52 protein-coding genes (2 of these 52 cut by a window edge) are annotated in these 57,076 nt (G+C 65.0%); 26 read left to right on the top strand and 26 right to left on the bottom strand.

Annotated features, from left to right (window positions below):
- The 6 genes from C5L14_RS28505 to C5L14_RS28480 all read left to right on the top strand — a co-directional run.
- Positions 1–620, top strand: the 3' portion of a protein-coding gene (locus tag C5L14_RS28505) for a DUF899 domain-containing protein (RefSeq protein ID WP_105865438.1). It extends 151 nt beyond the left edge of the window; only the last 620 of its 771 coding nucleotides appear in the window; its start codon lies beyond the left edge, outside the window; its stop codon occupies positions 618–620.
- Positions 621–768: 148 nt separating this feature from the next.
- Complete coding sequence (locus C5L14_RS28500; protein WP_105865437.1) at positions 769–1,257, top strand: heme-degrading domain-containing protein; 489 nt, start codon at positions 769–771, stop codon at positions 1,255–1,257.
- Between the two features lie 196 nt (positions 1,258–1,453).
- Positions 1,454–1,861 carry an arsenate reductase (glutaredoxin) gene (gene arsC / locus C5L14_RS28495; RefSeq protein ID WP_105865436.1) on the top strand — a complete coding sequence of 136 codons (408 nt, stop codon included), beginning with the start codon at positions 1,454–1,456 and terminating at the stop codon, positions 1,859–1,861.
- Positions 1,862–1,880: 19 nt separating this feature from the next.
- Positions 1,881–3,071 (top strand): arsenite efflux MFS transporter ArsK, encoded by a 1,191-nt coding sequence (gene arsK, locus C5L14_RS28490; protein WP_105865435.1) that lies wholly within the window; start codon positions 1,881–1,883, stop codon positions 3,069–3,071.
- 363 nt (positions 3,072–3,434) lie between these two features.
- Positions 3,435–4,814 carry a porin gene (locus C5L14_RS28485; RefSeq protein WP_105865434.1) on the top strand — a complete coding sequence of 460 codons (1,380 nt, stop codon included), beginning with the start codon at positions 3,435–3,437 and terminating at the stop codon, positions 4,812–4,814.
- Between the two features lie 197 nt (positions 4,815–5,011).
- The gene (locus C5L14_RS28480; protein WP_105865433.1) at positions 5,012–5,917 is read left to right on the top strand and encodes an aminoglycoside phosphotransferase family protein; all 906 of its coding nucleotides are present in this window, start codon (positions 5,012–5,014) and stop codon (positions 5,915–5,917) included.
- An 86-nt stretch (positions 5,918–6,003) separates the two neighbouring features.
- Here C5L14_RS28480 and C5L14_RS28475 read toward each other — a convergent pair whose 3' ends face one another.
- From C5L14_RS28475 to C5L14_RS28465, 3 genes are all read right to left on the bottom strand, one after another.
- Positions 6,004–7,491 (bottom strand): nucleobase:cation symporter-2 family protein, encoded by a 1,488-nt coding sequence (locus C5L14_RS28475; protein WP_210203302.1) that lies wholly within the window; start codon positions 7,489–7,491, stop codon positions 6,004–6,006.
- Positions 7,492–8,083: 592 nt separating this feature from the next.
- Positions 8,084–9,256 carry a DUF2778 domain-containing protein gene (locus tag C5L14_RS28470; RefSeq protein ID WP_245443629.1) on the bottom strand — a complete coding sequence of 391 codons (1,173 nt, stop codon included), beginning with the start codon at positions 9,254–9,256 and terminating at the stop codon, positions 8,084–8,086.
- A 447-nt stretch (positions 9,257–9,703) separates the two neighbouring features.
- Positions 9,704–11,125 (bottom strand): PLP-dependent aminotransferase family protein, encoded by a 1,422-nt coding sequence (locus C5L14_RS28465; RefSeq protein ID WP_105865431.1) that lies wholly within the window; start codon positions 11,123–11,125, stop codon positions 9,704–9,706.
- 158 nt (positions 11,126–11,283) lie between these two features.
- Between C5L14_RS28465 and C5L14_RS28460 the strand changes: the two genes are divergently transcribed.
- Positions 11,284–11,703 (top strand): DUF983 domain-containing protein, encoded by a 420-nt coding sequence (locus tag C5L14_RS28460; protein ID WP_105865430.1) that lies wholly within the window; start codon positions 11,284–11,286, stop codon positions 11,701–11,703.
- Positions 11,704–11,852: 149 nt separating this feature from the next.
- On the top strand, positions 11,853–12,761 hold the full coding sequence (locus C5L14_RS28455; RefSeq protein ID WP_105865429.1) for a hypothetical protein: 909 nt from the start codon (positions 11,853–11,855) through the stop codon (positions 12,759–12,761).
- Between the two features lie 22 nt (positions 12,762–12,783).
- On the opposite strand, the gene C5L14_RS28450 is transcribed toward C5L14_RS28455, so the two are convergent.
- Positions 12,784–14,208 carry a DHA2 family efflux MFS transporter permease subunit gene (locus C5L14_RS28450; RefSeq protein WP_245443627.1) on the bottom strand — a complete coding sequence of 475 codons (1,425 nt, stop codon included), beginning with the start codon at positions 14,206–14,208 and terminating at the stop codon, positions 12,784–12,786.
- 440 nt (positions 14,209–14,648) lie between these two features.
- On the opposite strand from C5L14_RS28450, the gene C5L14_RS28445 reads away from it, so the two are divergent.
- The 3 genes from C5L14_RS28445 (at position 14,649) to C5L14_RS28435 (ending at position 16,701) form a co-directional block, all read left to right on the top strand.
- Positions 14,649–14,828, top strand: a complete 180-nt coding sequence (locus C5L14_RS28445) for a hypothetical protein (protein ID WP_146127045.1) — start codon at positions 14,649–14,651, stop codon at positions 14,826–14,828.
- Between the two features lie 410 nt (positions 14,829–15,238).
- The gene (locus C5L14_RS28440) at positions 15,239–15,775 is read left to right on the top strand and encodes an HNH endonuclease (RefSeq protein WP_105865426.1); all 537 of its coding nucleotides are present in this window, start codon (positions 15,239–15,241) and stop codon (positions 15,773–15,775) included.
- Between the two features lie 194 nt (positions 15,776–15,969).
- Positions 15,970–16,701 (top strand): haloacid dehalogenase type II, encoded by a 732-nt coding sequence (locus C5L14_RS28435; protein ID WP_105865425.1) that lies wholly within the window; start codon positions 15,970–15,972, stop codon positions 16,699–16,701.
- Positions 16,702–16,737: 36 nt separating this feature from the next.
- Here the strand turns inward: C5L14_RS28435 and C5L14_RS28430 are convergent, their stop codons facing one another.
- From C5L14_RS28430 to C5L14_RS28415, 4 genes are read right to left on the bottom strand one after another with little or no spacing between them, the layout of a single operon-like run.
- Positions 16,738–17,151 carry a hypothetical protein gene (locus C5L14_RS28430; protein WP_105865424.1) on the bottom strand — a complete coding sequence of 138 codons (414 nt, stop codon included), beginning with the start codon at positions 17,149–17,151 and terminating at the stop codon, positions 16,738–16,740.
- Between the two features lie 9 nt (positions 17,152–17,160).
- Positions 17,161–17,391, bottom strand: coding sequence for a type II toxin-antitoxin system Phd/YefM family antitoxin (locus C5L14_RS28425; protein WP_105865423.1), 231 nt, complete (start codon positions 17,389–17,391; stop codon positions 17,161–17,163).
- 13 nt (positions 17,392–17,404) lie between these two features.
- Positions 17,405–17,818 (bottom strand): hypothetical protein, encoded by a 414-nt coding sequence (locus C5L14_RS28420; protein ID WP_105865422.1) that lies wholly within the window; start codon positions 17,816–17,818, stop codon positions 17,405–17,407.
- A gap of 44 nt (positions 17,819–17,862) precedes the next feature.
- Positions 17,863–18,900: an aldo/keto reductase gene (locus tag C5L14_RS28415; protein ID WP_245443625.1), complete on the bottom strand. Its 1,038-nt coding sequence runs from the start codon at positions 18,898–18,900 to the stop codon at positions 17,863–17,865.
- Positions 18,901–19,241: 341 nt separating this feature from the next.
- On the opposite strand from C5L14_RS28415, the gene C5L14_RS28410 reads away from it, so the two are divergent.
- Entirely contained in the window at positions 19,242–19,607 is a 366-nt protein-coding gene (locus C5L14_RS28410; RefSeq protein WP_105865421.1) for a VOC family protein, read from the top strand.
- Positions 19,604–20,038 (top strand): NUDIX hydrolase, encoded by a 435-nt coding sequence (locus C5L14_RS28405; RefSeq protein WP_105865420.1) that lies wholly within the window; start codon positions 19,604–19,606, stop codon positions 20,036–20,038. Before C5L14_RS28410 ends, C5L14_RS28405 begins: the two co-directional genes overlap by 4 nt.
- A 28-nt stretch (positions 20,039–20,066) precedes the next feature.
- On the opposite strand, the gene C5L14_RS28400 is transcribed toward C5L14_RS28405, so the two are convergent.
- A complete protein-coding gene (locus C5L14_RS28400; RefSeq protein ID WP_105865419.1) occupies positions 20,067–20,951 on the bottom strand; it encodes a LysR family transcriptional regulator ArgP in 885 nt (294 codons plus the stop codon).
- A gap of 120 nt (positions 20,952–21,071) precedes the next feature.
- Between C5L14_RS28400 and C5L14_RS28395 the strand changes: the two genes are divergently transcribed.
- The gene (locus C5L14_RS28395; RefSeq protein ID WP_105865418.1) at positions 21,072–21,671 is read left to right on the top strand and encodes a LysE/ArgO family amino acid transporter; all 600 of its coding nucleotides are present in this window, start codon (positions 21,072–21,074) and stop codon (positions 21,669–21,671) included.
- A 36-nt stretch (positions 21,672–21,707) separates the two neighbouring features.
- Here the strand turns inward: C5L14_RS28395 and C5L14_RS28390 are convergent, their stop codons facing one another.
- The 10 genes from C5L14_RS28390 to gloB all read right to left on the bottom strand — a co-directional run bounded on the left by C5L14_RS28390 (position 21,708) and on the right by gloB (position 32,389).
- On the bottom strand, positions 21,708–22,388 hold the full coding sequence (locus C5L14_RS28390; RefSeq protein ID WP_105865417.1) for a response regulator: 681 nt from the start codon (positions 22,386–22,388) through the stop codon (positions 21,708–21,710).
- 129 nt (positions 22,389–22,517) lie between these two features.
- Positions 22,518–25,184 (bottom strand): sensor histidine kinase, encoded by a 2,667-nt coding sequence (locus C5L14_RS28385; protein WP_105865416.1) that lies wholly within the window; start codon positions 25,182–25,184, stop codon positions 22,518–22,520.
- Between the two features lie 77 nt (positions 25,185–25,261).
- Entirely contained in the window at positions 25,262–25,864 is a 603-nt protein-coding gene (gene kdpC / locus C5L14_RS28380) for a potassium-transporting ATPase subunit KdpC (protein ID WP_105865415.1), read from the bottom strand.
- A gap of 152 nt (positions 25,865–26,016) precedes the next feature.
- Complete coding sequence (gene kdpB, locus C5L14_RS28375; protein ID WP_105865414.1) at positions 26,017–28,068, bottom strand: potassium-transporting ATPase subunit KdpB; 2,052 nt, start codon at positions 28,066–28,068, stop codon at positions 26,017–26,019.
- 130 nt (positions 28,069–28,198) lie between these two features.
- Entirely contained in the window at positions 28,199–29,908 is a 1,710-nt protein-coding gene (gene kdpA / locus C5L14_RS28370) for a potassium-transporting ATPase subunit KdpA (RefSeq protein ID WP_105865413.1), read from the bottom strand.
- 189 nt (positions 29,909–30,097) lie between these two features.
- On the bottom strand, positions 30,098–30,196 hold the full coding sequence (gene kdpF / locus C5L14_RS28365) for a K(+)-transporting ATPase subunit F (RefSeq protein WP_209433467.1): 99 nt from the start codon (positions 30,194–30,196) through the stop codon (positions 30,098–30,100).
- A gap of 211 nt (positions 30,197–30,407) precedes the next feature.
- Positions 30,408–30,809, bottom strand: a complete 402-nt coding sequence (locus C5L14_RS28360; protein ID WP_105865411.1) for a PIN domain-containing protein — start codon at positions 30,807–30,809, stop codon at positions 30,408–30,410.
- A gap of 5 nt (positions 30,810–30,814) precedes the next feature.
- On the bottom strand, positions 30,815–31,045 hold the full coding sequence (locus tag C5L14_RS28355) for an AbrB/MazE/SpoVT family DNA-binding domain-containing protein (protein WP_105865410.1): 231 nt from the start codon (positions 31,043–31,045) through the stop codon (positions 30,815–30,817).
- A 69-nt stretch (positions 31,046–31,114) separates the two neighbouring features.
- Positions 31,115–31,549: a cupin domain-containing protein gene (locus C5L14_RS28350; RefSeq protein WP_210203301.1), complete on the bottom strand. Its 435-nt coding sequence runs from the start codon at positions 31,547–31,549 to the stop codon at positions 31,115–31,117.
- Positions 31,550–31,621: 72 nt separating this feature from the next.
- On the bottom strand, positions 31,622–32,389 hold the full coding sequence (gene gloB / locus C5L14_RS28345) for a hydroxyacylglutathione hydrolase (protein WP_105865409.1): 768 nt from the start codon (positions 32,387–32,389) through the stop codon (positions 31,622–31,624).
- Positions 32,390–32,503: 114 nt separating this feature from the next.
- Between gloB and C5L14_RS28340 the strand changes: the two genes are divergently transcribed.
- Positions 32,504–33,991, top strand: coding sequence for an HAL/PAL/TAL family ammonia-lyase (locus tag C5L14_RS28340; RefSeq protein ID WP_105865408.1), 1,488 nt, complete (start codon positions 32,504–32,506; stop codon positions 33,989–33,991).
- 93 nt (positions 33,992–34,084) lie between these two features.
- A complete protein-coding gene (locus tag C5L14_RS28335) occupies positions 34,085–34,939 on the top strand; it encodes an amidohydrolase family protein (RefSeq protein ID WP_105865407.1) in 855 nt (284 codons plus the stop codon).
- Between the two features lie 197 nt (positions 34,940–35,136).
- Here C5L14_RS28335 and C5L14_RS28330 read toward each other — a convergent pair whose 3' ends face one another.
- Together C5L14_RS28330 and C5L14_RS28325 are read right to left on the bottom strand one after the other, a co-directional pair.
- Entirely contained in the window at positions 35,137–36,588 is a 1,452-nt protein-coding gene (locus tag C5L14_RS28330) for a M48 family metalloprotease (RefSeq protein WP_105865406.1), read from the bottom strand.
- A 21-nt stretch (positions 36,589–36,609) separates the two neighbouring features.
- Positions 36,610–37,368, bottom strand: coding sequence for a thermonuclease family protein (locus tag C5L14_RS28325; RefSeq protein WP_146127044.1), 759 nt, complete (start codon positions 37,366–37,368; stop codon positions 36,610–36,612).
- 290 nt (positions 37,369–37,658) lie between these two features.
- On the opposite strand from C5L14_RS28325, the gene C5L14_RS28320 reads away from it, so the two are divergent.
- The 10 genes from C5L14_RS28320 (at position 37,659) to C5L14_RS28275 (ending at position 49,039) form a co-directional block, all read left to right on the top strand.
- Positions 37,659–37,997 carry a P-II family nitrogen regulator gene (locus C5L14_RS28320; RefSeq protein ID WP_105865404.1) on the top strand — a complete coding sequence of 113 codons (339 nt, stop codon included), beginning with the start codon at positions 37,659–37,661 and terminating at the stop codon, positions 37,995–37,997.
- A gap of 50 nt (positions 37,998–38,047) precedes the next feature.
- Positions 38,048–39,361, top strand: coding sequence for an ammonium transporter (locus tag C5L14_RS28315; protein WP_210203300.1), 1,314 nt, complete (start codon positions 38,048–38,050; stop codon positions 39,359–39,361).
- A 292-nt stretch (positions 39,362–39,653) separates the two neighbouring features.
- Entirely contained in the window at positions 39,654–41,228 is a 1,575-nt protein-coding gene (locus tag C5L14_RS28310) for an ABC transporter substrate-binding protein (protein WP_181161369.1), read from the top strand.
- Between the two features lie 127 nt (positions 41,229–41,355).
- The gene (locus C5L14_RS28305; RefSeq protein WP_105865401.1) at positions 41,356–42,306 is read left to right on the top strand and encodes an ABC transporter permease; all 951 of its coding nucleotides are present in this window, start codon (positions 41,356–41,358) and stop codon (positions 42,304–42,306) included.
- Positions 42,307–42,315: 9 nt separating this feature from the next.
- On the top strand, positions 42,316–43,149 hold the full coding sequence (locus tag C5L14_RS28300) for an ABC transporter permease (RefSeq protein WP_105865400.1): 834 nt from the start codon (positions 42,316–42,318) through the stop codon (positions 43,147–43,149).
- Positions 43,150–43,159: 10 nt separating this feature from the next.
- A complete protein-coding gene (locus C5L14_RS28295; protein ID WP_105865399.1) occupies positions 43,160–44,785 on the top strand; it encodes an ABC transporter ATP-binding protein in 1,626 nt (541 codons plus the stop codon).
- A gap of 247 nt (positions 44,786–45,032) precedes the next feature.
- Positions 45,033–47,033, top strand: coding sequence for a CocE/NonD family hydrolase (locus tag C5L14_RS28290; protein WP_105865398.1), 2,001 nt, complete (start codon positions 45,033–45,035; stop codon positions 47,031–47,033).
- Between the two features lie 71 nt (positions 47,034–47,104).
- A complete protein-coding gene (fdxA, locus tag C5L14_RS28285) occupies positions 47,105–47,455 on the top strand; it encodes a ferredoxin FdxA (RefSeq protein ID WP_105865456.1) in 351 nt (116 codons plus the stop codon).
- Positions 47,456–47,601: 146 nt separating this feature from the next.
- Positions 47,602–47,940 carry a ferredoxin FdxA gene (fdxA, locus tag C5L14_RS28280; RefSeq protein WP_105865397.1) on the top strand — a complete coding sequence of 113 codons (339 nt, stop codon included), beginning with the start codon at positions 47,602–47,604 and terminating at the stop codon, positions 47,938–47,940.
- A 514-nt stretch (positions 47,941–48,454) separates the two neighbouring features.
- Positions 48,455–49,039 (top strand): CarD family transcriptional regulator, encoded by a 585-nt coding sequence (locus C5L14_RS28275; protein ID WP_105865396.1) that lies wholly within the window; start codon positions 48,455–48,457, stop codon positions 49,037–49,039.
- A 145-nt stretch (positions 49,040–49,184) separates the two neighbouring features.
- Here C5L14_RS28275 and prmC read toward each other — a convergent pair whose 3' ends face one another.
- The 5 genes from prmC to C5L14_RS28250 form a co-directional block, all read right to left on the bottom strand.
- Positions 49,185–50,039: a peptide chain release factor N(5)-glutamine methyltransferase gene (gene prmC / locus C5L14_RS28270; protein ID WP_105865395.1), complete on the bottom strand. Its 855-nt coding sequence runs from the start codon at positions 50,037–50,039 to the stop codon at positions 49,185–49,187.
- Between the two features lie 43 nt (positions 50,040–50,082).
- Positions 50,083–51,162 carry a peptide chain release factor 1 gene (prfA, locus tag C5L14_RS28265; RefSeq protein WP_105865394.1) on the bottom strand — a complete coding sequence of 360 codons (1,080 nt, stop codon included), beginning with the start codon at positions 51,160–51,162 and terminating at the stop codon, positions 50,083–50,085.
- Between the two features lie 106 nt (positions 51,163–51,268).
- The gene (gene ptsP / locus C5L14_RS28260; RefSeq protein ID WP_105865393.1) at positions 51,269–53,533 is read right to left on the bottom strand and encodes a phosphoenolpyruvate--protein phosphotransferase; all 2,265 of its coding nucleotides are present in this window, start codon (positions 53,531–53,533) and stop codon (positions 51,269–51,271) included.
- A gap of 263 nt (positions 53,534–53,796) precedes the next feature.
- Positions 53,797–55,047 carry an aspartate kinase gene (locus C5L14_RS28255; RefSeq protein WP_245443623.1) on the bottom strand — a complete coding sequence of 417 codons (1,251 nt, stop codon included), beginning with the start codon at positions 55,045–55,047 and terminating at the stop codon, positions 53,797–53,799.
- Between the two features lie 329 nt (positions 55,048–55,376).
- Positions 55,377–57,076: the 3' portion of an OmpA family protein gene (locus C5L14_RS28250; protein ID WP_181161368.1), read on the bottom strand. Its footprint extends 274 nt past the window's final position; only the last 1,700 of its 1,974 coding nucleotides appear in the window; the start codon falls outside the window, past its right edge; it ends in the stop codon at positions 55,377–55,379.

The raw sequence follows: 57,076 nt of genomic DNA, 5'->3' as shown, positions 1-57,076 counted from the left end.
GTCGCCGCATGCCCTGGATGGCGGTGGAGAAGGCCTATGTCTTCGAAGGGCCGCAGGGGCGGGCGAGCCTTGCCGAGCTGTTCGAGGGCCGCAGCCAGCTCATTGCCTATCGCGCCTTTTTCGAGCCGGGCGTGTTCGGCTGGCCCGATCATGCCTGCCGGGGCTGCTCGATGGTGGCCGACCAGGTCGCCCATCTCGCCCATCTCAATGCCCGCGACACCACGCTGGTCTTCCTCTCGCGGGCCCCGCAGGGCGACATCGCCAGGCTGAAGCAGCGCATGGGCTGGACCATGCCGTGGTACACCGTGCTCGACGATTTCGACTGGGATTTCGGCGTCGGCGAATGGCACGGCACCAATGTGTTCTACCGCGACGGCGACAGGATCTTCCGTACCTATTTCGTCAACAACCGCGGTGACGAGCAGATGGGTGGCACCTGGAACTATCTCGACATCACCCCGCTCGGCCGCCAGGAATCCTGGGAGGACTCGCCCGAAGGCTATCCGCAGACGCCGCCCTACAAATGGTGGAACTGGAACGATGCCTATGTCGAAGGCGCGGCACCCGACAAGCGTTGGGTGGAGGTCTCGGATGCGGGTGAGGCGGCCTTCCGTAAATAGGGGCGGTGGTCGATGGGGGTGGTTTCCCTTCCATCGAGGAAGGGAACGGCATCGGCGCGCCGATCTATGCCTTGCCTGTGCGGGACTCTGCCTGCCGTCTTGCCAGGGGCGGCGGGCATCCGCATGATCGCGCGGCAAGGAGGCCGATATGCCCAACGAGATCACGCTGAGCGAATTGCTGCGCCAGGAGGCGGTGCTCACCTTTCCGGCCTTCGACAACGACACCGCCATCGATCTGGGCACGCTGGCGCTCGGCATCGCCCGCGAGCGCACCTTGCCGGTGGCGATCGATGTTAGCCGCAACCGCCAGCAGCTCTTTCATGCCGCCCTGGCCGGCACGTCGCCGGACAATGACCAGTGGATCGCGCGCAAATCGGCAGTGGTCTATCGGTTCGGGCATTCCTCCTTCTATATGGGCCAGTCGACGCCGCCGGGGGGACCCTCCTTCTATGATCGCTTCATGGTCGATCCCAAGGAGTATGCCGCCCATGGCGGCAGCTTTCCCATCATCGTGGAGGGCACCGGCCCAGTCGGCGCCATCACCATATCGGGCCTGCCCCAGCAGGCCGACCATGAACTGGTGGTGGAGATCATCGCCCGCTTCCTCGATCAGCGCTTCGGCAAAAAGGCGCTGTAGCGCTCCTCCAGACCGCGGCCGGTGTCGGCCTGACCCCGGATCACGCTCGGGGACAGCCTTGATCGCGATCCGGCACGATCTGGCGGCACCTTGGCGCATGGCAAGGGCCTTGAGCCACAGGCCGCGCCCATGCGATGGGTGTTTTGTCGGAGCAGCGTCGACGCCAGCTCCGCGGTTCCGATCGAAAGCCCCCGCGATGCGCGTCACCATCTATCACAACCCGGCCTGCGGCACCTCGCGCAACACCCTCGCCATGATCCGCCAGTCGGGCGAGGAGCCGGTGGTGATCGAGTATCTCGGCGCACCGCCCTCCCGGGACAAGCTCGTCGCCTTGCTGGCTGCCATGGCGATGCAGCCGCGTGACCTGCTGCGCGAGAAAGGCACGCCTTACGCTGAGTTCGGCCTGGGCGACCCGACATGGAGCGACGAGCAGATCATCGACTTCATGCTGGCGCACCCGATCCTGATCAACCGGCCCATCGTCGAGACGGCGCGCGGCACACGGCTGTGCCGCCCTTCCGAAGCGGTGCTCGACCTCCTCGACCAGCCGGTCGCGCGCTTCGTCAAGGAGGATGGCGACGTCGTGACCTATCGCCGGACCTGATCGAGGCACGCCCCGAACCATGCATGCGGAACGCTCGCCCCTTGCGGCCATCATCGCCCTGGGTGTCACCCAGATCATCGGCTATGGCACGCTCTATTACAGTTTCAGCATCCTGGCCGCCGATATGGCGAAGGGCCTGGGCTGGACCACGGAATGGGTATTCGGTGCGCTGTCTGTCGCACTGCTGATCGGCGGCGCCACGGCGCCCTGGGTCGGCCGGCTGATCGACATGATCGGGGCAGGCCGGGTGATGGCGGTCGGCTCCCTCGCCGCTGCGGGATCACTGGCCGCTTGTGCCTGGGCGCCCGGCGGCGTGGCCTTCGTGGCGGCGCTGATCGTGATGGAGACGGCCTCTAACCTGGTGCTTTATGGCGCCGCTTTCGCCCTCCTGGTGCAGATCCGGCCTCGCGCGGCCCAGCGCAGCATCACCTATCTCACCTTGATCGCCGGTTTTGCCTCCACCGTGTTCTGGCCGGTGACCACCGCCCTGCATGAGCGGATGAGCTGGCAGGGCGTCTATCTCGTGTTCGCCGGCCTCAATCTCGCGGTCTGTTTTCCCCTCTATGTCTGGCTTTCGCTTGGCCTGTCGAAGCAGGGCGGCGCGGCGGTCGGCCAGCAGCCGGCCGTGACGGGGCTGCTCGCGCCTGCCCAGCGCCAGGCGGGCTTGCGGCTGATGATCGTGGGGTTTGCCGCGCTCTCGCTGGTGGTTGCGGCCATCCTGGTCCACATGATCCCGCTGCTGTCGGGCCTCGGGCTCGGCGCGTCGGCGGCGGTGATCGGCACGTTGTTCGGCCCGTCCCAGGTGCTCAGCCGCCTGGTCAACATGGTGTTCGGGCGCAATTTGCCGCCGATAGGCCTGGCGTTGATTGCGGCCACCCTGATGCCGGCTTCCGTGGCGCTGCTTGCCCTTACCGCGCCCTCCACCACGGGTGCGATGGTGTTTGCGGTGGTGTTCGGCCTCGGCAACGGATTGTTCAGCATCGTGATCGGCACCCTGCCGCTGGCTTTGTTCGGCAGCGAGGGCTATGGCACGCTGCAGGGCAAGGTGATGGCCGCCCGCCTGATCGTGGCCGCGATGGCGCCCTTTGCCTTCGCCTTTGCGCTGACCTCCATCGGCGCCGGCCTGTCGCTCGCGGTGACGGCCTTGATGGGCGGGCTGGGCGGAGTGTCCTTCCTGGCGATCCGCTTTCTGGTGGGGCGCCCCGGCTGACAGACATCGCCGGCGAAACTGCAGGGAAACCGTCCAAGGACGCCAATTCCCATTTTGGTTCCTTAATACCTCCCGCCTGGTTCGCCTTGCCCGGCAACCGCAATGCAGTACAGCACAATTCTCCGGCACCTGCATGCCGGTCCGCTGTGACGGATTGGCAACATGATACCATAAATCTTCTGCTTTCCCTCCGTGGCAGGGGGAATCTTATTGCGCGAATTAGCGAAGTATATGCAACCTATGGTTGGGTTCGCCCAACGCAGTCCATCCCGACATACAGCTTGTGCAACCGTCAGCCCGGGCCGACGGCAAGGAGGAGCTATGTGCCGGAAGTCAACAAGATAATCTTGGAAGGTCGTTTCGATGTCTCTTAAACCCCTCCTGCTCGGCGCAGTTGCCAGCATCGCCGCAATCGGCGCTGCCCAGGCCGCCGATCTGCCCATGACCAAGGGCGAAGCCGTTGAATATGTGAAGGTTTGCTCGGCCTTCGGCCCGGGCTTCTTTTATATTCCCGGCACCGACACCTGCCTGAAGATCGGTGGTGAAATCCGCGCCGACTACCGCGTCTTCGGCGGGGATTCGGGCTATCGCCTGGTAAACGGCAACAACACCCAGCGTTTGCGTTCGGCCAAATTCGGCAGAAATGACGACCGTTCCGCCTTCAACACCCAGGGACGTATCTGGTTCGACGCTCGCACCGAGACCGAATGGGGCCTGTTGCGCTCCTATTTCCAGATCAATGCCGACTCGCATCCGATCAGCAGTCAGGGACGTGGCGGCACTTACAACGGCAACCGTTTCTCGATCGACAAGGCCTTCATCCAGTTCGGTGGCCTGACGGCGGGTTATGCTCACTCCTTCTTCGGCTTTTACGACAATGATTTTGGCGACACCATCTGGGCGCCCTATTATGCCGAGAGCAACACCGTCAACCTGCTCGCCTACACCGCGGAGTTCGGCGGCGGCTTCAAGGCCACCCTGTCGATCGAGGACGGTCGCGACCATCGCGTCGACAATTGGATCGGAACGGCTCTTCTCCAGGCCGTCGCGTCCCAACAGGGTGCCGGCCCGGTAAGCATCGGGCGCTATCAGGGGGGGCAGCAGGTTCCCGACGTCGTGGCCCAGCTGCGCTTCGACCAGAGCTGGGGATCGCTGGCGGTGCAGGGCGCCCTGCATCAACTGCGCACCGCGACGGAGACGACTCTGACGGCCGGCGGAACCACCCAGACGCTCACCATTGGCCACGATGACAAGTGGGGCTATGCGGTCGGCGGCAGCGCGCTGATCAAATTGCCGTTCATCGATGGCGGGCATTTCGTGGTTGAAGGCCAATATGCCAGGGGAGCCCTCGATTATCTTGGCGCCAACAATGCCTTCTTCGGCACGGGGCCTGGCGATCTGTTCCCGACCATCGGTACGGGGCAGGTGGTGACCAGCAACGGTACGTCCAAGGGTTGGTCAATCGTGGCGGAACTCGGCGGCAACATCACTCCCGTCCTGAACGCCAATCTGGTTGGCAGCTATATCGACATGAAGGGCGATAATCTGCTCTCCCAGTTCGATTATAGCGCCAAGGAATACACGATCGCCGGCAATCTGACCTACACGATCGTCAAGGGCCTGACCGTGGCCGGCGAAGTCGCCTACACCCATTCCAAAGTCGAGTTTTCCAACGCCAGCCAGAGCCTTGGTGCCAGCGCCGGTGCCTGGCAGACCGGTGTGCGCCTGAAGCGCACTTTCTGACGAACTGTCCGGTCTTGGTCGGCCAGATAGGCGTTGTTTAACTCCAAGACCACGAACTGGATGGCCCGGGCTTCGTCCGGGCCATTTTTCATTCATGTGACCTGCTCATTCATACGGGCGTCCGCTACCAAGGCATTTGCGGGCGGGTGGTATGATTGCTTGAATGCCGAGGTCGGGGCGATTCGAAAGGACGGAGAATGGCTGCCCGCTTGACGATCGAAACGGAGCTGGTACGCCGTCTGGTCGATCGCCAGTTTCCGGACTGGGCCGATCAGCCGGTCCGGCCGGTCGAGCGCAATGGCTGGGACAATTCCACCTTCCGCCTGGGCACCGACAAGAAGGTGCGCCTGCCGACCGCCGCCCCCTATGTGCCGCAGGTGGAGAAGGAGTGGCGCTTTCTGCCTCGGCTGGCTCCACACCTGCCATTGCCGATCCCGGCCCCGCTGGCCCTCGGCCGCCCGGCGGAGGGCTATCCCTATCCCTGGTCGGTCTATCGCTGGATCGAGGGCGAGCCGGCCGTGTTCGAGCAACTCGCCGATCCCGCCGGATTCGCCGTCGACCTCGCGCAGTTCCTGCTGGCGCTGCAGCGCGCGCCCCCGGAGGGGCCGTCCGCCGGCGTGGATAATTTTCACCGCGGCGGCGCGCTTTCCTTCTATGACGCCGAGACGCGGCGTTGCCTCGACCAGCTCGCAGGCGAGATCGATGCCGCTGCGGCGGGTCGGGTCTGGGAGGCGGCATTGGCGGCGCGGTGGCAGCGGCCTCCCGTCTGGGTGCATGGCGATATCGCCGTCGGCAACCTGTTGCTGCACGAGGGACGGTTGAGCGCCGTGATCGATTTCGGCAGCAGTGCCATCGGCGATCCCGCCTGCGACCTGGTGATCGCCTGGACCTTCCTGCGGGGCGGAAGCCGCGCCGCTTTCCAGGCGAAACTGGCGGAGCAGGCAGGATTTGACCACGGCATCTGGGCCCGCGCCCGCGGCTGGGCCCTGTGGAAGGCGCTGCTCATCTGCTGCGGCCATGGCAGCACCCTGCCGACCGAGCGGCCGGCCCGGGAGGTGATCGCCACCGTGCTGCAGGAGCATGCCGCAAGCGATCGTGATTGAGCGACCCCGGCAGTCGGGCCTGTCATCCCCTTCCCGCCGCCTGCGGCGGCGCCGGGAATGACAGGTCAAGCTTTGCGCCCCCGGTATCAGTGGTGGCTCGGGCCCTCGACTTTCACCTCATTGCCCTTGGCATCATAGAGCTTGCCGTTGAGGAAATAGTCGCCCTCATGCAACATGGAGATATCCTGGTAGCGCAAGGTGCGCTCCATGCCGGCCACGAACACTGACTGCCGATCGGAATTGCCGGCCCTCAGATGGTTGAACACCAGGTTCAGGGTGATCGCCATCAGCGCGGCCGAACTGATGCCGGAATGGAAGATGGTGACGAACCAGGACGGGAAGTGCTCGTAGAACTGCGGGGCGGCGATCGGGATCATGCCGAAGCCGATCGAGGTCGCCACGATGATGAGGTTCATGTTGTTGGCGTAGTCGACCTTGGACAGGGAGCGGATGCCGCTGGCTGCCACCGTGCCGAACAGCACGATACCGGCGCCGCCCAGAACCGCGGGCGGTACGGCCGCGATCACCCGCCCCATCACCGGCAGAAGGCCCAGCGTCACCAGGATGAGGCCGGCGGTCGCCACCACGAAGCGGCTCTTGATGCCGGTGACCGCGATCAGGCCGACATTCTGGGCAAAGGCGCTCTGGGTGAAGGAGCCGAAGATCGGTGCCAGGGTCGAGGAGAGCATGTCGGCGCGCAGGCCGTCGCCGAGGCGGCGCGAGTCGACCTTGGTGCCGATGATCTCGCCGACCGCCAGGATATCGGCCGAGGTCTCGACCAGGGTCACGATGATGACGATGAACATCGAGACGGTGGCGGCGACGCCGAAGGTCGGCCAGCCGAAATGGAACAGGCTGGGCAGGGCCGCGGTGGGGCCGGTGGCAACCTTGGAGAAATCGGTCATGCCGAAGGCCATGGCGACCGCGGTGCCGATCACCATGGACAGCAGGATCGACAGGCGCGAAATGGCGGCATTGCCGAGCTTGCTCAGGAGCAGCACGATGCCGAGCGTGGCGCCCGCGAGCGCGATATTGGACACGCTGCCGAAATCGGCGGCCTTGGGATTGCCGCCCATGGCCCAGCGCGCCGCCACCGGCATCAGCGTGAGGCCGATGGTGGTGATCACGATGCCGGTGACGAGAGGCGGGAAGAACTGGGTGATCTTGGAGAACACCGGCGTGATGAGAAGCCCGAGCAGGGAGGCTGCCATCACGGCGCCGAGCACGGCCGGCAGGCCGTCGCCCGTGGGGCTGACGACGATGGCCACCATGGTCGCGACGCCGGCAAAGGAGACGCCCTGCACGAGAGGCAGCCGGCAGCCGAACAGGGGCAGGCCCAGGGTCTGCAGGATGGTGGCCAGGCCCCCCGCGAACAGCGAGGCGGTGATCAGCATGCCGACTTCCTCGGGCGCCAGGCCGGCCGCCTGGCCGACGATCAGGGGCACGGCAACGATGCCGCCATACATGGTCAGGACGTGCTGCAGACCATAAGCAAGGTTGGCGCCGATGCCCAGATTCTCGTCTTCGGGGCGCTGCAACGCAGGGGCGGCGGTGCCGATGGATGTTGAACTCAAGCCGGTTTCCTCCTTCATGCTTTCTTATCGAATGCAATTCCCGGACCAGACGGGCGCGGGCCGCGTCGCGATGGGCGGCCAGCCCGTGCGGGGAATGGCCCGCAAGCAAACGGGGACCTAGCCCGCTGTTCATCGTCCGCGCGAAGGCGCAGGCAATGGCAAACAGACATGACGTAGCGAATAGGGTGCCGCGCCCTTTCAGGGGCCTCAGGCGAAGGAGTGCAGCGTTCCGGTCTCCCTTGGCCAGCATGCACCCGAAGAATTGAATTAGCTCTATTGATTGCAGCTATGATCCATCAGGGTAGAGGCCGCTGGAAGTAAGCCCCAATCGGAAAGACTTCCGCGCCAGATGTGATAATGCCTGTGTAGCGTGGCAGGCAGGCTACCGCGAATATTGCCGCATTGGCGTGAATACGATGCGGCTACTCGACTGGCGCAACCAGGGTCCGAGCCGGATCTATCAGATTGAACGACAAGCTGCGATGTTAAGGCAAAAAACGCTGAAGCGTAACCGCTTCTTTGTTCCGGTGCTTTGATTCGAAGCCCCCGGTCGATTGCCGCTTTTCCCGCGCCGCAAGGGGCTCCGGGAAGATCAGCGCCCGGAGGCGAACCACCAGCGGCTCTTGTTGCGCGAGGCGATCTGGCTGTTCGCCTTGCCGTTGCCGGTGACGACCACCAGCCTGTTGACCTCGCCGTTGCGATAGGCGCGCAGGAAGCGGGCATAGTCCTTGAAGGACACGCAGCCATTCGAATCGCCGCGCGGCCCGAGCATGTAGGTGTGCGCCAGCAGGCCATCGCGCCCGAGCACGGTGCCCGAGCCGTTGGCAGGGATCATGCGCAGGGCGGCAACGCCATGGAACAGGGCCTCGCGCGGCCTGAGATCATAGGTCTGGGGCGGCGTGGCGCCCCGGTTCTTCACATGCACCGAGGCGGGATCATCGAGATAGGGGCCGAGTCCGGAATGGGCTTCGAGCCTCTCGCCATTGGGCATGAACACCGTGCGGGCGGAGATGTCGTAGATGGCGGTGCGATTGCCGGCCATCGGACGCGACAGGGGCGGCTCGATGGCGGGCCGGTCGAGGGGGCGCCCCTCATCGGGCGCGATGGAGGCCAGGGCCGTCAGGGGAATGGCCGGACGGGTGGGCGGCAGCGGGACGAGATCGGCCGGATCGCTTCCGGCCAGGCCGGTGTCGATCGGGCTATCGCCGGCGGGACGGATCGGCGGCAAGGGCAGGGTTTCGGCAGCGGCATCGGGCAGGCTGCCCGTGACGACGACATCCGGAGCCGCCTGTTCCGCCGGTGGCGAGGGCAGGGCCGCGACCGTCTGCACGGAACGAATGACCGGGAGGGCCTCGTGCGTGCCGTCGTCATCCGGGGCAAAGGACATCAGGCTGGCCATTACGGGTGCGGACGGGTGAATGCGTCCGCCTGCGGCAGGCAGGCGCACGCCTTCCGCGATTTCGGGACCGGTATTGCCGGCTGCCGGTGCGGGCGTAGCGGCGGCAGCTTCGTGTTCCGGCGGCCGCGGCGCCGGCCGCAGCACGCCCGCCTGCACCAGGGCCTTGGGGGCGGAGGGATCTTCGGCACGCAGATGAAGATGGGTGGGTTTGGAAGCGGAGACCATCGAGGGTGCCACCAGCGCGACCGCCGTCCAGGCTGCGGCAACGGTCCCGAAGCACAGCCCGGCGAGCGCAATCCAGCCGGCGGTATTCCGGCGAGGCCTGCGGCCTCGGACATAGCTGCCGGTGGGACGGGCGTGGGTCATGTTACTCGCTTCCGGACGGCCAGGCGCCTTGCGGCGCGAGGACCCAAGCGTTTTGCGATTTGGTGGAATCACCAAGAATCGCAAAACGCGTCGAACCAAAGAGCTAGAGCAAAAAAGCGTTCACGCCTGAACGCGCTTCGCTCTAGGGGTGGGTACTGAATGCGGTTGCCGGCGAGGAGGAACGCCTCGCGCCGTCGATCCGCCGATCGACCCGCAAATCTTTGCCCAATCTTGGTAACCAAACCCTTTACGCTCGGGCCCGGACTGTCCCGTTCGCGCGATTGTGCGGATGGCTGGCTGAGCACCTGGGAGTGTCAGCCTCGCAGATCCATCGGATGATGGAGCGGGCCGACATCCTGGTGGCCGGCAAATGCTTCGTTTCCGAATGTCAGCGGGGGGCTGACACTCCGCGTTAGCGGCGCCCTTCATGCAAACGCGGATGTCGGATCAGACGATTCCCGGCACGCCCTCCGGCGGCACCGAAAGCAGGGCCGCCAGCGTGTTGAGGCCCTGGCGCAGGGCCTCGTGGCTCGGCGCGGCGCCGAGCGAGATGCGCAGCGCCGCCGGCGGGGCCCCGACGGCGAAGGCCGCGCTGCCGACCAAAGCGAGCCCGGCCTTGCGCGCGACCGCGCTGAGATCGGCCCCGATCCAGGCCGATGGCAGGCTCAGCCAGAGATGGTGCGCATCGGCGGCCGCACGATAGGTAAAGCCGTTCAGCGCCGTTGCGGCGATGGCCTGGCGCGCGTGGTTCTCGCGGCGGATCGCGGCCGTCAGGCGGGCCATCGTGCCGTCCTTGATCCAGACGGTCGCCAGACCGGCCATCAGCGGGGGCGCCATCAGGTTGATGATCCGGGTCTGGGCCGTGATTTCGAGCGCCTCCGCCTGCCCCGGTGCGACGACATAGGCCAGCCTCAGGGCGGGTGTCGCGCATTTGGACAGCGTGGCGATGTGCCAGCTCCGCTCGGGGGCGAGGGCTGCGAGCGGGGCCGGCGCGTGTTCGGGCAGTGCGCCATAGGCGTCGTCCTCGATGAAGGCGATGCCGTGCTCGCGGGCGATGGCGACCAGGGCCTGCCGGCGGCCCGCGGGCAAGGTCGCGGTCGTCGGGTTGTCGAGCGTCGGCACGCAATAGAGCGCTTTCGGCCGTTGCGTCCGGCAGAGCGCCTCGAAATCGTCGGGCAGGAGGCCGTCACCGTCGGTGCGTACCGCCGCCAGCCTCACGCCGCAGCGGGCGGCCACGGAGCGCAGGCCGGGATAGGTGACTTCCGGCGCCGCCAGCACCGATCCCGGCTCGAGCAGGGCTGACACCACGGCGAACAGGGCCGCCTGCGAGCCCGAGGTCACCACCAGCCGCTCGGGTGCGACCGGCCCGAGACGGGACGCCAGGAAATGCGCGCCGGCTGCACGGTCACCGGGAATGCCGGCATTGTCCTGATAATGCAGCCGCGCCAGCGCATGGGGAGAGGCGAGGACGGCCGCGACACCGTCGGCGATGGCCTCGCGCAGTCCGGCCTCGGCCGGCTGGGGCGGCATGTTCATGCTCAGATCGATCAGGGCCATCGCCTCGGCCGGGCGGGATTCGTCGACGACGACGCGGGCAGGCGCGATCCGGGATGGGCTGACGATGGTGCCGCGCTTGGTATTGCCCTCCACCAGCCCGGCGCGGCGGACCTCGTTGAAGGCCCGCGTCACCGTGGTGAGGTCGACGCCGAGCGCCTTGGCGAGCTGGCGCTGCGGCGGCAATTGCACGCCCGGTGCCAGGCGTCCCGAGCGGATGTCCGCCGACAGCGCCTGGGCGATGGCGAGATATTTGGGCGCGTCGCGGGTCAGTTCGGCGGGAAGCCAGAATGCCGCAGTCGAATTGTCTTGCATTTGTATGCCTACAATATTACAAAAGGCGTGCCAATCGGCCCAGAAAAATCGCCAAATTTCTCGATATCGGGCCGATCCTCTTGATTCTTGATGGCAGGATACCCATATTTGTATGGAATTTCAATCCATACATTCTGTCGGGACGAAGGAGCCCTTCGATGGAACAGCAATCGGCAGCTTCGCAATCGATCTGGCGCTGCGGCATGCGCGGCCGCTGCCCGCGCTGCGGACAGGGCAAGCTCTTCAACGGCTTCCTGACGCTCGCTCCCAAATGCAATGCCTGCGGGCTCGATTATTCCTTTGCCGATCCGGCGGACGGGCCTGCCTTCTTCGTGATGATGACCATGGCCTTTCCGGCCACCGGCTTCGGCATGTGGATGGAACTGAGCTTCGAGCCCCCGCTCTGGGTGCATTTCGTCACCACGCTGCCTTTCCTGCTGCTGTCCTGCATTCCCATCCTCCGCCCGATCAAGGGCGTGCTGGTGGCGAGCCAATATATCAACAAAGCGGAGGAGGGGCGCCTGGTGCCGCCGGACGAAGCCCTGGGCGAGCCGCCACGCCTGGCCCGGCAGAGCTGACGGGCCTGGTTGCCTCACCCGGTTGTAATGAGCCAGAATAGCGCACTTTCTCTATCTCTTTGTTTTGACGCGTTTTCCTAATCGAAAGGTCTGTCAGCCTTTCTGGAAGACGCTTTGGGCTCGACGCGTGAAACAGAGGGGCTCGCCTTATGTATTCGTCCTTGGCCGTTCCGCTGTCGCCGCGCGATTTCCATGACCGGATCTATGCCGGAGAGATTGTCCGCTTCGGCGAACTCTCGCCGATGCAGGCCTTGGTAGCCTTCACGCGAGGCCTCTTGGAAGAGGCCTTCTTTCCGCACCGGCCGCCCGAGATTCATCGCCATCTAAGCCATGACCGGCAGGTCGAGGAATTTTCCCGGCTGCAGAAGGCGTTCGTCCAATCCCAGGAGGTCAAGCGTCTGTGGAGCGACGTCTTCGCAACGCTCGGCCTCGATCCGGAAAAGCTCGCGCGCGACCGGCTGCATCTGCGCTTCCAGCCTCATCAGGAGCCCGCCGCAAACCTGCCGAGGGCCCGCAGCACCGCCACCATCGCCTTTCACCGCGACACCTGGGGCTCCAACCTCTATGCGCAGACCAATTGGTGGGCGCCGATCTATCCGATCACGGCCGGGCGCACTTTCGCGATCTATCCCGATCTGTGGAGCCGGGCAGTGCCCAATACCAGCGCTTCCTTCGATCTCGAGGCCGTGCTGGCCCGTGCCAAGATCGCGGGCCGCCATGCCGTCGATGCCGACGACGCCATTCCGCATCTGAACGGGTCCGTGGATGTCGGATCCGTCGAGCCGGTGGTGATCGAACCGGGCGAGGTGATCGCCTTCTCCAGCGCGCATGCCCATGCCGGCGTGCCCAACAGCACCGATTTCACCCGTATTTCGCTGGAAACCAGGACGCTCTGGATCGAGGATGTCGAGGCTGGACGCGGCGCCCCCAATGTCGATGGCGACGCCCCCTGGATGGCGCCCGGCTGGTTCCGGCGCGTCAGCGACGGCACCAGGCTGACGGAGCTCCTGGGCCTCGACGCCCTCGAGCCTTATCGCCGCGAAAATCCGGTGACCTGACGATCCCGGAACGCAGGCCTCGTCAGGTCGGCTGCTCGGCCTCATGCCGGTTGCGATGACCGCTCATCGAAGCCCCGGCATTGTAGGGCAGCTTGGCGTTCACCGGCGAAGCCAGCAGGGAAATTGCGGTGACGAACAGGAACGCCATCGAGAAGTCCGTGAGCGTGGCGTGCTCATGCCCCAGCACCAGCTTGGAGCCGGTCAAGGCGAGGGCGCCGGCGCAGATGCCGAAGGACAGCATCAATTGCTGGAAGGTGGTGTAGAAGCTGTTGGCCGAGGACGTGCGGGTCGGCGGAATGTCGTCGTAGCACACGGTGTTGTAGGCGGTGAATTGCAGCGACATCGAGAACCCGCAGACCAGCAGCACGGCAAAGATGGCCCAATGCGGCCAGTCCGGGCGGAACAGGGCGCAGGCTGCGTAGAGCATGCTGGAAAACACGCTGTTCCAGATCAGCGTGGTGCGGAAGCCGAACCGCTTGAGGATCGGCTTGGCCGCCGCCTTCATCAGCATGGAGCCGCAAGCAGTGGCGAAGGTGAGCAGGCCGCTCTCCACCGCCGACATGCCGAAACCGATCTGCATCATCAGCGGCAGCAGGAAGGGCTGGGCGCCTTGCGTGATGCGCGACAGCGAGCCGGCGACCAGCGAGATGCGGAAGGTGCGCACCCGCATCAGGCTGAGGTCGAGGATCGGGGCGAAGTCGCGCGGCTTGCGGGCGTGGACGACATAAATGGCACCGCTGACGACGCCGATCACCAGGAGAGCGATGGCGAGCGGCGCTTCGCCGGCGCTGCCGCGGCTGGTCATTTCGAAGCCGAACAGCAGGCAGGCGAGTGAAATGCCCGAAAGCACGAAACCTTTCATGTCGAAGGGCTCGCGCTTGTCTTCCTTCATGTTGGGAATGAAGATCTGGGTGAGCACCAGGCCGAGCAGGCCGATCGGGATGTTGATGTAGAAGATCCAGCGCCAGTCGAGGAAGGTGACGATGAAGCCCCCGACCGGCGGGCCGAGGATCGGGCCGATCAGCGCCGGCACCAGCAGCCAGCCCATGGCGGAGACGAGGTCCGATTTGTCGACGGTGCGCAGCAGCACGAGGCGACCGACCGGCACCATCATCGCCCCGCCAGCGCCTTGTAGCAGCCGCGCGGCGACCAGGACGGGCAGGGTCGGCGCCCAGGCGCACAGGATCGAGCCCAGCATGAACACGGCGATGGCGATCGAGAACACGCTGCGGGCGCCGTAGCGGTCGGCGATCTTGCCACTGGCGGGGATCAGCACGGCTAGGCTGAGCAGATAGGAGGTCAGCGCGATGCTCATATGCGCCGGCGAAACGTCGAAGGAGTTCGCCATGGTCGGCAGGGCAGTCGCCAGGATGGTGGCGTCGAGCTGTTCCATGAACATGGCGCTGGCAATGATCAGCGCGGTGGTTCTGAAATTGGGCCGTGCCATTCGAGGCATCGGGCCGGCGGTCACTTCGGACATTGGAGCAGGCAATTCATGACAAGGCCCGTCCCGAGGGGCGGGCCAAAATGGTGGCCGACTCGAATGCCGGTCATGACGCTTGGTTGGTTATAGGCATGCTTTTGTTCTGACGAAATGGCAAAAGTAGGGAGAGACAACATATAGTTTCGCATAGCTGAATCGCACTGCGTGAGATGCACGCCCATTCTGGGGCTCGCTTGCTCCTGCTGACCACGGACCAAGATCTTATCCAAACGTATAAGACATTATCCCGAGGGATTGTTCTTCTCAAAAAAGAGTAAGATTCTTTCGAAAATTTTGCTGTTTTCGCGAATGAACGATGCTTTCGCGCTTGATTTTTGTCGTTTTCGGGCGGCATAAGCCTATTTATCGGGAAGGGGATGGGCCTCTTCCCTCAAGCGCCGGACATGCCGTTGCCGACCCGTTTCAACATCTTTGCTTTTGCGGATGACGCCTTCCCATTGCCGGCCTTCATGCCGGGCATGGGCATGAGTGTCCGCAGTCAGTGCGAGGGTGCCGGCAGCGACCTGTCGAACGCGAACCGTTTGATCGTCGCCCGACTGGCGCAGGATCACACGAGACTCTGAACCGGCGGCAGGGCAGTCCCCTCCGCCTTGATGGCAGGAGGGTATGTACGCCCACGGCACACTCCACATCCACCGAGCAGCAGGCATGCGCACGGGCCTGTCCGAGCTGCGTTTCCGGCTTGGCCGTTGGCCCGCGTGCACATCATCATGCTGTCATCTTTTCGTCTTTTCGTTGCCGGACAACTGTCCAGCTAGACCAGCCAACGGGGCTGGCCGGGAGTCAGACAGCGAAACTAGAGCAAGGCGCGTTCAAGGCTGAACGCTCGTTTGCTCTAGCCCTTTGTTTAGACGCGTCCTTGCGTTTCCTGGCGCTCCCGGGAAATCGCAAAACGCTTTGGCCGCCGGCCGGGCAACCGGCCATCCATTCCTCCAGCCAGTGTTAACTCCAGGAGTCGAGCGTTGAGGTAGTCATGTCGTCCCACCCCGCTTTGATATTGAATGCCGATTTCAGACCCTTGCGGTATTTTCCGCTGTCGCTGCTGTCGTGGCAGGATGCGCTGAGGGCCGTGTTTCTCGACCGCGTGAGCGTGGTGGCGGAATATGATGCCGTGGTGCGCAGCCCGTCGACGACGATGCGCCTGCCCTCCGTCGTCGCCTTGCGCGATTATCAGAAGGTGGAGCGCACGGTGCCGTTCACCCGTTTCAACCTGTTCCTGCGCGACGGCTTCACTTGCCAATATTGCGGCGATGGCTTCCAAGCCCGCGATCTCCAATTCGAGCATGTGGTTCCCCGCTCAAAGGGCGGCGCCACCTCGTGGGAGAACATCGTGGCGGCCTGCGGCGACTGCAATGCCCGTAAGGCGGACCGCATGGACATGAAGCCCTTGCGCAAGCCCGCGCGGCCGTCTCCCTGGGAACTCCTGGAGGCCAGCCGGCACTATCCGCACAACTATCTGCACGAAAGCTGGGTCGACTATCTCTACTGGGACAGCGAACTGGTTTCGTGAGGATCGTCGATCCGGAAGAGGGCGGTGGCGACACCGCCCTCTTTTTGCGCGATCATGGCTTGATCGATCGAAATTGCCTTCTATAGCGTTTTGCGATTAGACGGAGTCACCAAGAATCGCAAAGACGCGTCAGAACAACGAGTTAAAGCAAATAAGCGTTCACGCTTGAACGCGCTTTGCTCTAGGAGAGAAAGATGCCGGAACTGACCGATTTCAAGGTGCTGACGTTCGATTGCTACGGCACGCTGATCGACTGGGAAACCGGCATCTGGAATGCGCTCCAGCCCCTACTCAGCGCCGCCCGGCGTACCATCGGCCGCGAGGAAGCGCTCGCCGCCTTCGCCCGCCGCGAGACCGAGCAGGAACTCCAGACCCCTTCGCTGCTCTATTCGACCCTGCTCGCCGTCACCCATGCCCAGCTGGCGCAGGACTGGGGCATCGCCGTCCATGCCGACCTGCATGAACGCTTCGGGGCTTCCGTGCCGGACTGGCCGGCCTTTCCGGATTCGGCGGAGGCGCTGGCTTATCTCAAGCGGCACTACCGGCTGGTCGTGCTTTCCAATGTCGACCGCCGCAGCTTCGCGGCCAGCAACGCCAAGCTCGGTGGCCTTTTCGATGCGGTCTACACCGCTGAGGATGTCGGCTCCTACAAACCCGATCCGCGCAATTTCAGCTATCTGCTCGAGCATTTGTCGCTGCAGTTCGGCCTCGAACCGGCCGATGTGCTGCACACCGCCCAGAGCCTGCACCACGATCACGTCCCGGCGGCGCGGATCGGCCTGGCACGGGCCTGGATCGACCGCCGCGCCGGCAAACAGGGCGGCGCCACCTTGGTGGTCGAAGGTGTGCCAGAGCCGGATTTTCACTTCCACAGCCTCGGCGCGCTGGCCGAGGCGCATCGCAGAGCACTCGCCACTCACTTCTGACCTGTCACGGCGATTGTCTGTTTCTGCCGCGGGGCGTCAGTCCGTGCGCGGCACCTTCCGAGTTCGTCGATCTCTTATCGCAGCCATGAAAGTGCGCAATACTGTCTGATGGAACGCCTCGCTGAACCGGCCAATATGCGCGGCGGGATCGAAATAGAACGACTTCTCCAGTAGGTCGTGGTTGTACTCGTCCAGCATGACCCACAGCGGCATGTCGTCGAGACCCGCCCGTCTTCGTTCAAGTTTCGGCACCTCCAATGCCAGTCTGTCCGGGGAGGGAGGCGAAGAGGTGATGGGAAGAATGAAGAGATTGGTCTTGCCTGCCTTGTCGACGACGACGGCGACCAAAGAGACCGGACGTGCTTTTCGTCCTTCCGTCTCGCCGGCCCCGTGCTGCCGACGCCAGAGATAATCATAATGCCAAAGATCACCGGATCGAGGTTTTGGCATGAACCGGCTCTACTTTAAACCCGCTTCCGCTTCCTCGAGCAGCTTCAGGTGCTCGGCCGGTATTTCCTCGATGGCATAGCTGCGGCGCGGATCGCCTGCGAAGCGTCGTTCATACGTTTCGATATCCATCAGCACGTAGCGAGCCTTGCGATGCCGGGTGATGGCAATCGGTTCGTGCTCGGCGGCTGCGAGAATGTCACCGAGGTTCTGTTTCAATTGCGTGGAGGCGAAGGACTTCATGTCAAGCTCCAATTTAGACAAAATAGACAAATTGGACAAGATTTGCAAGATTTCCTCCATGCAGCCTTGATTGCAGATAGGCTGACCGGTTCTGCCTGATCGGTGCCATCTGATCGCCGTTGCGGATAATCCGGATGAGTGCCGGGCTGTGCAGCACGGACCGCCCCTTGGCGCCGAGCTGGCGTTGCAGATCTCCGGTGAAGCTTATCTGCTCCCTGACCGGAGTGCCGCCGACATTCCGAGGCCACGCCGCTAGACTGGAACGGCCACCTTGAAAATAGGCGACCGTTTCATCCCATGTTTCAAACCAACGATTGGGCTGATCGGGGCGAGAGTGGTCCTCGAAGAATTTCATTTCCGGAATGTCGTAAAACCAGCGCAAGACCTGGACTGCATCGACATCCGTTCCAAAGAATGATGTTTGCATGTCGCTCCCTCTCGGGTCTTGCGCCTGATGCTCGTGCTTCCGGGCTACGGCGCCCTCGCGTCGATCAGGCCCTGCTGGCGCAAATCGCTCCAGAAGGCGTCGGGAATGGCAACACCGAGCAGGCTGACATTCTCGGCCGCCTGTTCCGGCGTGACGGCACCCGAGATCACGCTCGCCACGAGCGGGTGACGCAGCACGAACTGGAAGGCGGCCGCCTTCAGCGGCACGTTGTGAGCGGCGCAGACGGCCTCGATCCGCCGCACCTTCTCGATGATCTCCGGGGCGGCCGGCGTGTAGCGATAATAGGGCGTGGGCACGCCGGCGCCGGTGGCGAGGATGCCGGAGGCGAAGGGCGAGCCGATCACCACGCCGACCCCGCGCTCCTCGCAGAGCGGGAATTCGAGGTCGAGCGGGCCCTGGTCGATCAGAGTGTAGGGCATGGCGACCAGGAAGAAATCGAGGTCGAAGCGCTTGAGCATTTCGGGAATGGTGCCGAGCACGTTGACGCCGGCGCCGATGCCCTGGATCTCGCCGTAGTGCTTGAGCATTTCGAGCGCGCGCCAGCCCGAACGCTCCAGATCGAGGAAATGCTGGGCCACCAGGTCGGCCGAGCCGACATGCGGCACGTCGAGGTCATGGATGAGCAGGAGGTCGATGCGATTGATGCCGAGCCGCATCTGGCTCTGCTCATAGGCGCGCATCACGCCGTCATAGGTATAGTCGAAGCGCTCCTGGAAGGAGAGGCCGCCATACCAGAACGGTCCCTTGAAATTATCGACGTCCTTGGGCCGGTGAAAGGTGCGGCCGATCTTGGTGGAGAGGATGAAATCCGAGCGCGGGCGCTGCCGCAGCGCCTCGCCGAAACGCAATTCGCTGAGGCCGCGGCCATACCAGGGCGAGGTGTCGAAATAACGGATGCCGGCGTCCCAGGCGCCCCTGAAGGTGGCGCGGACCTTATCCTCGTCGAGGTTCTCGAACATGTCCCCCATCGGGCCGCCGCCGAGGCCGACGGGTGTGAGCATGACGGAAGTCTTGCCGAGCCGGCGAGGCGCGGCATTGCCGGGCATGAGGGGGAGCTGCATGGATTTCCGTCCCTGAAGTCTTGAAGGTTGGATTCTGATTTGTCCGACAATGGTAGTGGCAAACGGCTTGCTGTCCAGAGGGGATGCCTCTTGACGCCTCTGGAAAAGCGACCACCTTTCGCTCGGCGTCGATCTCGGCGGCACCAAGGTCACCGCCGCTCTGCCCGGCGATCTCTCCCTTCCCCATTCCCAGCTGGCAAAGGCCGCCGAATGAGCATCGACACCGCGCTGATCGATCGTCTGAGCCAAATCCCTGATTTCGGCGACGTCGCCGGAATCCGATGCTAAAGTCGTCGTTCATGAGGCGCGCAACGAAAGAATGACGACTTGGGAGCGCTGCAATGGCGACGGTTCGGTACATGGTTGCGGATGTCGAGCTTGCCGTAGCATTTTATACGAGTCATCTGGAATTCGGGCTCGAACGGCAATTCGGGCCTGCAATGGCGATCTTGAAGCGCGGCGATCTTTCGCTCTGGCTTGCGGGGCCGATGGCCTCCGCCGCAAGACCCATGCCTGATGGACGCAAGCCCGAGCCGGGCGGATGGAATCGCTTCGTCCTGGAGGTTCGGGATCTGCCGGGCCTGGTGGCTAGGCTGCGCGGGCGCGACGTGCGGTTTCGCAATGAGATCGTCGAGGGGCCGGGCGGCCGGCAGATCCTTTGTGAAGACCCCTCGGGCAATGTGGTCGAGCTGTTCGAGCCGGCATGAGCCTGATCGTCCCCAAAGCCTTCGTCTACCTGACCCGGGGGAGATCGGAGCTCTTGTTGCTCGCTCATCCCGGCCACCCCGAGGCTGGCCTGCAGGTTCCGGCTGGCACCGTAGAGGCTGGCGAGGATCCGAAGGATGCGGCTCGCCGCGAGTTGATGGAAGAGACGGGGCTGACGGCGTTCCGGATTCGGGCCTTCCTCGGCGAGACGACCCGCGACATGAGGCCGTGGGGCAAACAAGAACGGCATCGGCGCTTTTTCTTTCACGCCATCTTCACCGGCATTGCTCCGGCCCGCTGGCGCCATTTCGAGGACCACGGCGGCCCCGCCCCAATTCCTCTGGAGCTGTTCTGGTGGCGGCTGGACGAAGGCGAGCCCGATCTGATCGCGGGACATGGCGCCATGCTGCACCGAATTTCGCGCAGCGCCTGAGTTTCGCGATGCCACGCACCGAGGAAACTCAGTCCTGCGCCAATCGCTCCCTTGCCGTGCGCAGGATCGAGGCGGTGATGTCCTTGAGGCCCTTTTCGACGGCCCGGCTCCAATGCCAGTAGAGCGGCACCAGCAGCCGTGAGCCAGGGCGCATGGCCACGAGGGTTCCCTGTTCGAGATGGGCGGTCACCATGGAGAGCGGGTTCATGCCCCAGCCGAGCCCGGCGAGCGCGCCGTCGACGAAGCCGCCGGAGGAGGGGATCCAGTGGCTCGGGCGGCGAATGGGCTTGCCGAAGGTCTCGACCAGCCAGCGGTCCTGCAGCGCGTCCTTGTTGTTGAAGGTCAGGCAGGGGGCTTTGCGCAAGGCTTCCTCGTCGGCGCCATCCGGGAACCAGCGCCGCATGAAGGCAGGGCTGGCGGTGGCGATGTAGGTCTGCGTCCCGAGGGCGCGGGTGCCGCAGCCCTGGACCGGGCCCGGCGCGGTGGCGACGGCGGCGCTGACCTCGCCGCGGCGCAGCCACTCGGCGGTGTTGCTCTCATCGTCGAGCACCAGGTCGAACAGGCGTCCCTCCAGGCCGGACAGGGCGGGAAGGAACCAGGTCGCCAAGCTGTCGGCATTGACGGCGATGCGCACGGTAGGGGCGGGCCCCGGCGGCACCAGGCCCCCCAGTTCGCCGCGCAGTGCATGCTCCATCAGGCCGACTTCCTCGGCATGGCGGCAAAGCCGCTTGCCGGCCGGCGTCGCCGTACAGGGCTGTCCCCTGACGACCAGGCCGGTGCCCAGGCGCTCTTCCAGGAGTTTGACCCGCTGCGAGATCGCCGAAGGCGTCACCCCGATCTCCTGCGCCGCCTTGTCGAAGGAACCGGTGCGCACCACGGCGGCCAGCGCTTCCAGCAGCGCATAGTCCAGCATGGATTAATTTTCCTAATCCAGAGATAGGTTATTTAAATTTTCTAATTCTCATGGCGCGTGTAGTCAAACGCCATTCCCGGCGATCGGCAGGGATCGGGGAAGCCCGCAAAGGGGAAGACCATGACCAACGCGCTCATATCCGGATTCCTGCTCGGCCTCAGCCTGATCGTGGCGATCGGGGCGCAGAACGCCTTCGTGCTGCGGCAGGGTCTCAGGCGCGAACATGTGTTCTGGGTCTGCCTCGTCTGCGCTTTGTCCGATGCCGTGCTGATCAGCATCGGTGTCGCCGGCTTCCAGGCGGTGGGCGTGGCCGTGCCCTGGATCGAGCCGGTGATGCGCTATGGCGGTGCCGCCTTCCTCATCCTGTACGGCCTGCGCAGCTTCCGCTCGGCGCTTGCCGATCATGGCGTGCTCGATCCGGCCGATGGTGTGGGGCTTGGACTTGGCCCGGCGCTCGCCACCTGCCTCGCCTTCACCTGGCTCAACCCGCATGTCTATCTCGACACGGTAGTGCTGCTCGGCTCGATCTCCACGCAATATCAGGGTGCCAAGCTGGCCTTCGGTGCCGGTGCGGTCAGCGCCTCCTTCCTGTTCTTCTTCTCGCTCGGCTATGGCGCGCGCCTTCTGCGCCCGCTCTTCGCCCGGCCCGGTGCCTGGCGGGTGCTGGACGGGCTGATCGGCATGACCATGTGCGGGCTGGCGTTGAAGCTGGTGATGTGAACGGATTGAGGCCGGTCCTCAAACCGCCCCCCGCGCTCACTCCTCGTCCTTCAGGCGATAGCCGATGCCGGGCTCTGTCTGGATGATGCGGGGATTGGCGGGGTCGCGCTCGATCTTGGTTCTGAGCTGGCCGATGAAGACGCGTAGATAATGCAGGTCCTCGGCATGCGCCGGCCCCCACACCGAGGTCAGCAATTGGCGATGGGTGACGACGCGACCGGCGTGGCGTGCCAGCATGGCAAGCAGATCGTATTCCTTGGGCGTGACGCGAATGGCCTCGCCATCCCGGCTCACCAGCCGTTTCAGCGTATCGATGACAAGGCCGTCCCTCTCGAAACGGGTGGTGTTGCCCTCGTCCTGCGCCTTGTGGCGCAGGGCCGTGCGGATGCGGGCGATCAATTCGCCGATGCCGAAGGGCTTCTCGACATAGTCGTCGGCACCGAGATCAAGGGCGGCGATCTTCTCGGTCTCCCGGTCGCGCGCCGACAGCACGATAACGGGCACTTTCGACCACTCACGCACTTTGGCGATGATGTCCTTGCCGTCCATGTCGGGTAGGCCGAGATCGAGGATGACGAGATCCGGCGCGGCGGTGGCGATCAGGCGCACGGCGTCGGCGCCGTTGACAGCCGGCGTCACCTCGTAGCCGGCGGCGATGAGCGCCGGTTTGAGAAAACGCTGGATCTGCGGCTCGTCGTCGACAACCAGAATGTGCATGCGAAGGAACTTTCGACGGAACCGGGGGCGGGTCTGCCCGTCCGTGCTCGGGTGTGCCGATCTCCAGATCGGCGCAGGAACGGTATCGATGCCGGTCTGGAGATCGGCACAGCGGAAAGGTACATACCATCATGCCCCGGCCGGCAGGCGGATGACAATGCGGGTGCCGCGCTTGCGCACGGCAGGGCTTTCGGCGGTGATGGTGCCGCCCATCGCCTCGATGAAGCCGCGGCTGATCGACAGGCCAAGGCCGGTGCCCGGCGCGCGTCCGTCGACCTTGCCCCGCCGGTAGAACTTGTCGAAGATTCTCTCCAGATCATCGGGGGGAATGCCCTTGCCCTGATCGGTGATGGTAACAACCACCTCGTCGTCCTCGCGCCGGGCGAACACGGCGGTGGGCGTATCGTCTCCGCCATATTTATGGGCATTGTCGAGCAGGTTGAACAGCACCTGGCCGAGCAGGGCCTGGTCGCCGCGCACCGGCGGCAGGTCGGCCGCCAGGCTGGTTTCGATCAGGCGGGTGGGGAAGGCTTTCCGCGCGCGATCGACGGCGGTGCGGACGACGTCGGCGACGTCGAGGAAATCGCGCCTCGCATTGAGGGCGCCGGCTTCCAGGCGGCTCATGTCGAGGAGGTTGGCGACAAAGCGGCTCAGCCGGGCTGCCTCTTCTTCGATGGAGGCGAGCAAATCGTCGCGGCTTTCCTCGTTCATCTTGGTGCCGAGCTGGCGCAGCGTGGTGACGGCGCCGGTGATGGAGGCCAGCGGTGTGCGCAGATCGTGCGAGAGAGAGGAGAGCAGGGCGCTGCGCAGCTTCTCGCTTTCCTCGAGCGCGGCGGTGCGCACATTCTCCTTTGCGAGCTTGGCCCGGTCGATGGCGATGGCGGTCTGGTCGAGGATGGCGACGAGAATGCGCTCCTCGGCCGGGGAAAGCGGCTCGGCGCCCTCGGGTTGCGCCAGGCCGAGCACGCCCACGGCGCCGTTCGGGGTGAGGATCGGCCTGAACTCGAAGGCGATATTGGGCAGGGTGCCGGTTCCCCGGCCGGCGATCTCTCTCTTTTCAAAGGCCCAGCGCAGCGCCGTCATGTCGGTTGTATCCAGGCTGATGTCCGGCGGCCAGGCGGCGGCAACGGCGAGCTCGTCCTCCTGGGGCACGGCGATGACGACGCGTCCGTGCAGCGTCGCCTGGGCATGGGCGACCGCCGCCCAGAGCACGTCGTCCAGGCTGGTGATGCCGGAAAGCTTCCGGGAGAATTCGTAGAGCGACATGATGTTGGCGGCCCGCCGCCCTTCGCCCTCCGCCCGCTCGCGGACCCGTCCGGCGAGGTCGCCCGCCACCACGGCCACGATCAGGAACACGGCGAGGGCGAAGACCTCGTGCGGCTCGGCGATGGTGAAGGTGTAGAGCGGCGGAATGAAGAAGAAATTATAGGCGAAGAAGGACAGCACCGCCGCCGTGATGGCACTCCAGCGCCCGACCGTGAGGGCGCTGGCGAGCACCGCCATCAGGAAGAGCATGGAGGCGTTGGGCAGATAGACGAAATGCCTGAGGCCGACACCGATGCCGACTGCCGCCGCGACGCAGCCGACGGCCATGGCGAGACCGGCCAGGGAAGGCTGCAGGACGAGCCGGCGCCACCATTGCCGGGCGGGAGGGGCTTCGGCCACGGTGTTGGTGATGACGGTGACGTTGATCTCCTCGGAGCGGTGCAGGAGATCGTCGGCCAGGGAGCGCCCGGTGGCGCGCTGCCACCAGCTCGCCCTGCCGCTGCCGAGCACGATCTGGGTGACGTTCTCGGCGCGGGCCAATCTCAGAATTTCGCCGACATAGTCGTGGCCGTTGAGGCGCCTGACTTCCGCACCCAGGCGCTCGGCCAGACGCAGATTGGCCTCGAGCTCGGCAAGCGCCTCGCCGCCGACTTCCTGGCCGGGGCGCTCGACGGTCACGGCCAGCCAGTCCGCATTCAGCCCGGTGGCAAGCCGGCCGGCCGCTCTCACGACCTGCTGGGAAAACTTGTCGGGCCCGACGCAGACGATCAGCCTGTCGGCCGTTTCCCACGGTCCTTCGATGGCATTCTGGCGCAGATAGGCCAGCATCTGGTCGTCGACGCGCTCGGTCGTGCGGCGCAAAGCGAGCTCGCGCAAGGCGGTGAGATTGCCCGGCCTGAAAAAGCCGTCGGCAGCGCGCCTGGCATTGTCGGGCAGATAGACCTTGCCGTCTTCCAGGCGCTGGATCAGTTCGGTGGGCGTGATATCGACGACGATGACCTCGTCGGCTTTCTTGATCACGCTGTCCGGTACACTTTCGCGCACCGTCACCCCGGTGATGCGCGAGACGACATCGACCAGGCTTTCCAGGTGCTGGATGTTCAGCGCCGTCCATACATCGATGCCGGCGCCGATCAGCTCCTCGACATCCTGGTAGCGCTTGGGATGGCGGCTGTCCGGGGCATTGGTGTGGGCAAGCTCGTCGACGATGATCAGGCGCGGCCGGCGGGCGAGCGCCGCGTCGATGTCGAACTCTTCGAGCTCGCGGCCGCGATAGTCGACCGTCCGCCGCGCCAGGATCTCGAGCCCCTCGGTCAGGGCGGCCGTTTCACTGCGGCCATGCGTCTCGACGATACCGACAACGACATCGACGCCGGCCTGCTTTTCACGCCGCGCCCGCGACAGCATGGCATAGGTCTTGCCGACGCCCGGCGCCGCGCCGAGAAAGACGGTGAGCCGGCCGCGTCCTTCCCGCCCCGCCAGGGTCAGCAGGGCGTTGGGATCGGGACGTTTGTCGGGGGGACTGGGCATGGGGGTGATATGGTGTGCCGGTCTTCGGCCGGCATGTTGAAGAAAATGCCGGTCCGAAGACCGGCACACCGAAGAATTCACTTCTTCATAGCATCAAGCGCCAGATTCAGCGCGAGAACATTGACGCGCGGCTCGCCGATCACGCCGAAGAGCCGGCCTGACGTGTGGTTGTCGACCAGGGCTTTCACGTCCGCCTCCGGCAGATTGCGGGCCTTGGCGACGCGCTGGATCTGCAGCGCGGCATCGGCCGGCGAAATGTCGGGGTCGAGGCCGGAAGCCGAGGTCGTCACCGCGTCGGCGGGAACGGCGCCGGTCACGCCCTGCTTGCGCAGGGACTCGACCGAAGCGGCGACCCTGTCGGCCAGGGCCTTCGATGTGGGGCCGAGATTGGAGCCCGTCGAGTTGCTCGCATTGTAGGGCTGGGACACCGTCTTGCTGGGGTCGTTGGGATCGGTGCCCGAGGTCGCCGAGGGACGGCCCTGGAAATAGCGATCCGACGTGAAATTCTGGCCGATCAGGGACGAGCCGATCACCATATTGTTGCTGGTGATCAGGCTGCCGTTGGCTTGGCCGGGCAGGGCGACCTGGGCGATGCCGGTGACGGCCAGCGGATAGAGAATGCCCAGCAGCAGGGTGAACAGGGCCATCATCACGATGGCGGGACGAAGATGGATTAGCATGGGTTTGCTCCCTTGGAGAGCGAAAACGGGATTGCCTCGGAAGGCGGGAGCCCTCCCTGCGAGGAGGGACGGTGTGCGGGCGGTGGATCGGTTCGGCGCGGACAGAGCGAGCCAGCGGGCCACGCTCCATCCGTTTCTCGTGCGCATCGCCGTCACACCAGGTGCAGGGCGGCGACGACGAGGTCGATCAGCTTGATGCCGACGAACGGCACCAGCAGCCCGCCGAGGCCGTAGACCAGGAGATTGCGCCTGAGCAGCGCCGCCGCGCCGACCGGCCGGTAGGCAACGCCCTTGAGGGCCAGCGGAATCAGGGCGATGATGATCAGCGCGTTGAAGATCACCGCCGAGAGGATGGCCGACTGGGGCGAAGCCAGGTTCATCACGTTCAGGGCGCCGAGCTCGGGATAGGTCGCGATGAACAGGGCCGGGATGATGGCGAAATATTTGGCGACGTCGTTGGCGATCGAGAAGGTGGTGAGCGAGCCGCGGGTCATCAGCAATTGCTTGCCGATGCCGACGATCTCGATCAGCTTGGTGGGGCTGGAGTCCAGGTCCACCATGTTGCCCGCCTCGCGCGCCGCCTGGGTGCCGGTCTGCATGGCGACGCCGACATCGGCCTGGGCCAGCGCCGGGGCGTCATTGGTGCCGTCGCCGCACATGGCGATGAGGCGGCCGCCCGTCTGCTCTTTGCGGATATAGGCGAGCTTCTCCTCCGGCGTGGCTTCGGCCAGGAAGTCGTCGACGCCGGCCTCCGAGGCGATCGCGGCGGCGGTGATCGGATTGTCGCCCGTCACCATCACCGTGCGGATGCCCATCGAACGCAGTTCGGCAAAGCGCTCCTTGATGCCGGGCTTCACCACGTCCTTGAGGTGCACGACGCCGAGAATGCGGCTGCCGTCGGTAACGCCGAGCGGCGTGCCGCCCGTGCGGGCAACCTTCTCCACCGCCTGGCGGAAGGCGGCAGGGGCGGCCTCCAGCGTGGTGCCGGCGAACTTCACGATCGCATCGACCGCGCCCTTGCGGATGGAACGCCCGTCGATATCGATACCCGAGAGGCGGGTCTGGGCCGCGAAAGCGATCGTGATGATCGCCTTGGCTGTCAGGTCCGGCTGGGCAAGACCATAGTCGCTCTGGGCAAGGGCGATGATCGAGCGGCCCTCGGGGGTCTCGTCGGCAAGGCTTGCCAGCAGCACGGCTTCGGCCAGATCCTGCTCGCTGACGCCGGGGACGGCCAGGAATTCGGTCGCCATGCGGTTGCCGAAGGTGATGGTGCCGGTCTTGTCGAGCAGCAGGGTATCGACGTCGCCGGCAGCCTCGACCGCGCGGCCCGAGGTGGCCACCACGTTGAAGCGGATCAGGCGATCCATGCCGGCGATGCCGATGGCCGAGAGCAGGCCGCCGATGGTGGTGGGGATGAGGGTGACCAGCAGCGCCACCAGCACGGTGATGGAGAGCAGCGTGCCGGAATAGCCGGCAAGGCCCCACAGCGTGACCACGGCGATCAGAAAGATCAGCGTCATGCCCGAGAGCAGGATCGACAGGGCGATCTCGTTGGGGGTTTTCTGGCGCTCGGCGCCCTCGACCAACGCGATCATGCGATCGATGAAGGAAGAGCCGGGCTGGGTGGTGATGCGCACCTTGATCCAGTCCGACAGCACCTGCGTGCCGCCGGTGACGGCGGAGCGGTCGCCGCCGGATTCGCGGATCACGGGGGCGGATTCGCCGGTGATGGCGCTCTCGTTGACCGACGCCACGCCTTCGATCACCTCGCCGTCGCCGGGAATGAGGTCACCGGCTTCGACGATGACGATGTCGCCGACGCTGAGCCTGGTGGCATCGATCACCTGGAAGTTTCCCAGCTCGGCCGCCGCCGAAGGCATGCGTTTGGCCTTGAGGTCGGACTTGGTGCGCTTGAGGCTCTCGGCCTGCGCCTTGCCGCGCCCCTCGGCCACGGCTTCGGCGAAGGTGGCGAACAATACGGTGAACCACAGCCAGGCGGCGATCTGCGCACTGAAGCCGGCCCCGGCGCCGGTGAAGGCGTCACGCAGGCTGAGCACGGTGACCAGGGCCGCCACGACCTCGGTGACGAAGATCACCGGGTTGCGGACGAGCAGCCTGGGATCGAGCTTGACGAAGGCATCCCTGATCGCCGGCAGCAGGATGGCCGCGTCGAACATGGACGGGGATGTAGGTTTGGAAGACATGACAGCCGTTCCCGGAAAGCATTTTCGAACGAAGCGGATGCAGGTTCGCGTTACGAAAATGCGGTATGAAAAAGTGGCTGAGGGTGTCCCGAGCCGGTACGGCCCGGGATGGCCTCAGAAGGTTTTGCGGTCAGAACGTTTTTCCCGCGAGCATGACGAAATGCTCGACGATCGGCCCCAGCGCGAGGGCCGGGAAGAATTGCAGGCCGCCCACGATCAGGATGATGCCGACCAACAGGCCGACGAAAAGCGGCGTGTGTGTCGGGAAGGTACCGGCCGAGGCGGGTACCCTGGTCTTGGCGGCCAGGGAGCCGGCGATTGCCATCACCGGCACCACATAGGCAAAGCGGCCCAGCAGCATGGTGATGCCGAGGGTGGTGTTGAACCAGGGCGTATTGCCCGACAGGCTGGCAAAGGCCGAGCCATTGTTGCCCGCTGCCGAGGAGTAGGCGTAGAGAAGCTCGCTGAGGCCGTGCGGACCGGCATTGCCGAGTTGCGACAGGGCGAAAGACGCCATGGCGGAGATCGCGGTGAAGCCCAGAATCGCGGTGGGCAGGATCAGGATCGCCAGCACGGCGAACTTCATCTCGCGCGATTCGATCTTCTTGCCGAGGAACTCCGGGGTGCGACCGACCATGAGGCCGGCGATGAACACGCTGAGGATGGCGAAGACGACCATGCCGTAGAGGCCCGAGCCTACACCGCCGGGCAGCACTTCGCCCAGCTGGATCAGGAACATCGGGATCAGGCCGCCGAGCGGTGTGAGCGAGGAATGCATGGCGTTGACCGCGCCGCAGGACAGGCCCGTGGTGACGGCGACGAAGACGGCCGACATCGCCTGGCCGAAACGCAGTTCCTTGCCTTCCATATTGCCGAGGGCCGGATCGAGGCCGAGATGTGCGAGGATCGGATTGCCTGACGTCTCCGCCCAATAGACCACGGCGACACCGGCGATCAGGAGGACGCCCATGGCCGAGAGCAGGGCCCAGCCCTGGCGGCGGGAGCCGACCATCTGGCCGAACGCATAGACGAGCGCCGCCGAAATCGACAGCATCGAGAAGATCGACAGGTAATTAGCCAGCGCGGTGGGATTCTCGAAGGGATGGGCGGAATTGGCGTTGAAGAAGCCGCCGCCATTGGTGCCGAGCTGCTTGATCGCTTCCTGGCTCGCCATCGGCCCCATGGCGATGGTCTGCCTGGCGCCTTCCAGCGTGGTGGCGTCGACGCTGGCCTGCAGGGTCTGGGGAATGCCCATCGCCACGAAAGCCAGGGCGACGACGACGGCGATCGGCAGCAATATGTAAAGCGACGACCGGGTCAGATCGACCCAGAAATTGCCGAGCGTCTGGCCGCCCGAGCACATGAAGGCCCGGGTGAGAGCCAGTGCCAGGGCGATGCCGGTGGCGGCCGAGACGAAATTATGCACCGTGAGCCCGGCCATCTGGCTGAAATGGCTCATGGTGCTTTCGCCCGCATAGTTCTGCCAGTTGGTGTTGGTGACGAAGCTCACCGCCGTGTTGAAAGCCAGATCCGGCGTCAGATTGCCACAACCCTGCGGATTGAGCGGCAGATAGGCCTGCAGCCGCAGGATCGCGTAAAGCGAGGCAAATCCTGCCATGCTGAAGAACAGCATGGCGAGTGTATAGGCGAGCCATCCCTGTTCCCGGACCGGATCAATGCCGGAAAGTTTGTAAAAACCCTTCTCGACCGGCGTCAGGATAGGCGAGAGGAAGGTCCTCTCACCGGAGAAGACACGAGCCATATAGGCTCCCAGTGGCTTCACCGCTGCGAGCACCAAAGCGAACAGAAGGATGATCTGAAGCCATCCGTTCAAGGACATGGAAGTTCTCCAAAAGAGCACGGGCCCCGCTGAATTTCTCGCGGGAAGGGTTCCCTGGAGAAATCGGCGTTGGGCCCGGAAAAGCGAGAAAGCGCAGGAGGCGGGACCGTTTCCCGATGAGCCGGTCCCGCCCCCGCCGCGCACCGGCGCGGGGGCAGCCGGCACGGGAGGGCGGTGAAGCCACGCAGCTCAGAAACGTTCGGGGCGCACCAGCGTGAAGACGAGATAGGCGCCGAGCAGGATGGCCACGAGCAGGCCTATGAGGGGATCGAACATGATGCGCCTCACAGCCTGTCGAGGATGCGGGCATAGATGACCATCAGCAGCAGGCCGCCGAGCCCCAGCGCCATATAGGCAAGATCTAGCATGACAAACTCCAACCCGATTGGGCATGGATGTGGTTTGCCACCAAAGCGCGTCAGGGTTCGATTGCGATTATCGAGCCCCGGCATAAGGAAAGTGTAAGGATGGGGGATGGACGCCGCAGCCCAAAACGAGATTAAGGCAGAAATGGATTGACGATGCGCAGGCGCCCTTCGACGAACAGGCCGTTCTGCATGTCCTCGGACCACAGCCTGTCGCAGTCATTTATCAGGGCTGCCGCGACGATCATGGCGTCGTAGACCGAGAGCTTGTAGCGTTCGGCCAGGTCGATCCCGGTCTCATGGATTTCGACGGTGTTGGGTATAACCTGTAATAAGCTGCGCAAAGGCGACAGGAATTGCCGAGTTTCCTGCCATGACATGGTAAGTTTACGGTGGGTCACATTGGCGATTTCGTTCAAGACCTGAACGCTGATCGTGCCGCCCGTGAGGAGAAGTTCTTCTGCACGGTCCGCCTTGCTCGTATCCGACGATGCCAGATAGAGCAGAATATTCGTATCGAAGAAATCACCGGACATCGGCGCTATCGCGCATTGGCTTCATCGCGGTCAAATGTGAAATCCGCGGGCAATCTTCCGCGAAAAGCGCGCAACCTGCGCAGCAATTCCTCGCGGCCAGGTTTGCGGGCGATTTCCAATTGCCGCTCGTCGGCGATACGGATTTCGATGTCGTCGCCTTCTTTCAGCTGGAGGGCCTCGACGACTACGGCAGGAATGCGAACAGCCAGGCTATTGCCCCATTTAGCGACCTGCATGAATACGGCTCCGGATATACATACCATAGTATGTATAGGGTCTCGGTAGCCTGTCAACCTCGCCCCAAGCTATCGCAGACTCGGCGCCCAGTCCGGCGGGGCCAGCTCGAAGCCTTCGAAGCGGAAGCCGGGGGCAACGGTGCAGCCGACCAGGGTCCAGTCGCCGAGGCTGCGGGCTGCCTGCCAAACGCCCTTGGGCACCACGCCCTGCGGCCGCTGGCCGGCGGCGAGATCCGTGCCGAGGATCAGGTGTTCCGTGGTCGCGCCGTCGGCCGAAAGGTCGAGGGCCAGTGGAGAGCCGGCATGGAAATGCCAGATCTCGGCGGCGTCGACCCGGTGCCAATGCGAGCGCTCGCCCGCCTGGAGCAGGTAATAGATCGCAGTCGAGGCCGGCCTGTCGCCGTGGTGGGGTGAGTCCTGGAAGGTCTGCACATAATGCCCGCCTTCGGGGTGGGGTTGCATGCCGAGGAGGGTGATCATGTCGGCGGCAGTCGTCATGGTCATTTCTGCTGTCTCGAAAAAAGCCGATATCCGGGGCTCCTGGCGGAAGCAAGGGCCCGGGTGCCCGCGAGTCTGTCAGAAGCGGTTCTTGCGCTCGCGCAGTTCGGCGAACACGGCGACGGGATCCGCTCCCGCCAGCCCGAGCTGCGCGGCAATGCCGGGGGCGTCGGCGCGCAGGAAGGGATTTTCGCGCTTCTCGGCGCCGAGCAGGACGGGCAGGGTGAAGCGGTGGGCGCCGCGCTGGACCTCGACCTCGGCGGCCCGCCGGGCCAGCGCCTCGTTGGCGGGATCGACCGTGAGGGCGAAGCGTGCATTGGCGAGGGTGTATTCGTGCCCGCAATAGAGCCGGGTGTCGTCGGGCAGGGCGCGCAATTTGGTGAGCGATCGCCACATATCGGCCGGCGTGCCTTCGAACAGCCGGCCGCAGCCCAGCGAGAACAGGGTGTCGGCGGCAAACAGCAGCTTCTCCTGCCTGAACCAGTAGGCGATATGGCCGACCGTGTGGCCGGGCGTATCGATGATCTCGGCCACAAGCGAGCCGACATTGACGGTGTCGCCTTCGCTGACCGTCTCGTCGACAGCGGGGATGCGGTGGGCATCGGCTTTCGCCGCCACCACCCGGCAGCCATAGGAGGTTTTCAGCGCCTCGACGCCCTCGACGTGATCGGCATGGTGATGGGTGACCAGGATGTCGGTGAGCCGCCAGCCGCGCCGTTCGAGGGCCGCTTCGATCGCTTCGGCCTCCGGCGCGTCGATGGCCGCGGTGCGTCCGCTCGCCTCGTCATGGAGCAGCACGCCGAAATTGTCGCTCCGGCACAAGAACAGTTCGATCAGCGCGCTCATTCTCACCCTCGCGGCATGCACATTTCCTTGGAGATGCGACTCCTTCTATGCGATTGGCGATGCGAGGTCACGCAAACGATGGTGCGGGCCGACGGTGATGAAGGAGTTCAAGGCATGTCCGGCGAAACCGTGGTGATCGGCGATGCGCCCCTGACCATCGATGCGCTGGCCGCCATCGCCGCCGACCGCCGTCCGGTCGTGTTGTCGCCCCGTGCGCGTGAGCGCATCGGCGCGGCGCGCACGGTGATCGAGCAGGCCATCGCGGAGAACAAGCCGGTCTATGGGCTGACCACCGGGCTTGGCGCGGGCGTCGACACCCGGCTTTCCGCCGACGATCTCGCAGCCTTCCAGCGGCGCGTCGCCTTTGCACGCGCGGTCGGCGTGGGCGACGAAATGCCGGTCGCCGAGGTCAGGGCCATGATGGCGGCCCGCATCGCCGGCATGAGCGTCGGCCGGACCGGCGTATCCCTGGCGGTGGTCGAGGCGCTGGCCGCGGCCCTCAATGCCGGATTTCATCCCATCGTGCCGACGATCGGCTCGATCGGCGCCGCCGACCTCGCGCCGCTTGCGCATATGGCCCTGGCGCTGCTCGGCGAAGGCCAGGCCGAATATCGTAGCGAACGCCTGGACGGCGCCGAGGCCTTGCGCCGCGCCGGGCTGCAGCCGGTGCCGATCGGGCCGAAGGACGGGCATGCGCTGGTGGTGGCCAATGCCGCCTCTACCGGCCGCGGTGCCCTGGTGCTCGCCGAGGCGCGCCTGGCGCTCGATACGCTCGACCGTGCCGCGGCCCTGTCGATGGAAGCCTTCGGCGCCAACATCACGCCTCTGTCGGAGGCCGTGAATGCCGCCCGACCGGCCCCCGGCCAGCTTGAGGCGGCCCGCATGATCTATGCCTTGCTGGCCGGCGGCCCGCTTGGCGACAACAAGGCGAGCCGGCGCGTTCAGGACCCGTTGTCCTTCCGCTGCGTCGCGCCGGTGCATGGCGCCGCGCGCACCGCCTTCGCCGAGGCGGAGGCGATGGTGCTGCTCGAACTCAACCATTCCGGCGACAATCCGGTGATCGTCGAGGGGCAATTGGTGTCCAACGGCAATTTCGACATGACCGGCTTCACGCTGCGCTTCGAGGCGCTTTCGCAGGCCCTCTCCCATGCGGCGACGATCTCCGCCCAGCGGGCCCTGAAGCTGATGTCGCCCGTCTATTCCGACCAGCCGCGCTTTCTCACGCCGATGGGCCAGAGCCGCACCGGCTTTGCCACGCTGCAGAAGGCGATCGGCGCGCTGGAAGGCGAGATCCGGGCACGGGCGCAGCCGGCGACCCTGGCCTTGCTGCATGCGGCCGACGGCGTCGAGGACCATGCCGCCAATGCGCCGGCAGCGGTGACCAAGCTGGGCGAGAGCGCGGAGCGCCTCCTGGTGCTGGCGGCCTGCGAATTGGTGGTGGCGGCCCAGAGCATCGATCTGCGCGGCTCTGTGACGCTGGGCGAGGGCACCGCCCGCATCCGCGATTTCGTCCGTGCCCATGTCGAGCGCCTGGAGGAAGACCGTCCGAGCGGCCCGGACGTCTCCCGCCTGGCGGATGCGATCCGGGCGCGGGGGTGGTGAGGCTGACCGGCATTCCGGCTGGTTGACCGTCTATTTGTCAGGCAATAGCTTGAAGCCAATCAAAACGATCAACGCCATCCGGGCCCTGACATCATGCTCGACTACCCCATCATCGACAGTCACGTTCATCTGCTCGATCCGGCACGTCTCGGCTATGCCTGGACGCAGGGCATCACCGGCCTGCGCTCCAAGGCTGAGCCGGCGGATGTGTTCGCTGCAGCCAAGCCGGTCGAGGTCGAGCGTTTCGTCTTCGTGGAGGTCGATGTCGACGCCGGCCAGCATCTGGCCGAAGCCGCCTGGGTCAGCGAGCTTGCGGCGGCCGAGCCGCGGCTGGGCGGCATGGTGGCGAACCTGCCGCTCGAAAAGGGGGTGGCGGTCGAGGCCGATCTCGAGCAACTGCGCCAACACAAGCCCCTGCGAGGCATCCGGCGGCTGATCCAGGGCCAGTCCGATCCGGACTTCTGCCTGCGGCCCGATTTCCTGGCCGGCCTCAAGCTGCTGGCCCGCCATGATCTTTCCTTCGACATCTGCATCCTGCACCACCAATTGCCGAACGCGATCCGCATGGTGCAGCAATGCCCGGATGTCCGCTTCGTGCTCGATCATATCGGCAAGCCGGCGATCAAGGTGGGCGAGATGGACCCCTGGCGTGCCGATTTGAAGCGGCTCGCCGCGTTGCCCAACGTCCATTGCAAGATTTCCGGCGTGTGCACGGAGGCCGATCACCGTACCTGGACCCGCCAGGAGATCACGCCCTATGTCGAGCATGCCCTGGAAAGCTTCGGCTTCGAGCGCGTGATGTTCGGCTCGGATTGGCATGTGCTGGAACTGGCGGGGACCTATCCCGACTGGGTGCATGTCGTCGACGAGATCGTGCATGACTGCTCGCCGTCGGAGCGGCGCAAGCTGTTCAGGGACAATGCGGCGGCGTTCTATCGGCTGAGGTGAGGAGGCCGAGGATGGCGTTCTGTCGAGCGGCACCCCTCATCCCCCTGCCGGGACCTTCTCCCGCAAGGGGAGAAGGAATTTGATTGGGATGGGCCGCAAAATCTTGCATGCGGCCAGACTGCGCCCCTTGCCAAATGGAGCCCCTTCTTCCCTTGCGGGAGAAGGTGGCGGCAGCCGGATGAGGGGTGGACCACCCTCTACTGCGTGACGACCTTGACCCGGTCGCCCGGCCTGAGCGGGCTAGTTTCGTCGAAGCCGTTCAGCACAAGGAAGCGCTCGAGCTGATCCTGCGGCCCGGCCATGCGGGCTGCCAGGGATTGCAGCGTGTCGCCCGAGCGCACGGTGACGATATCGATATGCTCGGGGCGCACATCGCGCTGCTCCTCCGGGGTCATGCGCCGGAAGCTGTTGGCGGTTTCCTGGAACAGGGCGTCGGTCGCGGCATTGAGGTCGCGCGCCGCCAGGATCAGGCGGTAGACGTCGCTGCCGAAGCGGATGGCATAGAGGCGGAAGCTCCAGTCCGTGCCGCGGGCGAGGGCGGTTGCTGCCTCGTTGCCGTTGATGCGCAGGGTGGAAACCGAGGAGGTATCCACGCCGCTGATCCAGCCGGAGGCGAGATAGTCGGACAGCGACTGGCCATCCTTGGTCTTGACCGTGTCGAGACGCAGCGCCCGGCCGTTGCCATCGATGCCGAGAATGGCCTGCGGCGTGTTGTCGAGGGTGAAATTGGGCGGCGCGATGAAGGTGAAGGCCAGGCGCGGCTGCCAGAAGATGCGGCCCTGCACATAGCCTTGCGCGGGATCCTCGCCATAGGTGAGCCCGTCGATCACCGACAGATAGCGGAATTTGTCATGCTCGCCCGAGCCGGGGGCGCCATACTGGGCCGCCTCGGTGTTGGCCTTGGCGATGCGTTCGGGCGTGGAGGGATGGGTCGACAGGAAGTCCGGCGTGGTCTGGCGCGAACGCGCCTCCACCTGCCGGCGCATCGAGGTCAGGAAGCGCGCCGCGCCATAGGGATCGAAGCCGGCCTTAGCGATGGTGCGGATGCCGATCTCGTCGGCGTTCAACTCCTGCTGGCGCGAAAAGCTGGCCAGGCTGTTCTGGCTCGAGGATACCAGGCCGGGATTGTGCACCATGCTGGCCACCTTGGAGACGACCAGGGACTGACGCTCGCGATCGGCGCGCGCGGCGGCATGGCGCGCGGAGACATGCGCCATCTCATGGGCGATCACGGCAGCGATTTCGGCATCGTCATTGGCGAGCGCGAGCAGGCCGCGTGTCACGTAGAGCCGGCCGGAGGGCAGGGCGAAAGCATTGATCGACGAGGCGTTCAGCACCGTCAGCTTGTAGGGAATGTCGGGCCGATCGGATTGGGCGGCGAGACGCTGAACGAGATCGTCGAGATAGCGCTCCAGGGCGGCGTTGCGATAGGCGCCGCCATAGGAAGCCAGGACGCGGGCGCTTTCGCGGTCCTCCGCGTTGGGGGGAGCGATGACGCGCGGAGCGTCTGCGGGAAGGGCTGCCGGCGTGGCGCGCGAAGGATCGCCCGCCTCGTTGTCGCCCACGGTGGCGCAAGAGGACAGGCCGAGCGCGAGCGCCAGGGCACAAACCCACCGCCAGTTCGGTTGTCTTGCCGCGCCCCCCAGCATCTCGTCCAGCTTCCACTCCTCCTACGGCGACACCGGCGCGACCTGTTCGATCGCCGCCGGCTCGGTAATTTCGATGCGAGGCCCGTCGCGCATCGTCACGACGCCGCGGGCCCTGACATAGCTGCCCTCGAGGGCAGTGGCGGTGAGACCGGTTGCCTCGAAACGTGGCCATTGTTTGGCGGGTATCGCCAAAGTCACGTCTTCGCGCCAGATTTTGCCGAAATCGATCCACACGGTCGTCTTCGTCACTCCAACATGCAGCACGCGTCCCGCCACGATGACGAAGCCGTCGGCGTGGCGGGCAACGGCCTCGGGAGTCGCCGCATCGGCGACTGCATAGCCCGGTTCGGCCCAGAGGCCAAGCCGAGCCCGACGGGCATTGTCTTCTGCAGTCATTAATTCTGTGTAACACGCCTCTTCCCCAGCGGAAGGTCGAATGCGCGCCAGTCCGCGGGCGGTGAGATCGGCCACGAGGTCGCGGCCCTCGAGATAGAGAGCTCCGCGCAACGCGCCATGCCTGTCTGGCGTCGCCGAACCCACCAGAGTCGCGACGGTGCCGGCAAGATCGGGCAGCCGCAGCGAGGCAAGATCCACGCCCGCAAGCCGGATCCTGCGACCGTCCGCGAGCAGAATATGACCGTCACCGCTCTTGCCGGCAATCGTCACATTCTCGCCGGCTTCCGCCGGGACGGCGCAGGGATCAGCCAATGCCGCGTGCAGATTGCTCGAAAATATCGCAACGGCGGCCATTGTGCCTAAAATTTGCGCAGACCATGGCAAGCGAGTGGCCCTCACATTGAGCAGAGGTAATTTTTGTCATGATTTTTCATGATCTTAGCATGTCGTTTCGCAGTTGGCACGCGGCTTGAAAGAGCGTGTTCGACCGCAACGCGACTTTCGTCCGATTGCTCATCTTGCGGCGAAGCTCGATCCGGAACCCGAGCCGCGGTTCCCTGGAGCAAGGCGCGTGTCGAACGAGACGCTCAGTGCTCCAACTCTTTGTTTTGACGCGTCTTCGCGGCTCCTGGCGCCATCGCCAGACCGCAAGGCGCCATAGGGGATAGGACAACATGAAAATAGTGATGGCCATCATCAAGCCGTTCAAGCTCGAGGAGGTGCGCGATGCGCTCACGGGTCTGGGCGTGCACGGTCTGACCGTGACCGAGGTGAAGGGGTATGGCCGCCAGAAGGGGCATACCGAGATCTATCGCGGCGCCGAATATGCGGTGAGCTTCCTGCCCAAGCTGAAGATCGAGGTCGCGGTGCCGAGCGAACTCGTCACCAAGGTGATCGACGCGATCACCGCAGCCGCCAAGACCGGCCAGATCGGCGACGGCAAGATTTTCGTGATGCCGATCGAAACGGCGGTGCGCATCCGCACCGGCGAGCGCGACGGCGACGCGCTCTAGGTCCCCCGCCGCCGATGCCCTCGACTCCCATGAGACAGGATCCTTTCCAGATGACTTCCCTTCGTTTCCTCAAATCCGCCTTCATGGCCCTCATGGGCGCCGGGCTGCTTGCGGGCCCCGCTCTCGCCCAGACCGCAGCGCCGCCGCCGACGCTGAATTCCGGCGACACGGCCTGGATGCTGGTATCCTGCGCGCTGGTGCTGATGATGATCGCGCCGGGCCTGGGCCTGTTCTATGGCGGCCTGGTGCGTGCCAAGAACATGCTGTCCATCCTCATGCAGGTGCTGATCGTCGCCTCGGTGGTGATGGTGATCTGGGTGTTCTATGGCTATACCCTCGCTTTCAGCGATGGCGGTCCGCTCTTCGGCGGCTTCTCCAAGGCCTTCCTCGCCGGCATCACCAAGGACACGCTGAGCGGCACCATTCCTGAATATGTGTTCGTCTGCTTCCAGATGACCTTCGCGGCGATCACGCCCGCCCTCATCGTCGGCGCCTTCGCCGAGCGCATGAAGTTCTCCGCCGTGGTGCTGTTCTGCCTGCTCTGGGTCACCTTCATCTACATCCCGGTCGCCCATTCGGTGTGGCAGTCCACGGGCTGGCTGTTCAAGCTGGGCGCCTTCGATTTCGCCGGCGGTACCGTCGTGCACATCAATGCCGGCGTTGCCGGCCTGGTGGGCTGCCTGATGATCGGCAAGCGCACCGGCTTCGGCAAGGAGCAGATGCCGCCCCATTCGCTCACCCTCTCCTGGGTCGGCGCCGGCCTGCTGTGGGTCGGCTGGTTCGGCTTCAACGCCGGTTCGGCGCTCTCGGCGGGCGCCAGCGCGGGCCTTGCCATGATGACCACCTTCGTCGCCACGGCCGGCGCGATCCTGGGCTGGTCGCTGATCGAATGGCTCACCCATGGCAAGCCCTCGATGCTGGGCGCCGTCTCCGGCGCGGTCGCCGGCCTGGTGGCCGTGACGCCCGCAGCCGGCTTCGTCGGCCCGGCCGGCGCCATCGCGCTCGGCTTCGTCGCCGGCATCGTCTGCTTCTTCTTCGTGACGACCGTGAAGAATGCCTTCGGCTATGACGACAGCCTCGACGTGTTCGGCGTGCATGGCATCGGTGGCATCCTCGGCGCTCTCGGCACCGGCGTGCTGGCTTCGCCTTCGCTGGGCGGCGTCGGCTATGCCGAAGGCGTGACGATGGGCAGCCAGCTCTGGGTGCAGGTCGAGGCGGTTGCCTTCACTGTGGCGATGACGGGCATCGGTTCGGCGATCCTGTTCAAGCTGGTCGACCTCGTCGTCGGCCTGCGTGTCGACCGCCAGACGGAGGCCGAAGGCCTCGATATCGTCGAACATGGTGAACGCGCCTATCACAGCTGAGCCTGACTGTACGACACGGATGCGATCCCCGGCCTATGGCCGGGGATTTCGTTTTTTGCCCGGAATGGCAGAAAATCGATCGTCTCCGGTGAAATTCCGGCTTTACCTCACGCTCAAATCTCCAAATCCCATCTGATTCAAGCTTCACGAAAATGAAGGAACGTCGCCCTGCTGTCATTTGATGTCGTTTGTAGGTCTCTTGCACAGCGGCTTGCAGGACACGATAGTGGGCAGGTCGAACGCTCGGGCAACGAGCGCAAATTCCATCAGGCGAGCCGCAGGGAACATTGACATGACGGGTAAGAACTTCACGCAGCAAGGGTCGGGTCTCATTCTCGACCGCCGCGAATTGATGAAGAGCGCCGCGGCGCTCGGCCTGAGCCTCGGCGGGTTGGGAGCGCTCGGCGGGTCGGCCCTGGCGGCCGACACCCCCAAGAAAGGCGGCACCTTGAAGCTGGGCATGGAGGGCGGTTCGGCCTCCGACAGTCTCGATCCGCGCACCTATGCCGATTCCGTGCCGATCTCCTACGGTTACCAGATCTGCAACGGCTTCGTCGAAATCGGCGATGACGGCCTGCCCAAGGGCGAGTTGTTCGAAAGCTGGGAATACAAGCCCGGCGCCAAGGAATGGATTTTCAACATCCGTAAGGACGTCACCTTCCATAATGGCAAGACGCTCGACGCCGATGATGCGATCTATTCGATCAACCTGCATCGCGGCGATACCAAATCGGCCGCCAAGGATCTGCTGAGCTCGATCACCGACGTCAAGAAGCTTAGTGCCAACCAGATCCAGATCACCTTGTCCGAGGGCAATCTCGACCTGCCCTACAACCTTTCCGACTATCACGTCCTGTGCGTGCCCAACGGCTACAGCGACTTCTCCAAGCTGGTCGGCACCGGCGCCTACAAGCTCGAAGTGTTCGAGCCCGGCGTGCGCGTGGTCACCAAGAACACCGGCAATTACTGGAAGCCCGGCCGCGGCAATTTCGACGGGATCGAACTGCAATACATCCAGGATCAAGCGTCGCGCCTGCAGGCCCTGATTTCGGGCCAGGTCGATGCCATCAACCGTCTCGACGCCAAGACCATGGACATCGTGACCTCCTCGCCCGACGTCAGCGTGGTGCAGAGCAAGGGCACCGGCAACCGCTTCGCCTTCGTGGCGCTGTGTGACACCGATCCCTATACCAATGCCGACCTGCGCTGGGCGCTGAAATATGGCATGGACCGCAAGAAGATCGTCGACACCGTCTATCAGGGCTATGCCACCGTCGGCAACGACACCACCATCAGCCCGTCGCACAAATACTATGCCAAGGATGTGCCGCAGACGCCCTACGATCCGGAGAAGGCGGCTTTCCACTACAAGAAGGCCGGCAGCCCCAAGCTGGAGCTCAAGGTTTCGGAAGGTGCCTATAATGGCGCGACCGATGCGGGCCTGCTCTACCAGGAAGCCATGAAGCAGGCGGGCATCGACCTCACGGTCACGCGCGTTTCGGGCGATGGCTACTGGTCGAACATCTGGCTGAAGGAGCCGTTCTGCGCTGTCTATTGGGGCGGCCGTCCCAATATCGATCTGCAGCTCTCCCAGACCTTCCTGTCCACCGCCAATTGGAACGACACCCATTGGAAGCGGCCGGAATTCGACAAGCTCCTGATCTCCGCCCGCGTCGAAACCGACGAAGCCAAGCGCGCACAGATCTATGCCGAATGCCAGAAGATGATCCACGACGATGGCGGCATGGTCTGCTACGCGGTCGGCGACTATCTCGATGCCTACTCCAAGAAGATCATGGGAACGGCTCCGCACCCGCGCTACGACATGTGCGACCAGCGTGTCGCTGAAAAGGGCTGGTTCGCCTGAGAACTCTTGGGGGCGACACGCGTGAGGCGTCTCGCCCCCTACCTTTCAAACTGCGGAATGAAGGGCGCGCGCGGGGGGAACTGCAGCGTGCCCGGCCTCCGTCGGCAACAGGTCGAAAGGGCACATTGTGGGACGTCTTATTGGTTGGCGCATCGTCCAGGGGGTGGCGACGCTCTTCGCAATCTCCCTCATTCTGTTTATTCTAACCCTCAACCTGCAGGGAAATGCGGCGGATGCCGTGCTCGGCCAGGCTGCAACGGCGGAAACCAAGGCCGCTTTCGAACGCAGCATCGGCCTCGATGTGCCGGCCTGGCAGCGTTATCTGAGCTGGCTGTGGAACATCATCACCCATTTCGATTTCGGCCGGTCCTATACCAACCAGAACGTCATCGTGAACGATCTGTGGCCGCGCTTCACCAACACGCTGTTCCTGGCCTGCTATGCCGCCGTGATCGCCGTACCGCTCGCGGTGATCACCGGCATCACCTGCGCCATCACCGAAGGGCGTCTGGCTGACAGGGCCGCCAATGTGCTGGCGCTGATCGCCATCTCGCTGCCGGAGTTCTTCATCGGCGGCGTGCTGATCCTGCTCTTTGCCGGTTATTGGCGCTGGTTTCCGCCGCTGGCGGCCGTCCATCCCGACATGGGCTTCTTCACCCGCCTTTACGTGACCTTCCTGCCGGCGGTGGCGCTGACCTGCCTGGTCACCGCCCATATGATGCGCATGACACGCAATTCGGTGCTGTCGATCATGTCGACGCCCTATGTCGAAATGGGCTTCCTCAAGGGCCTGACGCGTGCCCGCGTCGTCACCAAGCACGCGCTGCCGAACGCGGCGTCGCCGATCATTTCGGTGGTGGCGCTGAACATCGCCTATCTCGTGGTCGGCGTGGTCGTGATCGAGAAAGTGTTCACCTATCCCGGCGTCGGCCAATACATGATCGACGCAGTGACCAAGCGTGACGTGCCGGCGATTCTGGCGTGCGGCATCCTGTTTGCGGCCGTGTTCATCATCCTCAATACGATTGCCGACGTGCTGGCGATCATCCTCAATCCGCGTCTGCGGCATCCCCGGTAGGAGAGCAGCATGGTCATTTTCGGACACAAGGCGCCGCTCACCGCCGTCATCGGCCTGTTCATCATTGCGCTCAACGTGGTCATCGCGGTCGCCGGTCCCTGGCTTGCGCCCTATTCGGAGACGCAGACCGTCGGCAAGACCTGGGCGACGATTTCAGCGACGAGCTGGCTGGGAACCGACCAGATCGGCCGCGACATGCTCACCCGCCTGATCTACGGTGCCCGCCTCACCATCGGTATCGCCCTCGTCACCACCATCCTGTCCTTCGCCATCGGCATCACGCTCGGTCTGGTGGCCGCTGTGACCGGGCGCTGGATCGATGCCGTGCTTTCGCGCACCGTCGACATCGTGATGTCGGTGCCGCTGCTGATCTGGGCGCTGATCATCCTGTCGATCTTCGGCCAGACCCTGACGTCGCTGGTGCTGACCATCGCCTTCCTCGACTCCAGCCGCGTCTATCGCCTCGCCCGCGCGCTCGGCATGAATCTCGCCTCGCTCGATTTCGTCGAGGTGGCCAGGCTGCGCGGCGAGGGCATCTGGTGGGTGGTCTGGCGCGAGATCCTGCCCAATGCCGCCGCTCCCCTGATGTCGGAATTCGGCCTGCGCTTCTGCTTCAACTTCCTGTTCATCGCCGCGCTGAGCTTCATCGGCCTCGGCGTGCCCCTGCCATATGCGGACTGGGGCGGCATGGTGCGCGACAACATCACCAGCCTCAAGCTCGGGCGGGCGGCGGCGCTCTATCCTGCTGCCGCCATCGCTCTCCTCACCATCGGCATCAATCTTGTGGTCGATTGGTTCCTGTCGATCGATGCCCGCCCGTCCGGCGCGCAGGCGGAAATGTAAGGGGGCTGAGATGGCAGATAACAAAACCTCTTCCGACCTGATCCTCGAGCTCGAAAAGCTCAAGGTCGAGACCATCACCGGCCGGGTTCTCGTCGACAATGTCGACGTGACACTGCGGCGGGGCGAGATCCTCGGCCTCATCGGCGAATCCGGTGCCGGCAAATCCACCATCGGCCTGGCGTCGATGGCCTATGCCCGCGCCGGCATGCGCATCACCGGCGGCTCGATCAAGCTCGACGGCACCGAACTGCGCGCCTCCACCGCCGCGCAGCGCCGCAACTTCCGCGGCAAGAGCATCGCCTATATCGCTCAGAGCGCCGCCGCCTCCTTCAACCCGGCCATGACGCTGATGGACCAGGTCTGCGAGGCGCCGGTCGTGCATGGCGTGATGACGCGGCCGGAAGCGGAAGCCTATGCCCGCAAGCTCTTCCGCATCCTGCAGCTGCCCAATCCCGACACGATCGGCGACCGCTACCCGCATCAGGTCTCGGGTGGCCAGCTTCAGCGTGCCATGGCCGCGATGGCGATGAGCTGCCGGCCCGATGTGATCGTGCTGGACGAGCCCACCACGGCGCTCGACGTCACCACCCAGATCGAGGTGCTCGCTCTGCTGCGCGACCTCATCCGGGAATTCGGGACGGCCGGCCTCTACATCACCCATGACCTCGCCGTGGTGGCGCAGATCGCCCACCGCATCATGGTGTTGCGCCACGGCAAGACCGTCGAGGTCGGCGAGGCCAAGCAAGTGCTGGAGGCTCCGCGGACCGATTATGCCCGCGCCCTGGTGAATGAGCGCCGCGAGGCCGAGCATCTCCAGCTCACCGCCCCGCCAGAGGGGGCCGAGCCGGTACTCTCCATGACGAACGTCACTGCCGGCTACGGCCCGGTTGCGATCGTCAAGAATGCCTCGTTCAAGCTTGCGAAGGGCGAGACCCTGGCGGTGGTGGGCGAGTCCGGCTCCGGCAAGAGCACGATCGCGCGCATCGTCGTCGGCCTGCTGCCGCGCTGGGAAGGTGACGTCTCGCTCAACGGCAAGACCCTGCCGCCGGCGCTGCCCCAGCGCAGCAAGGACATCCTGCGGCGCCTGCAGATGGTGCATCAGATGCCGGACGTCGCGCTCAATCCGCGCCAGACCCTGGGCCAGATCATCGGGCGGCCGGTGAGCTTCTATTTCAACCGCTCGGCAGGAGACGTGCGCAAGCGCGTGCTCGAATTGCTGCGCCAGGTAGGCCTGCCCGAGGAGTTCGCCGATCGCCGGCCCGGACAGCTCTCAGGCGGCCAGAAGCAGCGCGTCTGCATTGCGCGCGCATTGGCCGCCGAGCCGGAGGTGATCATCTGCGACGAGCCGACTTCCGCTCTCGACCCGCTGGTGGCGGAGGACGTGTTGAAGCTCCTCAAGAAGCTGCAGGACGATCTCGGCCTCGCCTATATTTTCATCACCCACGATCTCGGCACGGTGCGCCGCATCGCCCATCGCACGGCGGTGATGTTCAAGGGCGAGATCATCGCCCAGGGGCCCACGGCGGATATCTTCGCACCGCCCTTCCATCCCTACACGGAGAAGCTGATCAGCTCCGTACCGGAGATGGATACGCATTGGCTCGACAATATTCTCGCCAGCCGCAAGGTGGCGTGATCCGATGGTTCGCTGAAAGGGCCGGTCTTCGGACCTAATACGGTTCACTTAAGCAGGAACCGCTCCGAATTTGTCATAGCCGGGCTTGATCCGGCTACCCAGAAGCCGCACGGACGAACCGTCGGGGAGCTGGATTGCCGGGTCAAGCCCGGCAATGACAAAGGTCGAGCACCCCGAAACGCTTAAGTGAACTGCATTAGGTCTTCGGACCGGCCCTTTTCGCTCGTTTTTCTTGAAGTATTTTCCAATGTCCCCTGTCCGCACGATCGAACATTTCTTCATTCCCCTTGCCGACGGCACTCGGCTGGCCGCGCGCCTCTGGCTGCCCGAGGATGCCGAAGCCAGGCCGGTGCCGGCGATCCTCGAATATATTCCCTATCGCAAGCGCGACGGCACGCGCGGGCGGGACGAGCCAATGCATGGCTGGTTCGCGGCCAATGGCTATGCCGCCATCCGCGTCGACATGCGCGGCAGCGGCGAGTCCGACGGCCTGCTCGAGGACGAATATCTGCAGCGGGAACTCGATGACGCCTGCGAGGTGATCGCCTGGCTGGCGGCCCAGCCCTGGTGCACGGGTTCCGTCGGCATGATGGGCAAGAGCTGGGGCGGCTTCAATTGCCTGCAGGTCGCGGCACTCAACCCGCCGGCCCTCAAGGCCGTCATCAGCGTCTGCTCCACCGACGACCGTTATGCCGACGACATCCATTTCATGGGCGGCACCCTGCTCAACGACAATCTGTGGTGGGGCTCGATCATGCTGGCCTATCAGGCCCGGCCGGCCGATCCGGCGCTGGTCGGCGAGGCCTGGCGGGCGCAATGGCAGCATCGCCTCGACCATCTGCCGTTCTTCCCGGCGCTCTGGCTCGCGCATCAAAGGCGCGACGCCTATTGGCGGCACGGCTCGATTTGCGAGGATTTCTCGGCTGTGCAATGCCCCGTCTTTGCTGTCGGCGGCTGGGGCGATGCCTATACCAATGCCATTCCCCGCCTGCTCGAGGGGCTCACCGTGCCCAGGCTCGGCCTGATCGGGCCCTGGGCGCATATCTATCCGCAGGACGGCGTGCCGGGACCGGCCATCGGCTTCCTGCAGGAGGCCACGCGCTGGTGGGATCACTGGCTGAAGGGAGTGGATCGCGGCATCATGGCCGAGCCGATGATGCGGGCCTTCGTCGAGGAGTGGACACCGCCGGGCCATCGCGATCCGGTGCCCGGCCGCTTTGTCGGCGAGACGACATGGCCGTCGCCGGAGATCGTCGCCAGGGCCGTCCATCTGGCGCCGGGCGCCCTGGCGGCCGAGCCCGGCCGGGCCAGCGAAATCGCCTTCACCTCGCCGGCCTGGACGGGAGCGGCGGCAGGCGAATGGATGGGCACCGGCGTCGCCGGCGAGGAACCGGCCGATCAGCGCCATGACGATGCCTTCTCCTGCTGCTTCGATGGCGAGGTCCTGACCGAACGGCTTGAATTGCTCGGCGCGCCGGAGATCGAGGTGGAGCTCGCCTCCGACAAGCCCCTGGCCCAGCTCTGCGCCCGGCTCTGCGACGTCGCCCCGGACGGTTCCTCGCGCCGTATCGCCTATGGGGTGCTCAACCTGACCCATCGCGACAGCCATGCCGAGCCCGAAGCCCTGGTGCCCGGCCGCTTCCATCCTATCCGTCTCAAGCTCAGCGATTGCGGCTATGCCCTCGCGCCGGGCCATCGCCTCAGGCTGGCCTTGTCCACGGCCTATTGGCCGCTGATCTGGCCAGCACCCGAGCCGGTGACGCTCACCTTGCGCTGCCCCGGCCGGTTGACCCTGCCCGTGCGCAGGGCCCGCGCGGACGACGTCGTCATTGCCTTCGAACCGGCGCTGAGCGCGGCCCGTACGCCGACGACCAAGGTCGCAGAGGGACGGATGGCGCGCACTACCTCGCTCGACCTCCTCACTGACACGGCGACCTATGTCACGGAAGGGGAGGGCGGCCTGTTCGGCGAGGGCGTGCTGCGCTTCGACGAGATCGACACCACGCTCTCCCATAGCCTCCGGCGCGAGCTGACCGTCAGGGGCGATGATCCTCTCAGTGCGCGCTACCGCCTCACCGAGAGCTATCAGATGGGGCGTGAGGGCTGGCAGATCCGCATCGAGGTGAAGACCGCGATGCAGGCGACCGCCACCGATTTCATACTGGAGGGTGAACTCAAGGCCTCGGCCAATGGCGAGATGGCGGCCGAGCGCCGCTGGCATGAGAAAATCCCGCGCGATCTCTTGTGACCGCAATTGCGCCTTGGGCGCGCCATATCGGGCCATTCCATTAGGAACCCCTCCTGAATGGAATGGCCGCCATGACCTATGTGGTCACTGAGAACTGCATCAGATGCAAATATATGGATTGCGTGGCCGAGTGCCCGGTGGATTGCTTCCGGGAAGGCGAGACCATGCTCGTCATCGACCCCTTGCTATGCATCGATTGCGGCATCTGCGAACCGGCCTGTCCGGCGGATGCCATCCGCTCCGGTGCCGAGAGCGGGCTGGAGGCCTGGGTTGAATTGAACGCACGGTATGCCCATCTCTGGCCGGAGATCACCGTGCGGCGCGAGCCCGCGGCCGATGCCAGGCAGTGGGACGGCAGGCCGGGCAAGCTCGCCCTGTTATCGCCTCGGCCGGGCGCCGGAGACGCAGGACAGGCCGGGTAGAGGACAGGCCGGGCGTCTTGGCTGTGGTGAACTCAGGCAAGCCTCTACCGCCGCGAATGGCTGCTCTGTGCAGGCGCGCCTTGAACCGTCGGCACAGTTCGGCTAGGCAGTTTTAGCAAGATTATAAACTTTCGGGATTTTCTGGCATGACCTACGTGGTCACTGAGAACTGCATCAAGTGCAAATATATGGACTGCGTGGAAGTCTGCCCGGTGGACTGTTTCTACGAGGGGGAGAATTTTCTCGTCATCCATCCCGACGAATGCATCGATTGCGGTGTCTGTGAGCCAGAATGTCCGGCGGATGCCATCAAGGCCGATACCGAAAAGGGCCTGGAGGCCTGGCTCGAACTGAACGCCAAATTCGCGCAGAGCTGGCCCAACATCACCGTCAAGCGCGACAGCTTCCCTGATTCCAAGGAGTGGGACGGCAAGCCGGACAAGCTGCCGCTGCTCTCGCCGGAACCGGGCCAGGGCGACGCCTAACCGCTGGATCCGGGCCATATCCGAGCCGGTTCGACACGACTGCGCGGGCGGCCTCACCGCCCGCTTTCAGGGCCTTGGGGGCAAGCCGCCGTCGAGGTGCCTGCGGGCATGCCCGTCGCTTTTTGCATAGCGGCTATTCACAAAAACCGCGCGGTATCAACCTTAACGAGCGCTTTCCGCGCCGTTTTTGCGCGTAAAAGCGTTGATTTTTGCCGATTTTTGGTATATATACGGGGCATGGTCAAGAGAGAGACCGAGTTACCCCGCCGCTGCTCCGCACAGGGGCAATTTTTTTGTGCCAGCTTCAAGGGACCTCAGTCGGTCGGTGCAAATTGCGCCGATAGATACATGGAATTTTTGACCGTCCTTCAGTTCGACGTTCCTCGCGGCGGCTCTTGAAGCTTTGGCCTGGTTTCACTGTCGAATGGTGTTTGCGGCAACAGGCGCGAGCCTGCCCGTGGTTTGGTGCGGCTGCCGGTTCGGCATCCGCCAATGATAGGAGCGTTGAAGCGTCATGACGACAGCGAAGAAGACGTCCACGAAGCAGGGTTTCAAGACGGGCGAGAGCATTGTGTACCCCTCGCATGGCGTCGGCAAAATCGTGTCGATCGACGAGCAGGAAGTAGCCGGTTTCAAGCTTGAGCTGTTCGTGATTTCCTTCTCCAAGGATAAGATGACGCTGCGCGTGCCTACCACCAAGATCGCTTCCGTCGGCATGCGCAAGCTGTCCGAGCCGGCCGTGGTCGCCAAGGCGCTCGACACGCTCAAGGGCCGTGCCCGCATCAAGCGCACCATGTGGTCGCGCCGTGCGCAGGAATACGAAGCCAAGATCAATTCGGGTGACCTGATCGCCATTGCCGAGGTCGTGCGCGATCTCTATCGCTCCGATGCTCAGCCCGAGCAGTCCTATTCCGAGCGTCAGCTCTATGAAGCGGCTCTCGATCGCATGGCGCGCGAGCTCGCCGCCGTCGACGACCTCATCGATTCCGAGGCCGTGAAGGTGATCGAAGCCAACCTTGCCAAGGGGCCGAAGCGCGGTGGCGCCAAGGAAGCCGAGGCGGACTTCGACGAGGCTGCCGAGGAGGAAGAGGCCGCCTGAGGCGCTTTCCCGATCAGACATACGGAAAACCCCGCTTCGGCGGGGTTTTTCTTTTCCGGAACCGCAGAGGCCCGTCCGCTCTTCGAAGCGTTGCGCCGGCAGGGGAGAAAGATGCGGAGGAGACGTGCCTGACCCGAGGAAGACGTCAACCCGGCCGTTTGCCTGCCAAGGCGCGGGGAATGCCGCCGAGATCTTGTCGCGCCGGGCCGAGCATCTCGAAGCCCGCATGGCGCATCAGTTCCGCCACCGCCTCTTCCTGGCCGATGCCGAGCTCGAAGACCAGCAGCCCGCCGGGGCGCAGCAGGCGGGGCGCGCCGCTGGCGATGGCACGATAGGCGTCGAGGCCGTCCGTGCCGCCGTCGAGCGCGAGCACGGGATCATGCTCGCGCACCTCCCGTTCCAGCCCGGCAATGTCGGCGGAGGGAATATAGGGCGGATTGGAGACGATGAGATCGAATTCGCCTTCCAGCCCCTCCATCCAGTCCCCCAGCTGGAAATGGGCTCGCCCGGCAACGCCATTGTCGGCGGCATTCAGAGCTGCGAGGCTCAGGGCATCGGCCGCCTGATCGATGCCGATCCCGCTTGCCCCGGGTCTTTCATGAAGCAGGGCGATCAGGATGGCGCCGGTGCCGGTGCCGAGATCGAGCAGACGATAGGCCGCATCCCGCTCGGGCAGCAAGGCAAGGCAGGTCTCGACGATGGTCTCGGTATCCGGTCGGGGCGACAATGTCGCCGGACCCAGGCGGAATTCCAGGCTCCAGAATGCGCGATGCCCGAGGATACGGTCCACCGGCTCTCCGCCGAGGCGCCTGGCAGCGAAGGAGCGGGTTTTTGCCGCGGCCTCCGCCGTCACCGGGCTGTCGGGAGATAGGGTGATCGCGGTCGGCCGCAGGCTCGTGGCTTCGGCGACCAGCCAGCGGGCATCGAGCTCGGGGGTGGGAAGATCGGCTATGCGGAAAGCGGCGAGAAGCTCGCGATAAAGGCCGCCGAGCGTGGTCATGAGAACGCCCCGGCTGGGACCGCGGACCTCCCGCCCGCTCCGCTCACGCGCGGGCCTCGCTGGCGGCGAGCAGCCTGGCCTGGTTCTCGGTCACCAGCGCGTCGATCACCTCGTTGAGGGCGTCGCCGGCGATGATCTGGTCGAGCTTGTAGAGGGTGAGGCCGATGCGGTGGTCGGTCAGGCGTCCCTGCGGGAAATTATAGGTACGGATGCGTTCGGAACGGTCGCCCGAGCCGACCTGGTCGCGCCGGTCGGCGGCGCGGGCACTGTCGACGCGCTCGCGCTCGGCCTCGTAGAGGCGTGCGCGCAGCATCGCCATGGCCTGCGCCCGGTTCTTGTGCTGGGAGCGTTCGGCCTGCACCGCCACGGCGATCCCGGTGGGCAGGTGGGTGATGCGCACGGCGCTGTCGGTGGTGTTGACGTGCTGGCCGCCCGCGCCGGAGGCTCTGAAGACATCGACCTTGAGGTCCTTCTCCTCGATGGCGATGTCGACCTCCTCGGCCTCGGGCAGCACTGCGACGGTGGCGGCCGAGGTGTGGATGCGCCCACCCGCTTCCGTCACCGGCACGCGCTGCACCCGGTGCACGCCGGATTCGAATTTCAGCTTGGCGAACACGCCCTTGCCCCTGATGGCCAGCGCGACTTCCTTGTAGCCTCCCATGGTGCCTTCGGATTCGGACAGGATCTCCGTCTTCCAGCCCTGAAGATCGGCATAGCGCATATACATGCGCAGGAGATCGCCGGCGAAGAGCGAAGCTTCGTCGCCCCCCGTGCCGGCGCGCACCTCCAGAATGGCGGATTTTTCGTCGGCGGCATCCTTGGGCAGCAAAGCCAGTTTGATCGCCGTCTCCAGTTCGCCGAGGCGCTCAAGCAGGGTCTTGCGCTCCTCCTCCGCCATCTCGGCCATCTCGCCGGCCATGGCCGGTTCGGCGATGATGGCTTCGACCCCCTTCAATTCATCTTGCGCGCCTTGCCATTCGCGGATGAGCGCGGCGACGGGATCGAGCTCGGCGAGTTCGCGCGCCAGGGCCACATAGGCATCGGCGTCGGGGCCGGAGGCGAGTTCGGCCTCGACGAAATCGCGACGGCGAAGCAGGGCATCAAGGCGGTCGAGGGGAAGCATGGGGTAGTCCTGGGATTGTCGGAGCGCGGACATCCTGTCCGCATTCTGGAAACTGCGCATGGGATGAAAAGCGGACGAGGCCGTCCGCGCTCCCGGGCCAGCCTCGCTATAATGGAATGCCGCGTTCGGCGGCGAATTCCCTGAGAGCAAGGCGCAACGGCCTGTCCGCTTCGGGCTTGAGATGGTGATCGACGAGTTCGGTGATCTCGGCCGCTTCGATCTCGAGCAGCATGGCCTTGACCGGGCCGATCGCAGACGGCGTCATCGACAATTGCCGGAAGCCGAGGCCGATCAGGGCCAATGCCTCCAGCGGCTTGGAGGCCAGTTCCCCGCACAGCGTCACCGGCACGCCGGCTGCGTTGGATTTGTCGGCGATCATCTTCAGGGCGCGCATCACCGAGGGGGAGAGCGTGTCGAAGCGGCCCGCCACGCGGGCATTGCCGCGGTCGACCGCATAGAGGAACTGGAACAGATCGTTCGAGCCGACGGACAGGAAGTCGGTGCGCTGCAGGATCTCGTCGAGCTGGAACAGCAGGCTCGGCACTTCCACCATGGCGCCGAGCTTGACGAGATCGGGCAGGGGCTTGCCGTGGCGGCGCAGGAAGGTGATCTCGCGCTCCACCACCTCGCGGGCCTGGTCGAACTCCTCGGAGGCCGAGATCATGGGGAACATCACCCTGAGCTCGCGTCCGGCGGCGGCCTGCAGCAAGGCGCGCAGCTGCGAGCGCATCAGGCCGGGGCGGTCGAGGCCGAGGCGAATGGCCCGCCAGCCCATCGCCGGATTTTCTTCCTCGACCTGGTGCATATAGGGCAGCACCTTGTCGCCGCCGATGTCGAGGGTGCGGAAGGTCACCGGCCGGTCGCCGGCAGCCTCCAACACGGCCTTGTAGAGGGCATATTGTTCGCCCGTGCGCGGGAACTGCGAGGCGATCATGAACTGCAGCTCGGTGCGGAACAGTCCGATGCCGTCGGCGCCGCTCTCCTTGACGTGCGGCAGGTCGACCAGGAGGCCGGCATTGATATAGAGCTTGATGTCGCAGCCATCGCGGGTGCGGCTCGGCTTGTGGCGCAGGGCGAGATACTGCTCCTGGCGCTTGGCCCGGAAGCGCACCTTCTCGGCATAGGCATGCTCGACATCGGGGGCCGGGCGCACCTGGACTTCGCCGACCGAGCCGTCGACGATGATGGCATCCCCCTGTTCGACCAGGCTGGTAATGCCCTCGACCTCGCCTACGGTGGGGATGCCGAGCGCCCGCGCCACGATGGCGACATGGCTGGTCGGACCGCCCTCTTCGAGAATGAGGCCGCGCAGATTGTCGCGCGAATAATCGAGCAGGGCCGCCGGGCCCATCGAACGCGCCACCAGCACCGCATCCTTGGGCATGGAATCGGAGGAGACGTGGTGCCCATCGCCGGTGAGCTGGCGCAGCAGCCGGTTGGCGAGATCGTCGAGATCGTAGAGGCGCTCGCGCAGGATCGGATCGGCGACGCGCTGCATGCGGGCGCGCGTATCGGACTGCACGCGCTGCACCGCCGCCTCGGCGGTGACGCCGGTGGCGATGACCTCGCGCATCTTGGTGATCCAGCCGCGGTCCTGCGCGAACATGCGGTAGGCTTCGAGCACGTCGAGCGTCTCGGTGGCGCGGGCGAGATCGCCGCGGTCGAGCATGGTGTCGATGGCATCGCGCAGGCCGACGATGGCATTGTCGAGGCGATCGGTCTCGCGGCCGACATCGTCCGCGATCAGGGTCTTCACCACCACACGCGGCTCGTGCAGCACGACATGGCCGAGGCCGACGCCTTCGGAAAGCGGTGCGCCCGTCAGCTGCAGGGCACGGCGGCTGGCGAGGTCGGCGCCCGGGCGGGCAAGGGCCTGGAGCTCGCCGGAGGCGATCATCTCGGCCAGCACCATGGCGACCGTGGCGAGCGCTTCGATCTCTTCTTCCGAATAGGCGCGCTGGGCCTTGTTCTGCACGACCAGGACGCCGAGCGTCTCGCCGGCGCGCAGGATCGGCACGCCGAGGAAGGCGTTGTAGATCTCTTCGCCCGTCTCCGGCTTGTAGGCGAAGGAGGGATGGTGCTGCGCGTCCGCGGTGGTGACCGGCTCGGCTTCCTTCGCGACGAGGCCGACCAGGCCTTCGCCCTTGCGCATGGTGGTCAAATGCACCGCGTTCGGATTGAGGCCTTCGGTGGCATAGAGTTCGAGCGTGCCGTCGGTACGCAGGACATAGACCGAGCAGACCTCCGCGACCATGTTCGCGGCGATCAAGACAACGGTCTTGTCCAGCCTCTCCTGCGCCGAAACAGGCTCCGCCATGACTTCGCGGAGCCGCTTGAGGAGCAGGCGCGGGCCGCCGATCGCGCCACGCATCCGATGCCTCCATGTCCTCGACAGGTCCGGCGACCCGGCGAACCCGGGGCCGTCCGCTGCCTCAGAGGGCCGGCCGGTTCTGGCGAAGCGGCCGGTCAGATAATGAATAGGGGCGTGCCTCGCGCGAGAATCCAAACGAAGCACGCACTAACTTTTTGTTCTGTCGCAAGATTTCACGGAAATTGAAAGAAGTATTTCCGTTTCTGCCGGGCACTGCGTCATCGGGGCGCTGTGCCGTCGTCATCAGAACAAGGCGCGGTTGCTCAGGCCTTGTCGAGCCCGTAGAGCGTGTGGAGCGTGCGTACCGCCAGTTCGGTATAGGCCGCATCGATCAGCACGGAAATCTTGATCTCGGAGGTAGTGATGGCGCGGATGTTGATGCCGCGGCCGGCGAGGGCCTGAAAACAGGTTGCCGCCACGCCGGCATGGCTGCGCATGCCGATGCCGATCACCGAAATCTTCGAGACGTCCATATTGGTCTCGACATTGTCGCACACCACGTCCTTGCGCGCCTTCTCGATCACGTCCTTGGCGCGCTGGAACTCGGCCTGCGGCACAGTGAAGGTGATGTCGGTGGACGCCCCGTCGGCCGAGATGTTCTGCACGATCATGTCGACATTGATGTTGGCGTCAGCCAGGGGCACGAAGATGGCGGCGGCGACACCCGGACGGTCGGCCACGTCACGCAGGGTGATCTGCGCTTCATCCTTCGAATAGGCGATGCCGGTCACAACCTGCTGTTCCATGATGTCTTCCTCGTCGCAGATCAGGGTTCCGGGATTGGGGTTTTCGGGATCGTCGAAGGACGATCTTACATAGGTCTTCACCTTGTGGACCATGGCAAGCTCCACCGAGCGCACCTGCAGCACCTTGGCGCCGAGGGAGGCCATTTCCAGCATTTCCTCGAAGGCGATGCGGTCCATGCGCTGAGCCTTCGGCACGATGCGCGGGTCGGTGGTGTAGACGCCGTCGACATCGGTGTAGATGTCGCAGCGTTCGGCGCCGATCGCGCCGGCGATGGCGACGGCGGAGGTGTCCGAACCGCCGCGCCCCAGCGTGGTGATGCGCCCGCTCAGGGGCTCGATGCCCTGGAAGCCGGAAATCACCGCGACCTCCCCGGCGGCGAAGCCGTCATCGAGATTCTTGGAGGGGATCGCCGATATGCGTGCGGAACCATGGGCCGCCGAGGTCTCGATCGGCACCTGCCAACCCTGCCAGGAACGGGCCTTGATGCCGATGCTGCTGAGCGTCAGCGCGAGCAGGCCCGAGGTCACCTGTTCGCCGGAAGCGACGATGGTGTCGTATTCGCGCTGGTCGTACAGCGGCGAAGCCTCGTTGCACCAGGCCACCAGTTCGTTCGTCTTGCCGGACATGGCGGAGACCACCACCGCGACGTCGTAGCCGGCGGCGACCTCGCGTTTGACATGCTGCGCCACATTCTTGATGCGCTCGACATTGGCGACAGAGGTGCCGCCAAACTTCATGACAAGACGGGGACGCGGGCTGCCGGACATACGGCCACTAGGCTCCGATGAACTCTCGAACGTTGGTAAGACGCTCTCGATGAGGGACGCCGCACAAAAGCGGGCCAGGATACGGTCCCGGCCGTGGCTGTTTGCATGAGGCGAGGAGATGCGGAGACCTGCGGCCACCGCGCCGCGGGATTTAAGCGAAAGGGCCGAGGATGGCAAGCGAAAGGATGGCGATGCGATCATCCCGCCTGCGGTGCAGCATGCAAAGCCGAACCGCAGGCGCGGGCCGTACCGAACGGAGTCTTCCGGTCTTGCGGTACCGGATCTGCACCGCACCACTTCGTGCTGCGGCGCGTCCGGGATGACTTCTCCTATTTCTCCAGCAGGGGCGTGATCCGGCGCAGGGTCACGCGGCGATTCTCCTGCTCGGGCTCGGGCGTCGGGATCTTGAGATAGCGCTCGCCGAGCCCCGCCGTGACCAGATTGTCGGGCGAGATCACGTAATATTGCGTCAGGGCCTGCTTCACCGCCTCGGCCCGCTCCTTGGACAGGCGCAGATTATAGGCATCGTCGCCCACCGCGTCCGTATTGCCCTCGATCACGAAGACCTCATCGGGATGGGCGGCCACGATACGCTCGATGATGCGGCCGATGCGGTCGAGATTGGCGATCTCCTCCTCGCGCACGAATGATTCGTTGAAGCCGAAACGGATGGTGTCCAGCTCGACGCTGGGGATGGACTGGCGGATGGCGGGCTGTTCCATGATCGCTTCTGGCTGGGCAAGGAATTCGGACCGCGCCCAGCGTCGCGGCAGGGGCCTGAGCGGACGGGCCGCGAATTGCTGCTCGATCTGGTCGTCGTCGACCTCCGCAGCCCAGACGCTCTGATAGCGCTGCCCGCGCGGATTGATGTCCATGTCGAAGCGTTCCTCGCCCTCATAGCGCCGCAGCCGATCGGTGCGCTGGCCGCGGTCGCTCAACAGGCGACGGCGCAGGTCGTTGCGGTCGTCCCGCAGATATTGGGCAAAGGCCTCGCGGTCTTCGGGGCTGTAGCGCTGGTCGTTGGCGGCATCGCGATAGACCAGGATGCGCCGGTTGAGCTGGTCGACGGTCAGCACGTTGGAGGGACGCCGGTCCGCCAGGATGGCGGGGATGTCCTGGGGACGGGGCGAATCCTGGCGGAACTGCGACCGGCCGAAGGGCGAACCGCGCCCGTTCTGGTCCTGTTGCTGCCCGCCGCCATATTCCTGGTCCGCCACGCGGTTGCGCAGGGCGGCGCGCGCACCGTTCAGCCGCTGGATCAGGGCCTGTTCTGTGGCTTCCGACAGGTTTCCGGCAGCGAGAGCCGAGCGATAGACGTTGAGGCGCTGGCGCAATTGCTGGTCGTTGAGGCGGTCAGGCGGCGTGGTGTCGCCCAGAAGGCCGATGGCGCGCTGCTCCGCCGCCTGATCGACCGGCCCCTGCAGGGGGCGGCCCTGGCCTTGCTGGCTGCCGTTCCCCGGCGGAGGCGCAAGGCCCGGCCGGCTTTCCTGCCCCTGTTGCGTGCCGTCGGCCGGGAGCGGAATTCCTCCCTGGCCGGGGAGCTGGTTGCGACCGCCGGGGCGGCCGTCCAAAGGACGATCCTGCGGCTGGCCGTCATCGAGGCCCTGCGGCGTGCCCTCGGTGTCGGGCTGGCCCTGCATGCGGTCGCGGCGCTTGCCACGCGGTTGGGAGGTGTCCCCGCCTTGATCCGCATCGGGCTGGGCGGGAGCGTTCGGCTTTGCTGCCGGCGCGTCCTGTCCGGTGGTCTCGCCGGGAGCCGCGGGCTTCTGGCGCTTGGGCTTTGCGGCCGGGGCCTCCTGCGCCGGCTCTTCGGCGGTCGGCTTGCCGGGAGCTTCCTGAGTGGCATCAGGGCTCGGCTTCTGGCGTTTGGGCTTCGCGGCGGGGTTCGTTTCGCCGGGCGCTGATTCGCCGGGCGCTTCCTGGCCGGCCGCATCGGGAGTCGGCTTCTGGCGGCGGGGCTTGGCGGCGGGCGCTTCGTCGGCGCCGGAACCAGGCGCTGCGCCGCCCTGCTCGTCGCTCGGCTTCTGCC

This window comes from Labrys okinawensis, from assembly GCF_002982075.1.
Lineage (GTDB): Bacteria > Pseudomonadota > Alphaproteobacteria > Rhizobiales > Labraceae > Labrys > Labrys okinawensis_A.
The sequence above is the reverse complement of the archived record's forward strand: the minus strand, read 5'-3'. Positions and strand labels throughout refer to the sequence as shown.

Coding starts and splice junctions, on each gene's coding strand:
- C5L14_RS28500 (WP_105865437.1), top strand. CDS start 769: ATGCCCAACGAGATCACGCTGAGCGAATTGCTGCGCCAGGAGGCGGTG.
- arsC (WP_105865436.1), top strand. CDS start 1,454: ATGCGCGTCACCATCTATCACAACCCGGCCTGCGGCACCTCGCGCAAC.
- arsK (WP_105865435.1), top strand. CDS start 1,881: ATGCATGCGGAACGCTCGCCCCTTGCGGCCATCATCGCCCTGGGTGTC.
- C5L14_RS28485 (WP_105865434.1), top strand. CDS start 3,435: ATGTCTCTTAAACCCCTCCTGCTCGGCGCAGTTGCCAGCATCGCCGCA.
- C5L14_RS28480 (WP_105865433.1), top strand. CDS start 5,012: ATGGCTGCCCGCTTGACGATCGAAACGGAGCTGGTACGCCGTCTGGTC.
- C5L14_RS28470 (WP_245443629.1), bottom strand. CDS start 9,256: ATGACCCACGCCCGTCCCACCGGCAGCTATGTCCGAGGCCGCAGGCCT.
- C5L14_RS28465 (WP_105865431.1), bottom strand. CDS start 11,125: ATGCAAGACAATTCGACTGCGGCATTCTGGCTTCCCGCCGAACTGACC.
- C5L14_RS28460 (WP_105865430.1), top strand. CDS start 11,284: ATGGAACAGCAATCGGCAGCTTCGCAATCGATCTGGCGCTGCGGCATG.
- C5L14_RS28455 (WP_105865429.1), top strand. CDS start 11,853: ATGTATTCGTCCTTGGCCGTTCCGCTGTCGCCGCGCGATTTCCATGAC.
- C5L14_RS28450 (WP_245443627.1), bottom strand. CDS start 14,208: ATGGCACGGCCCAATTTCAGAACCACCGCGCTGATCATTGCCAGCGCC.
- C5L14_RS28445 (WP_146127045.1), top strand. CDS start 14,649: ATGCCGTTGCCGACCCGTTTCAACATCTTTGCTTTTGCGGATGACGCC.
- C5L14_RS28440 (WP_105865426.1), top strand. CDS start 15,239: ATGTCGTCCCACCCCGCTTTGATATTGAATGCCGATTTCAGACCCTTG.
- C5L14_RS28435 (WP_105865425.1), top strand. CDS start 15,970: ATGCCGGAACTGACCGATTTCAAGGTGCTGACGTTCGATTGCTACGGC.
- C5L14_RS28430 (WP_105865424.1), bottom strand. CDS start 17,151: ATGCCAAAACCTCGATCCGGTGATCTTTGGCATTATGATTATCTCTGG.
- C5L14_RS28425 (WP_105865423.1), bottom strand. CDS start 17,391: ATGAAGTCCTTCGCCTCCACGCAATTGAAACAGAACCTCGGTGACATT.
- C5L14_RS28420 (WP_105865422.1), bottom strand. CDS start 17,818: ATGCAAACATCATTCTTTGGAACGGATGTCGATGCAGTCCAGGTCTTG.
- C5L14_RS28415 (WP_245443625.1), bottom strand. CDS start 18,900: ATGCAGCTCCCCCTCATGCCCGGCAATGCCGCGCCTCGCCGGCTCGGC.
- C5L14_RS28410 (WP_105865421.1), top strand. CDS start 19,242: ATGGCGACGGTTCGGTACATGGTTGCGGATGTCGAGCTTGCCGTAGCA.
- C5L14_RS28405 (WP_105865420.1), top strand. CDS start 19,604: ATGAGCCTGATCGTCCCCAAAGCCTTCGTCTACCTGACCCGGGGGAGA.
- C5L14_RS28400 (WP_105865419.1), bottom strand. CDS start 20,951: ATGCTGGACTATGCGCTGCTGGAAGCGCTGGCCGCCGTGGTGCGCACC.
- C5L14_RS28395 (WP_105865418.1), top strand. CDS start 21,072: ATGACCAACGCGCTCATATCCGGATTCCTGCTCGGCCTCAGCCTGATC.
- C5L14_RS28390 (WP_105865417.1), bottom strand. CDS start 22,388: ATGCACATTCTGGTTGTCGACGACGAGCCGCAGATCCAGCGTTTTCTC.
- C5L14_RS28385 (WP_105865416.1), bottom strand. CDS start 25,184: ATGCCCAGTCCCCCCGACAAACGTCCCGATCCCAACGCCCTGCTGACC.
- kdpC (WP_105865415.1), bottom strand. CDS start 25,864: ATGCTAATCCATCTTCGTCCCGCCATCGTGATGATGGCCCTGTTCACC.
- kdpB (WP_105865414.1), bottom strand. CDS start 28,068: ATGTCTTCCAAACCTACATCCCCGTCCATGTTCGACGCGGCCATCCTG.
- kdpA (WP_105865413.1), bottom strand. CDS start 29,908: ATGTCCTTGAACGGATGGCTTCAGATCATCCTTCTGTTCGCTTTGGTG.
- C5L14_RS28360 (WP_105865411.1), bottom strand. CDS start 30,809: ATGTCCGGTGATTTCTTCGATACGAATATTCTGCTCTATCTGGCATCG.
- C5L14_RS28355 (WP_105865410.1), bottom strand. CDS start 31,045: ATGCAGGTCGCTAAATGGGGCAATAGCCTGGCTGTTCGCATTCCTGCC.
- C5L14_RS28350 (WP_210203301.1), bottom strand. CDS start 31,549: ATGACCATGACGACTGCCGCCGACATGATCACCCTCCTCGGCATGCAA.
- gloB (WP_105865409.1), bottom strand. CDS start 32,389: ATGAGCGCGCTGATCGAACTGTTCTTGTGCCGGAGCGACAATTTCGGC.
- C5L14_RS28340 (WP_105865408.1), top strand. CDS start 32,504: ATGTCCGGCGAAACCGTGGTGATCGGCGATGCGCCCCTGACCATCGAT.
- C5L14_RS28335 (WP_105865407.1), top strand. CDS start 34,085: ATGCTCGACTACCCCATCATCGACAGTCACGTTCATCTGCTCGATCCG.
- C5L14_RS28330 (WP_105865406.1), bottom strand. CDS start 36,588: ATGCTGGGGGGCGCGGCAAGACAACCGAACTGGCGGTGGGTTTGTGCC.
- C5L14_RS28320 (WP_105865404.1), top strand. CDS start 37,659: ATGAAAATAGTGATGGCCATCATCAAGCCGTTCAAGCTCGAGGAGGTG.
- C5L14_RS28315 (WP_210203300.1), top strand. CDS start 38,048: ATGACTTCCCTTCGTTTCCTCAAATCCGCCTTCATGGCCCTCATGGGC.
- C5L14_RS28310 (WP_181161369.1), top strand. CDS start 39,654: ATGACGGGTAAGAACTTCACGCAGCAAGGGTCGGGTCTCATTCTCGAC.
- C5L14_RS28300 (WP_105865400.1), top strand. CDS start 42,316: ATGGTCATTTTCGGACACAAGGCGCCGCTCACCGCCGTCATCGGCCTG.
- C5L14_RS28295 (WP_105865399.1), top strand. CDS start 43,160: ATGGCAGATAACAAAACCTCTTCCGACCTGATCCTCGAGCTCGAAAAG.
- C5L14_RS28290 (WP_105865398.1), top strand. CDS start 45,033: ATGTCCCCTGTCCGCACGATCGAACATTTCTTCATTCCCCTTGCCGAC.
- fdxA (WP_105865456.1), top strand. CDS start 47,105: ATGACCTATGTGGTCACTGAGAACTGCATCAGATGCAAATATATGGAT.
- fdxA (WP_105865397.1), top strand. CDS start 47,602: ATGACCTACGTGGTCACTGAGAACTGCATCAAGTGCAAATATATGGAC.
- C5L14_RS28275 (WP_105865396.1), top strand. CDS start 48,455: ATGACGACAGCGAAGAAGACGTCCACGAAGCAGGGTTTCAAGACGGGC.
- prmC (WP_105865395.1), bottom strand. CDS start 50,039: ATGACCACGCTCGGCGGCCTTTATCGCGAGCTTCTCGCCGCTTTCCGC.
- prfA (WP_105865394.1), bottom strand. CDS start 51,162: ATGCTTCCCCTCGACCGCCTTGATGCCCTGCTTCGCCGTCGCGATTTC.
- ptsP (WP_105865393.1), bottom strand. CDS start 53,533: ATGCGTGGCGCGATCGGCGGCCCGCGCCTGCTCCTCAAGCGGCTCCGC.
- C5L14_RS28255 (WP_245443623.1), bottom strand. CDS start 55,047: ATGTCCGGCAGCCCGCGTCCCCGTCTTGTCATGAAGTTTGGCGGCACC.